46 protein-coding genes are annotated in these 41740 nt (G+C 68.2%); 17 read left to right on the top strand and 29 right to left on the bottom strand.

The genetic code is table 11. The features are described from left to right. From N800_RS12030 to N800_RS12010, 5 genes are all read right to left on the bottom strand, one after another. A partial coding sequence (locus tag N800_RS12030) for an SPOR domain-containing protein (protein WP_036138880.1) occupies nt 1-697 on the bottom strand: 697 nt, incomplete at its 3' end. A 27-nt stretch (nt 698-724) separates the two neighbouring features. Next, nucleotides 725-1471 carry a type III pantothenate kinase gene (locus N800_RS12025; RefSeq protein ID WP_036138878.1) on the bottom strand — a complete coding sequence of 249 codons (747 nt, stop codon included), beginning with the start codon at nt 1469-1471 and terminating at the stop codon, nt 725-727. A 10-nt stretch (nt 1472-1481) separates the two neighbouring features. Continuing rightward, entirely contained in the window at nt 1482-2471 is a 990-nt protein-coding gene (birA, locus tag N800_RS12020) for a bifunctional biotin--[acetyl-CoA-carboxylase] ligase/biotin operon repressor BirA (RefSeq protein WP_036138875.1), read from the bottom strand. Further along, nucleotides 2471-3133, bottom strand: coding sequence for a glycerol-3-phosphate 1-O-acyltransferase PlsY (plsY, locus tag N800_RS12015; RefSeq protein ID WP_036138873.1), 663 nt, complete (start codon nt 3131-3133; stop codon nt 2471-2473). The genes birA and plsY overlap by 1 nt, the downstream gene beginning before the upstream one ends. A 35-nt stretch (nt 3134-3168) precedes the next feature. Continuing rightward, entirely contained in the window at nt 3169-5007 is a 1839-nt protein-coding gene (locus tag N800_RS12010; protein ID WP_198032541.1) for a DegV family protein, read from the bottom strand. Between the two features lie 133 nt (nt 5008-5140). Here N800_RS12010 and N800_RS12005 point away from each other — a divergent pair, with 133 nt between their 5' ends. Further along, nucleotides 5141-5389: a hypothetical protein gene (locus tag N800_RS12005; RefSeq protein WP_156962985.1), complete on the top strand. Its 249-nt coding sequence runs from the start codon at nt 5141-5143 to the stop codon at nt 5387-5389. A gap of 42 nt (nt 5390-5431) precedes the next feature. After that, a complete protein-coding gene (locus tag N800_RS12000) occupies nt 5432-6181 on the top strand; it encodes a M90 family metallopeptidase (protein ID WP_036138866.1) in 750 nt (249 codons plus the stop codon). A gap of 249 nt (nt 6182-6430) precedes the next feature. Here N800_RS12000 and N800_RS11995 read toward each other — a convergent pair whose 3' ends face one another. The 5 genes from N800_RS11995 to dusA form a co-directional block, all read right to left on the bottom strand. Beyond that, nucleotides 6431-7825 carry an ATP-binding protein gene (locus N800_RS11995; RefSeq protein WP_036138863.1) on the bottom strand — a complete coding sequence of 465 codons (1395 nt, stop codon included), beginning with the start codon at nt 7823-7825 and terminating at the stop codon, nt 6431-6433. A gap of 74 nt (nt 7826-7899) precedes the next feature. Continuing rightward, nucleotides 7900-8583 carry a response regulator transcription factor gene (locus N800_RS11990; protein ID WP_036138860.1) on the bottom strand — a complete coding sequence of 228 codons (684 nt, stop codon included), beginning with the start codon at nt 8581-8583 and terminating at the stop codon, nt 7900-7902. Between the two features lie 79 nt (nt 8584-8662). Next, entirely contained in the window at nt 8663-9049 is a 387-nt protein-coding gene (locus N800_RS11985; protein WP_036138858.1) for a PepSY domain-containing protein, read from the bottom strand. Nucleotides 9050-9218: 169 nt separating this feature from the next. After that, nucleotides 9219-10157: an arginine deiminase-related protein gene (locus tag N800_RS11980; RefSeq protein ID WP_036138856.1), complete on the bottom strand. Its 939-nt coding sequence runs from the start codon at nt 10155-10157 to the stop codon at nt 9219-9221. A 50-nt stretch (nt 10158-10207) separates the two neighbouring features. Next, nucleotides 10208-11218 carry a tRNA dihydrouridine(20/20a) synthase DusA gene (gene dusA / locus N800_RS11975; protein ID WP_036138852.1) on the bottom strand — a complete coding sequence of 337 codons (1011 nt, stop codon included), beginning with the start codon at nt 11216-11218 and terminating at the stop codon, nt 10208-10210. A 147-nt stretch (nt 11219-11365) separates the two neighbouring features. Here dusA and N800_RS15425 point away from each other — a divergent pair, with 147 nt between their 5' ends. After that, nucleotides 11366-14812: a galactose oxidase-like domain-containing protein gene (locus N800_RS15425; protein WP_052108204.1), complete on the top strand. Its 3447-nt coding sequence runs from the start codon at nt 11366-11368 to the stop codon at nt 14810-14812. A gap of 44 nt (nt 14813-14856) precedes the next feature. Here the strand turns inward: N800_RS15425 and N800_RS11965 are convergent, their stop codons facing one another. From N800_RS11965 to N800_RS11915, 10 genes are all read right to left on the bottom strand, one after another. Continuing rightward, entirely contained in the window at nt 14857-15285 is a 429-nt protein-coding gene (locus N800_RS11965) for a RidA family protein (protein WP_052108203.1), read from the bottom strand. Between the two features lie 94 nt (nt 15286-15379). Then, nucleotides 15380-16279 (bottom strand): RNA polymerase sigma factor SigJ, encoded by a 900-nt coding sequence (gene sigJ / locus N800_RS11960; protein WP_036138850.1) that lies wholly within the window; start codon nt 16277-16279, stop codon nt 15380-15382. 1 nt (nt 16280) lies between these two features. After that, nucleotides 16281-16739 carry a carboxymuconolactone decarboxylase family protein gene (locus N800_RS11955; RefSeq protein ID WP_036138848.1) on the bottom strand — a complete coding sequence of 153 codons (459 nt, stop codon included), beginning with the start codon at nt 16737-16739 and terminating at the stop codon, nt 16281-16283. A gap of 74 nt (nt 16740-16813) precedes the next feature. Continuing rightward, nucleotides 16814-17749: a GNAT family N-acetyltransferase gene (locus N800_RS16120; RefSeq protein WP_198032540.1), complete on the bottom strand. Its 936-nt coding sequence runs from the start codon at nt 17747-17749 to the stop codon at nt 16814-16816. 9 nt (nt 17750-17758) lie between these two features. Beyond that, a complete protein-coding gene (locus N800_RS15420; protein ID WP_052108202.1) occupies nt 17759-18529 on the bottom strand; it encodes a hypothetical protein in 771 nt (256 codons plus the stop codon). 194 nt (nt 18530-18723) lie between these two features. Continuing rightward, complete coding sequence (locus N800_RS11935; RefSeq protein ID WP_036138846.1) at nt 18724-19158, bottom strand: hypothetical protein; 435 nt, start codon at nt 19156-19158, stop codon at nt 18724-18726. A 127-nt stretch (nt 19159-19285) separates the two neighbouring features. Beyond that, nucleotides 19286-19771 (bottom strand): hypothetical protein, encoded by a 486-nt coding sequence (locus N800_RS11930; protein WP_036138843.1) that lies wholly within the window; start codon nt 19769-19771, stop codon nt 19286-19288. Nucleotides 19772-19899: 128 nt separating this feature from the next. Next, nucleotides 19900-20637 carry an HAD family hydrolase gene (locus N800_RS11925; protein ID WP_036138840.1) on the bottom strand — a complete coding sequence of 246 codons (738 nt, stop codon included), beginning with the start codon at nt 20635-20637 and terminating at the stop codon, nt 19900-19902. Nucleotides 20638-20823: 186 nt separating this feature from the next. Continuing rightward, a complete protein-coding gene (locus N800_RS11920) occupies nt 20824-21243 on the bottom strand; it encodes an EF-hand domain-containing protein (protein ID WP_036138838.1) in 420 nt (139 codons plus the stop codon). A 280-nt stretch (nt 21244-21523) separates the two neighbouring features. Beyond that, nucleotides 21524-21712, bottom strand: coding sequence for a CPXCG motif-containing cysteine-rich protein (locus tag N800_RS11915; RefSeq protein WP_036138835.1), 189 nt, complete (start codon nt 21710-21712; stop codon nt 21524-21526). Nucleotides 21713-21865: 153 nt separating this feature from the next. Here N800_RS11915 and N800_RS11910 point away from each other — a divergent pair, with 153 nt between their 5' ends. Then, nucleotides 21866-22363: a hypothetical protein gene (locus N800_RS11910; RefSeq protein ID WP_036138832.1), complete on the top strand. Its 498-nt coding sequence runs from the start codon at nt 21866-21868 to the stop codon at nt 22361-22363. A 13-nt stretch (nt 22364-22376) separates the two neighbouring features. On the opposite strand, the gene N800_RS11905 is transcribed toward N800_RS11910, so the two are convergent. After that, nucleotides 22377-23390, bottom strand: a complete 1014-nt coding sequence (locus tag N800_RS11905; protein WP_036138830.1) for a hypothetical protein — start codon at nt 23388-23390, stop codon at nt 22377-22379. Between the two features lie 155 nt (nt 23391-23545). Between N800_RS11905 and N800_RS11900 the strand changes: the two genes are divergently transcribed. Together N800_RS11900 and N800_RS11895 are read left to right on the top strand one after the other, a co-directional pair. Beyond that, complete coding sequence (locus N800_RS11900) at nt 23546-25306, top strand: endonuclease (protein ID WP_084087595.1); 1761 nt, start codon at nt 23546-23548, stop codon at nt 25304-25306. 134 nt (nt 25307-25440) lie between these two features. Further along, the gene (locus N800_RS11895) at nt 25441-26493 is read left to right on the top strand and encodes an NAD(P)-dependent alcohol dehydrogenase (protein ID WP_036138826.1); all 1053 of its coding nucleotides are present in this window, start codon (nt 25441-25443) and stop codon (nt 26491-26493) included. 71 nt (nt 26494-26564) lie between these two features. On the opposite strand, the gene N800_RS11890 is transcribed toward N800_RS11895, so the two are convergent. The 4 genes from N800_RS11890 to N800_RS11875 all read right to left on the bottom strand — a co-directional run bounded on the left by N800_RS11890 (nt 26565) and on the right by N800_RS11875 (nt 30408). Further along, a complete protein-coding gene (locus N800_RS11890; protein ID WP_052108201.1) occupies nt 26565-27806 on the bottom strand; it encodes an MFS transporter in 1242 nt (413 codons plus the stop codon). 601 nt (nt 27807-28407) lie between these two features. Next, nucleotides 28408-29379, bottom strand: coding sequence for an aspartyl protease family protein (locus tag N800_RS11885; RefSeq protein WP_036138823.1), 972 nt, complete (start codon nt 29377-29379; stop codon nt 28408-28410). Nucleotides 29380-29446: 67 nt separating this feature from the next. Further along, a complete protein-coding gene (locus N800_RS11880) occupies nt 29447-29908 on the bottom strand; it encodes a DUF3617 domain-containing protein (protein WP_036138820.1) in 462 nt (153 codons plus the stop codon). Continuing rightward, a complete protein-coding gene (locus N800_RS11875) occupies nt 29905-30408 on the bottom strand; it encodes a YybH family protein (protein WP_198032539.1) in 504 nt (167 codons plus the stop codon). Before N800_RS11875 ends, N800_RS11880 begins: the two co-directional genes overlap by 4 nt. 220 nt (nt 30409-30628) lie before the next feature. Here N800_RS11875 and N800_RS15415 point away from each other — a divergent pair, with 220 nt between their 5' ends. The 8 genes from N800_RS15415 to N800_RS11835 all read left to right on the top strand — a co-directional run bounded on the left by N800_RS15415 (nt 30629) and on the right by N800_RS11835 (nt 36609). Next, entirely contained in the window at nt 30629-31753 is a 1125-nt protein-coding gene (locus tag N800_RS15415) for a sensor histidine kinase (protein WP_084087591.1), read from the top strand. Continuing rightward, nucleotides 31750-32505, top strand: coding sequence for a LytR/AlgR family response regulator transcription factor (locus N800_RS11865; RefSeq protein ID WP_036138816.1), 756 nt, complete (start codon nt 31750-31752; stop codon nt 32503-32505). Before N800_RS15415 ends, N800_RS11865 begins: the two co-directional genes overlap by 4 nt. A gap of 155 nt (nt 32506-32660) precedes the next feature. Next, on the top strand, nt 32661-32984 hold the full coding sequence (locus N800_RS11860; RefSeq protein WP_036138813.1) for a BufA1 family periplasmic bufferin-type metallophore: 324 nt from the start codon (nt 32661-32663) through the stop codon (nt 32982-32984). Between the two features lie 29 nt (nt 32985-33013). After that, nucleotides 33014-33913: an MNIO family bufferin maturase gene (gene bufB, locus N800_RS11855; protein ID WP_036138810.1), complete on the top strand. Its 900-nt coding sequence runs from the start codon at nt 33014-33016 to the stop codon at nt 33911-33913. Further along, the gene (locus N800_RS11850) at nt 33910-34719 is read left to right on the top strand and encodes an HvfC/BufC N-terminal domain-containing protein (protein WP_036138809.1); all 810 of its coding nucleotides are present in this window, start codon (nt 33910-33912) and stop codon (nt 34717-34719) included. The genes bufB and N800_RS11850 overlap by 4 nt, the downstream gene beginning before the upstream one ends. Next, the gene (locus N800_RS11845; RefSeq protein WP_084087589.1) at nt 34716-35267 is read left to right on the top strand and encodes a DoxX family protein; all 552 of its coding nucleotides are present in this window, start codon (nt 34716-34718) and stop codon (nt 35265-35267) included. The genes N800_RS11850 and N800_RS11845 overlap by 4 nt, the downstream gene beginning before the upstream one ends. A 24-nt stretch (nt 35268-35291) precedes the next feature. Next, nucleotides 35292-35954 carry an RNA polymerase sigma factor gene (locus tag N800_RS11840; protein WP_052108198.1) on the top strand — a complete coding sequence of 221 codons (663 nt, stop codon included), beginning with the start codon at nt 35292-35294 and terminating at the stop codon, nt 35952-35954. Further along, nucleotides 35947-36609 (top strand): NrsF family protein, encoded by a 663-nt coding sequence (locus N800_RS11835; protein ID WP_036138807.1) that lies wholly within the window; start codon nt 35947-35949, stop codon nt 36607-36609. Before N800_RS11840 ends, N800_RS11835 begins: the two co-directional genes overlap by 8 nt. Nucleotides 36610-36632: 23 nt before the next feature. Here the strand turns inward: N800_RS11835 and N800_RS11830 are convergent, their stop codons facing one another. Then, entirely contained in the window at nt 36633-37130 is a 498-nt protein-coding gene (locus N800_RS11830; RefSeq protein ID WP_036138805.1) for a M48 family metallopeptidase, read from the bottom strand. A gap of 76 nt (nt 37131-37206) precedes the next feature. Here N800_RS11830 and N800_RS11825 point away from each other — a divergent pair, with 76 nt between their 5' ends. Continuing rightward, nucleotides 37207-37761 (top strand): DUF2058 domain-containing protein, encoded by a 555-nt coding sequence (locus tag N800_RS11825; RefSeq protein ID WP_036138803.1) that lies wholly within the window; start codon nt 37207-37209, stop codon nt 37759-37761. A 79-nt stretch (nt 37762-37840) separates the two neighbouring features. On the opposite strand, the gene N800_RS15685 is transcribed toward N800_RS11825, so the two are convergent. Together N800_RS15685 and N800_RS11815 are read right to left on the bottom strand one after the other, a co-directional pair. Further along, nucleotides 37841-38842, bottom strand: coding sequence for a FecR domain-containing protein (locus N800_RS15685; protein ID WP_084087587.1), 1002 nt, complete (start codon nt 38840-38842; stop codon nt 37841-37843). After that, entirely contained in the window at nt 38835-39446 is a 612-nt protein-coding gene (locus N800_RS11815; protein ID WP_084087585.1) for an RNA polymerase sigma factor, read from the bottom strand. Before N800_RS11815 ends, N800_RS15685 begins: the two co-directional genes overlap by 8 nt. Before the next feature lie 95 nt (nt 39447-39541). On the opposite strand from N800_RS11815, the gene N800_RS11810 reads away from it, so the two are divergent. Together N800_RS11810 and N800_RS11805 are read left to right on the top strand one after the other, a co-directional pair. After that, nucleotides 39542-40189, top strand: coding sequence for a dioxygenase family protein (locus N800_RS11810; protein ID WP_036138882.1), 648 nt, complete (start codon nt 39542-39544; stop codon nt 40187-40189). Next, on the top strand, nt 40186-40734 hold the full coding sequence (locus N800_RS11805) for a cytochrome b (RefSeq protein WP_269635145.1): 549 nt from the start codon (nt 40186-40188) through the stop codon (nt 40732-40734). Before N800_RS11810 ends, N800_RS11805 begins: the two co-directional genes overlap by 4 nt. Before the next feature lie 207 nt (nt 40735-40941). Here N800_RS11805 and N800_RS15680 read toward each other — a convergent pair whose 3' ends face one another. Further along, nucleotides 40942-41445, bottom strand: coding sequence for a MarR family winged helix-turn-helix transcriptional regulator (locus N800_RS15680; RefSeq protein ID WP_084087580.1), 504 nt, complete (start codon nt 41443-41445; stop codon nt 40942-40944). Nucleotides 41446-41740: the final 295 nt, after the last annotated feature.

The raw sequence follows: 41740 nt of genomic DNA, 5'->3' as shown, positions 1-41740 counted from the left end.
CGACCCACGCCGAGCCGGTGCCGGCCCCCAGTTGCTCGGCGCGCACGGCAAAGCCGGCGGCGTTGAGCGCCTCGGCATGGCGGCGCGCGGCGGCCTCGCTGCCGAAGCGGCCAAGGGCCACCGAGTTGGCCTCCGCGCCCTCGCGCACGATGAAGTAGTCGCGAAATCCGGCGGCCAAGATCCGCCCCGCCGCGGCGGTGGCTTCCTCAGCATTGGCCAACGGCGGCAGGTATACGCGCCAGCCGCGGCCTGAACGGAGCGGGATCCGGCGCACGACGAGCGCCTCGGTCAGCGGCTTGAGCGTGGCCTGGGCCGCGACGAGGGTGTCTTCGCTGTCGAAGGGGCCATAGCTGTAACAGCGCGGCGTATCGCCCGACGGCGCCGGTGTATTGGCAACCGTCACGGGGGATGTGCGCTCAGGAGTGCCAACGGGAGCGTCGCCGGCCGGCGCAACTGCCGCCGGGGCGGCCGTTGCCGACGGCACGGGCGTGGCAGCCACCGCACCGGCGGTCACCGCGCGCGGCGCCGCAGGCCTAGTCGTCACGTCGGCGTCGCGTTCGCGCACCAGTTGCAGACGCGCAACGTTGGGTGGCAGGTCCACCGCGCGCTCCGGCGACGTTGGCGGGGACCAGAACCACCACGCCGCGACGCCCAGGTTCAGCACCAGCAGGAGGACGATGAGGGCACGGATCAACATGCGGCGATTGTATGCGGCGGGGGTACGTCAGGCGTCGACGGCCGTCTCGCTCCGCGCCCACACCGCCAGTCCACGCAGCACCAGGTCGGGCGCTGGCCGCGCCTGCGGCCAGTGCGGCAACAGCGCCGCCGCGCCGCCGCCATGCACGCGCAACTGCGGTGTGTGACCCACAAGTGTCGTGGCATCGCGCAGGCTCTGCTCCACCAGCGCGATGGCCGCGCCTTCGCAGCCCGAGGCCAACGCATCGTCGGTATCGCAGGCGAACGCGGTGTAGTGGCCGCCCTGCAACGGCAGGTGCGGAGCGCGGCCGTGCAAGGCCTCGCGCATGAGCGTGGGCGAGGGCGCGATGCGACCGCCGTGGTGCGTGCCCGTGGCGTCGAGCAGGTCGATGGTGATGGCCGTGCCCACACCCACCAGCAAGGCCGCGCCTTCGCCTTCGGCGTGCATGGCCAGCAAGCCGAGGAAGCGGTCCACGCCCAGTCGCCGCGGCTCGGCGTAGGCGATGCGCACGCCGGCAAGCGCGTGCTGGGTGCGCGCCAACGTGGTCCGCGTGCAGTGCCGGCCCAGCACCTGCAGCACGCGCACGGTCAGTGCGGGCGGCGCCACGCTGGCCAGGTGGGCCACGTCGAACTGTGACGGCAACGCCTGGGCCAATCGCGCCTCGAAGTCCGCATCGGCATGGGGCACCGCCAGCACCGGCCCGGGACGCCCGTCGGCCTGCAACGGGGCGCATTTGAGCCGGGTATTGCCGAGGTCGAACAGCCACACGCTCATGCTCGCATCCTCATGGCGCCACCACGCGGCGCACGCTCACTTCACCCGAATGCACGCGCGTCTCAAGCCCATCGGACAGGCGCACGCGCAACGCGCCGTCATCGGCCAGGCCGAGGGCGATGGCCTCCCGGGTGCCGCCGGGGGCGATCAAGGTCACCGGTTGCCCGGCCAGCACATCGAGTGCCGCATAGCGCGGCAGGAACGGCGCCAGCCCTTCGGCATCGAACTGGTCAAGCGCGGGCACCAGGCGGTCCAGGACGGTGGCGGCCACGGCATTGCGATCGACGGCGCCCAACAACGTGGCGAGGTCGCACCATGGCTGGTCGATCAACACGGCCTGCGCGGCGGGCATGCGCACGTTGATGCCGAGGCCAAGCACGGCACGCGCAGGCCCGGCATGCTCGCCGCCACCCTCCACCAGCAGTCCTCCCAGCTTGCGCAGCCCGTCGTCCGCAACGACGACCAGGTCGTTCGGCCACTTCAACCGCACCGCTTTGGCGCCCATCGCGTGCAGCGCCTCGACGGTGGCGATGCCGGCGACCAGGCTCAGTCCGCCCAGCCGCCCCAGCCCGCCGGCAAAACCGCGCGCCAGTGACAGGTAGACATGGGCCCCCAGCGGCGAGGTCCACATCCGCCCGCGCCGGCCACGGCCGCCGGTCTGGCGCTCGGCCAGCAGGGCCAAGGCGAGGCCGTCGTCGGGCACGTCGCGGGCCAGCAACCGGGTGTTGGTCGAGTCCACCGACCACGCCACTTCCAGCGCGGCCAGGCGTGCCCGCGTGGCCGGCGACAGATCCGCTTCGATGGCGTCGGCGGCGAGCAACTGCATCGGCGCGGCCAACACGTAACCGCGCCCGGGCTTGGCCTCGATCGGGACGCCCGCCTCGCGCAGCGCCTCGATCCGCTTCCACACCGCCGCGCGGGTCAACCCGGCGTGGCGCGCCAGCGCATCGCCCGTCGCGGGGCCGGCGATGAGTTGCTCCAGCAGCACGCGGTCGTCCATCAGCCGCCCCGGCGCAGGCGGTGCAGCAGCCTCGCCTGCGCGAACCGCAACTCGGTACCCGCCGCCAGCCGCTGCAGGTTGGCGCGGTGGGTGAACACGAGCAGCGCGGCGGCTGCGACGGCGAACGCCAGGCGCGGCGCTTCCGCCCCGCCCCACCAGGCCAGCAGCGGCAGCACCAGCACCGCCAACACGGTGGCGAGGCCGACGTAGCCGGTGAGGACCACAACCAGCAGCCAGCTCGGCACGATGGCGGCCAACGCCCACGGCCACAACACGAGCAAAGCACCCACCAGCGTGGCCGCGCCCTTGCCGCCGCGGAACCCGTGCCACGCCGGCCACACATGGCCCAGCACAGCGGCGAACGCTGCCAGGTAGCCGTGGGTCGGCACGGCCAACGGCACCGCCACCGGCGCGAAACGGATACCCAGCCACGCCGCCAACGCGCCCTTGCCAATGTCCACCAGCACCACGCCCAGCGCGAACTTCGCGCCCTGGGTGCGGAAGGCATTGGTGCCACCGGCATTGCCGCTGCCCTGCGTGCGGATGTCGACGCCGCGCAGCCGACCCAGCAGCAGGCTGCCGGACAACGAACCCAGCAGGTAGGCCGCGAGCACGACCAGCGCGGACGTGGCGGGCGAGGGAAACAAATCGGCGAAGGACATGGGTGGATTATGCGGGAGCGCGCCGCGGAATCCGGTCAGGGCGCCGGCTGCACCGACACCACCAGCGCCCCGCGGCCGGCATGCGCGCCAATCGCCGGTCCGGTTTCCACCAGATGCGCCTCGACCACGTCGGCGCGTTCGCGCAGGGCCTGCAGCAGGCGCGCACCATCGTCGGCCGCGTCGCAGTGTCCGACGATGGCACGCCAGCGGGTTCCTGCCGGCAGACGCCGGGCCACGTACCGCGCGAAGGCCTCCGGCGCGCCTTGGCGGGCCAGCAGTCCCCCGGCCACCTTCAAGCGGCCGTCGTCGCGGAAGCGCGCCACGGGGGTCAAGCCGGTGAGGCGCACCACGGGTTCGGCCCACGTCGGGATGCGGCCGCCCCGCACCGCGTGGCGGATGTCGCGCGCCATCGCCCAAGTCAGGGTCTGCGGACGCAGGCGCTCCAGCTCGGCGACGATGTCGGCCACCGCACCGCCCGCCGCGGCCAGTTCCGCCGCGCGCCAGGCCAGCAGGCCTTGCCCGCCAGCGGCGTTGACGCTGTCCAACACGTGCACGCGGCCTTCGCCGACACGCGTGGCCGCCTGCTCGGCCGACTGCAGCGTGCCGGAGACTGCACGAGACAGCCCCACGTACAGCACCGCTTCGTGATGGGCCAACAGGAACTCGAACGGTCGCCGGAAGTCGCCCGGCGGTGGCTGGCTGGTGCGCGGCACATCACGCGCTACGGCCATGCGCCGGTAGAAATCGGCGGTGGCCAGCCCGACCTTGTCGAGGTAGTCGCGGCCGTCGACGCTGACCCGTACCGGTACCAGGTGGATGTCGTAGCGCTCGGCCAGCGCTTCGGGCAGATCCGCCGCGCTGTCGGTGATCACCGCCACCCGTCGGGCCGTGTCGCTGCTGTGCTGCTGCCGCAGCATGTCGTCGGCCTTCATCGCCTCGACCTGGCCGAAGGCCGCGCAGGCGTCGAAAAGCGCCTGCGGACGCCCCACGTGCGCATGCACCCGCATGCGCGCCGCGCCGCCGGCCAGCACCAGCGAATCGGCACCGATGGCTTCCAGTGCACCGCGCAGGGCGTCGCGGTCGATGACCGTGCCGAGCACCAGGCACTCGCCGCACCAGCGGCGCGCCGGGTCCACCGCATCGTGCGCGGGATGCGCGTCGCCGCAGCCGGCGTGCGCTTCCTCGTGCGCGGCCTCGGTCAGCGCGCGCGCGGCGCGTGGGCCGCCTTCCAGGTAATCGGACATGCCTTCGAGCAGGTCGACAAAGCCCTTGGCGCCGGCATCCACCACGCCGGCCTTCTGCAGTGCCGCCATCTGCCGAGGCGTGTCGGCCAGGGCCTGCCGTGCGCGAGCCAATGCGGCCGCGAAGCCACCGCGAGGAGCCAGCTGCGCGTCTCGGCGTACCGCCTCTTCCAGCGCTTCGGCGAAGGCGCCGATCACGCTGAGGATGGTGCCTTCCACCGGATGCGCGAGCGCCGCGCGGGCGCTGTCAGCACCGCGCCGGGCCGCTGCCGCCAACCCCACCGCGTCCATCGCCGCCCACCCTCGTGCCTGCTCGGCCGCGCCGAAGAAGAACTGCGCGAGGATCGCCCCGGAGTTGCCGCGCGCACCGTCGATGGCATCGTTGCCGATGCGCTGCAGCAATTCGCCCACGTGGCGGCTGCGGCGGCGCAGCGCGCCATTCAGCAGGCTGCCCAGCGTCTGCGCCAGGTTGTTGCCGGTGTCGCCGTCGGCCACCGGGAACACGTTGATGCGGTTGAGCTGGTCGCGGTCGGCAATGACCCGGCGGGCCCCGGCAATCAGGGCGCGGCGCAATGCGGGGGCGGTGAGGAGTTCGGTTTCGGACGGCCGTACGGCCAAGGATGGTGCGGGCATGGTGCGAAGTGTGCGGCAGGCGCGCGCCTGAACCATGTCGCGCCGCAGCAATTGCAGGCGCACCGACGCCCCGGCGGATTTCACGCTATAGTCGGCCGGCTACCCCCTCCTCCCGCCGGCCGAGGCCGACCGCATGCTCCGTACCAGCTTGCTAATGCTGCTTGTCCTGGCCAGCGCAACGGTCGCCGCGCGCGACGTCAAGCATGCGGATGCCAACGGCGCCTGCAGCAGCCAGGACGACGAGCGCACGCCCCAGACCGAGGCACAGCGCTACCCGTCGACGACCAAGCCGGCCAAGCCGCGCCCCAGCGTGCACGGCGATGCCCCCACGCGGATGCAGTCGCCGCGTTGGCACAGTTTCCTGCCGGGCATGTTCCGCTGACGGAGCAACCGGCGGTTCCGGCATTCGCAACCCCTTAGCCTCGTGATCGGTTTCCTGCGCCGCCTCCGCGGCGGCCCCGCGCCCATCCCCGACGACCTGTGGCAGGCCACTGCCGACGCCCTGCCGTGGGTGCACGCCCTGCCCGTCGCCCGTCAGGCCTCACTTGCCACGCTGGCAGCGCGCTTCCTGCACGAAAAGACCATCACCCCGGTCGATGGCCTGACGCTGGACGAACGCCAGCGCTGCATGCTCGCGGCGCTGTGCTGCCTGCCGCTGCTGGAATTCGGCGCGGAGGGCCTGCATGGCTGGTCGCAGCTGATCGTGTACCCCGACGCCTTCCGCGTGAATCGCAGCCATGTCGATGCCGCCGGGGTGATGCACGAATGGGACGACGAACTGATCGGCGAAGCCTGGGACGCCGGCCCGGTGATCCTGTCGTGGGCCGACATCCTGGCCGACTGCGAAGACCCGCGCGCCGGCTACTGCGTGGCCGTGCACGAGATCGCGCACAAGCTCGACGTTCTCGATGGCGTGCTCGACGGCACGCCTGCCCTGCCCCGCGAATGGCAGCGCGAATGGGCCCGCGATTTCCAGTCCGCCTACGACGCCTTCTGCGTCGAAGTGGACGCCGGCCGCGAAACCGCGATCGATCCGTATGCCGCCGAAGCGCCCGACGAGTTCTTCGCGGTGCTGACCGAATACCACTTCAGCGACCCGGCCACGCTGCGCACCGCGATGCCCGCGGTGGCGGAACATATGACCCGCTTCTACGGCCATCCGCCATTCGCTTGAGCAGCCTGCTGCGAAGGCGACAGGTGCCTTGGGCACCTACAGGGAATTTTGCCGCCAGCGCACGCACGGGCTCCGCAATTGCTGCTGCTCTCCCCTCACCCGGCTAGCCACGCATGTAAAGGAGCGTGGTGGCATGCGTGCTGCGGAAAAGCGGGCCATGGATGGCCCGCGGCGCGACTCGCGGCAGGATGCCGCGACGGAGCGCTGTAGCAGCACGCATGCCGCCACGCTCCGTCCGACAACGTTTACCTACAACCCCGGCGGCAACACCACCTCGAACCGCGCCCCGCCCAACTCCTCGGACCGGCGCACGTCCAACGTGCCGCGATAGCCCTTCACCAGGTCCTGCACGATCGACAGGCCGATGCCATGCCCCTGCACGCGCTCGTCACCGCGCACGCCGCGCTGCAGCACCAGTGCCACCTTGTCTTCCGGGATGCCCGGACCATCGTCGTCCACCGCAATCACCAGGCCCGGGCGTCGACCGGCCGCAGTCTCGCCGACGTGCACGGTCAGCAGCACGCGCGAGCGCGCCCACTTGAACGCGTTCTCCAGCAGGTTGCCCAGCAGCTCCTGCAGGTCGCCCGGCTCGCCGTAGAACTGCACGCCGTCGGCCAGGTCGAACTCGCACAGCACGCCCTTGGCCGTGTACACCTTTTCCAGCCCGCGCACGATCTGTTCGGCATGCGGCTCGATGGCGATGGGCGCGGCGAACAACGCGTGGCCCGAGCGCGCCGCGCGCGACAGCTGGTACGACACCAGGTCGCTCATCCGCCCGACCTGGGTGATCACTTCCTCGCGCAATTCGGCCTCGCTGGCATCGCTGTCCACGCGCGCGCGCAGCACGGCCAGCGGCGTCTTCAGGCTGTGGGCAAGGTCGGCCAGCGTGTTGCGCTGGCGGTCGAGGTTCTCGCGCTCGCTCTCGATGAAGGCGTTGATGCTCTCGGCCAGCGGTTCCAGTTCGCGCGGATGGCGCTCGCTCATGCGCGAGGCGGCACCGCGCTGCACGCGCTTGAGCTCGTGGATCACGCGGCGCAGCGGCAGCAGGCTCCAGCGCAGGATCACCGTCTGCAACAGCAGCAGGATGATCCCGGCGCCACCGAGGTAGCGCCACAACTCCTGGCGGAACACCTCCACCTGGCGGCTGAGCGCGGTGGTGTCCTCGAAGATGTACACGGTGTAGGCGAACTCGGCCGTCTTGCCGCCCTCCAGGCTCCAGATCAGGCCGCGGCCGTAGCGGTAGGCCTCGCCTTTGGCGCCGCTGATCTCGGTGATCGGCAGCGGGCCTTCGAACACTTCCTCCTGCGCCTTGAGCACGCGCCCCTCGGGCAGCAGCGGGCCGATCGAGGACGGCGAATCCCAGTGGCCGTTGGGAAATACCACTTCGGCATACAGGCCACTGCCCGGGCGTTCGAAGCGCGGGTCGGGCAGGTCATACGGCGGGATGAAGGTGCCGTCGCGGGCGAAGTCGCTGTCGGCGAAGGCCAGCGCGTAGCTGCGCATGCGCTCGCGCAGGTTGCCCTTGGCGGTTTCGAGGAAGGCGCGATCCAGTGCGTAGCCGGCCAACGCCAGAAAGGCGACCAGTCCAAGACTGGCCACCAGCACCTGGCGCGCCTGCAGGGATAGCGGTTGCCTCCAGCTCAATCCGTACCCCCAGAACCCCTCATCCCCGACCGGCTTGGCCGTCGCCAATGGTACGGCGCGGCCGGGGGCCGGCGTCAGTCACCCGATCGCGGAATCGCGAATCGGTAGCCGCGGCCGCGCACGGTCTCGATCGGCTTCATGTTGCCGTCCGCGTCCAGCTTCTTGCGCAGGCGGCCGATGAAGACCTCCAGCACGTTGGAGTCGCGGTCGAAGTCCTGCTGGTAGATGTGCTCGGTCAGGTCGGCCTTCGAGACCAGCTCACCGGCGTGCATCATCAGGTACTCGAGCACCTTGTACTCGTAGCTGGTGAGGTCGACGTTGGCGCCGCTGACGGTGACCGTCTGCGCGGCCAGGTCCAGCACCACCGGGCCACATTCCAGCGTCGGCTTGCTCCAGCCCGCCGCGCGGCGCACCAGCGCGTTGATGCGCGCCAGCAGCTCCTCGACGTGGAACGGCTTGACCAGGTAGTCGTCGGCGCCCTGCTTGAGGCCTTCGACCTTGTCCTGCCAGCTGGAGCGGGCGGTGAGGATCAGCACCGGGAACTTCTTGCCCTCGGCGCGCAAGGCCTGGATCAGCTCCATGCCCGACATCTTGGGCAGGCCGAGGTCGATGATGCCGAGGTCGAAGGGCACCTCGCGGCCCATGTACAGGCCTTCCTCGCCATCCTGGGCCGCGTCCACCGCGAAGCCTTCGCGCTTCAGGCGCGCGGCCAGGGTTTCGCGGAGCGGGGCTTCGTCTTCGACCAGCAAAATGCGCATGGGAACTCCTGTTTCCGGCTGTCGGTTGCGGCGGTCCGGCGTGATGTGCCGATCCCTGCCAAAGCGCTACTGTGCGGCGTCAGTCGTCGTCGCCACGTGTACGCGGGTCGGGGCCACGCCCGGGTTGGTCTTCCATGTACACGCGAACGCGACCGCTGGAATCGACGACCTTGACCCGGCTGACGTCGCGGCCATCGTACGGCACGCGCTCGGCGCTGAGCACCTGGCCGCCGGTGCGGCGCTCCACACGGCGCACTGCTTCGGCCAACGCGGCATTGCCCCCGCGGCGGTCATGGTCGCGCTGCGGGCGGCGGTCGTCGTCGCGCTCGGGGCCACGGCCCATGTCCTGCGCCACGGGCACACGCTCGGGCAGCACGCCGCGCAGCTGCGCCATGGCGTCGCCCGCACCCACCAGGGCGGCGAAGGACACGGCGATCGAGGCAAGGCGGACGGCGGGGCGGGTCATGGCACTCCCAGAACCTGTTGGCAGGTGAGGCGAAGGTCCGGATCGACCGGGTTGACGCCATTCTTGGAACGAGGCGGTGAATCCGGTCTGAACTTTTCCTTCACGCGCTGGCCTCCATTCAGGATGACCTGCGTTGGCGCCCGGCGCCAGTCCCCACCGCCCACCAGATTCAGAATATTTCGCCCACGCAGCAGCGCAGCGAGCCGCCGCCTGCCTCGATGGCGTCCAGCTCGACCGTGCCCACCTCGAAGCCGGCAGCCGCCAGCCGGGCGCGGTGCGCCGGGGCCAGGGCGCGGCCGGCGTTGGCGCTCATCCAGACTTTGTCCGGGGTCAGGGCGATGCAGTTGCCGACGAAGGCCGCATGCTCCTCCGGGGTGCATGGCACCGCGTGCGGGGCGTAAAGGGCGGCAATGGCGTCCACCGCCGCGGGGTCGGCGAAGCCCTTGGGGCAGATCACCGCCGCGCGGCCGGCCAGCAACGCCAGCACCACGTTGGTGTGGTACTCGCCTTCGGCCAGGTCGAACAGCAGGGTGGCGCGCAGGCCCAGCGCCTCGTGCATCAGGCGCGCGCCTTCGGCGTCGCAGCGTTCGGACAGGCCGGCGAAGCCCAGGCCGCGGGCGCGGTCGATGACCAGCGCGCCGGTCAGCTCGGCCGGGTGCGGCTGGGTGGAGAGGTCGACCTCGTCATAGCCGATGGTGGCGAAGAAGCCGCGGATGTCGGGGCGATTGGCCTCGCGCTGGCGCACTTCGTGGCGCATGCGGCCGACCACGTAGCGCGGCGCACCGTGCGGCTGGGTGGCGGCATCCGGGCGGCCGGTGGCGAACACGTTGTTGGGGAACAGCGCGTCGGGCGTGTCGGGGTTGCCGGCAAAGCACACCGTGGGCAGCACGCCGGCGAAGGCGCGGTGCAGGTCGCGGTGCTGCGCGGAGGCCCGCGCGGCGTCGAACGCCTCGGCGGCGGCCATGTAGCGGTTGTCCTGCGCGGACTGCTCGGCCAGGGTGAAGCCATCGGGCGCGACCAGGAATGCCGCGCGCGCGGTGGCCGGCCCGAAATCGGGCGCGGTGGCGCGGGCGAAGGCGAGGAAGGCGGCGGGGTCGCGGGTGAGCATGGGCAGTCCTGTGCGTGCCGTGGTGCGAGCTGCAGGTGAGGCGGGGTGTGCTAGGCGTGGGCGAATGACTCGGTGACGGCGATGGCCTGCTCCACCAGCGACCAGTCCGCGCCCGGCTTGTGCGCGCCTTCGCTGAGGATCTGCCGGAACGCACGGCCGCCGCGTTCCCCCGCGAACAAGCCCAGCAGGTGGCGGGTGATGTGCTTGAGGAACACGCCGCGGGCCAGCTGCGCCTCGACATAGGGGCGCAGCGCCCGCAGCAGCTCGGCACGGCTGCGCAGATCGCCGCCGAACCACGCCACGTCCAGCCGATGCAGCAGGTACGGGTCGTGGTACGCCGCGCGGCCGAGCATGGCGCCGTCGGTGTGCTGCAGGTGTTCGGTGGCCTCGTCGGCATCGGCGATGCCGCCGTTGACGATGATCTGCAGGTCGGGCCGCTCGCGCTTGAGCCGGTAGGCCCAGTCGTAGCGCAGCGGTGGCACCTCGCGGTTTTCCTTCGGCGACAGGCCCTGCAGCCAGGCATTGCGCGCGTGCACGATGAACATGGCGCAGCCTGCGTCGGCGATACGGTCGATGAAGGCGCGGAAGCGGTCGTAGTCGTGGTCGTCGTCCACGCCCAGGCGACACTTCACCGTCACCGGGACGTGCCGGTCCAGCGTCGCGCACGCCGCGACCATGGCCGCGACCGACTCGGCCACCAGCTCCGGCTCGCGCATGAGGCAGGCACCGAACCGGCCGGCCTGCACGCGGTCGGACGGGCAACCGCAGTTGAGGTTGATCTCGTCGAAGCCGGTCTCGGCGCCGATGCGCGCGGCCTGCGCCAGCAGTTCCGGTTCGCTGCCGCCCAGTTGCAGCGCGACCGGGTGTTCCACCGGGTCCATTGCCAGCAGGCGCGCGCGGTCACCATGGATCACCGCGTTGGCGTGCACCATCTCGCTGTACAGCCGCGCGTGCGGGGCGATCAGGCGGTGGAACACGCGGCAGTGCGAATCCGTCCAGTCCATCATCGGGGCAACGGACAGGCGCAACTGCGCGGGATCGATGACGGGCAGGTCGGTCATGGGGGCGCCATTGTACGGCGTCGGCGGTTGGGCGCCCCCGCGCGTGTCCGCGACGGCCGGCTTGCGGCGTTGTTCCGTTCAGGGGGGAGGACCCTGCACCACCGGTGTCACCACACCCTGAAGGCCGCGGCGCCGAGGCAGCCCCCGATGAAGCATCCGTCCCTCTCCCCTGTCCAGCGCGGCGCGCTGGTCGCCATGTCGCTGGTCATCGCCGCGCTCGTCGCCGCGTCGGCCGTGAACCCGGCGCAGGACGCGGACCCGCCGCCGCCTGAATTGCGCGAGCGCGACCAGGACCTGGCCATCGCCGCCGCCAGCGGCGACCCGGCGATCCTGGGGGCGGTGCAGACCGCCGCGAATGCCAACCGGGTCCGCGGTGGCGATCCGGCGGCGCTCGCCATGTTCCAGACGGTGCGCCCGTCCGGCGCGCTCACCGCCTTGCCGGCCATCGGCGACCCCGCCCGGGGGACGTTCTCGCCGGTCGCCGACTGGCCGCTGGTCGGCATCCACGCGATCCTGACCCCCGATGGGCGGGTCCTCAGCTATGGCACCACCACCAGCGGCGTGCGCACGGGGTACTACGTCTACGACGTGTGGGACCCGCAACTGGGGCTGGGCGCGGAGTCGCACAACGTGCTGCCCAACGCAACGGCGGTCGACATCTTCTGCAACGCACAGTTGCTGTTGCCCGACGGCACCATCGAGATGTGGGGCGGCGACGTGCTCAACCCGGACAAAGGCGCGGCGTCGCTGCAGCCCAACGACGACAGCACGCGTTTCAATCCGCTCGACAACAGCCTGGTCAGCACGGGCAAGATGTTCCGCAAGCGCTGGTATGCCACGGCGACCACCCTGCCCAGTGGCGAGGTCTACATCCAGGGCGGCACCGGCGGTGAGGACTTCCCGGAGGTGCGCACGGCGACAGGCACATTCCGGCTGCTGACCGGAGCGCCCACCGAGTACCTGGGCGGGTTGTATCCGCGCAACTTCGTCGCGCCCGACGGCAACATCTTCGGCACGCGCTACGAGGAAATGTACCGTGTGGACCCCCACGGCAGCGGCGCGATTACCCGCGTCGGACGCTTCCCGGGCAGCAACATGGGCGCGAGCTCAACCTCGGTGATGTTCCGGCCGGGTCGGATCCTGCAGGTGGGCGGTGGCTACGACCTGGCGATGGCGAGCCCCTTGGCACACGTGATCGACATCCGCCCGGCAACACCGAGCGTGCAGCCGGTGGCCGCGCCACTGCAGCGCCGGCACTGGGCCGACGCCACGGTGCTGGCAGACGGTCGGGTGTTGCTGTCCGGCGGCAGCGTGGCCGACAACGACCCGGCCAATGGCGTGGGTTACACCAGCGAACTTTACGACCCGGACAGCGACAGCTGGTCGGAAGGCGCCACCGCGCAACGCATGCGGCTGTACCACTCCACCGCGTTGCTGCTGCCCGACGCGACCGTGCTGACGTTGGGCGGCGGCGCCACCGGCCCGGAGCTCAACCTCAACGCCGAGGTCTATTACCCGCCCTACCTGTTCAATGCCGATGGCACCCCCGCGGCCCGGCCCATCATCGCCTCGTCCACGATGAGTGCCGATCCCGGTGACACGATCGTGATCAGCACGCCGGACCCGGACGCGATCCGCCGCGTCACCCTGGTCAAGTCGGGCTCCGTCACCCATTCGCTCGACATGGACCAGCGCTTCATCGAACTCCCGTTCGCCGCGTCGAGCGGCGAGTTGCTCGCCACCCTGCCCGCCAACCCGTTCGAGACCCCGCCGGGCTACTACCTGGTGTTCATCATCGACGCACAGGGCGTGCCGTCCGAGGCCGCCATGCTGCGCGTGGCCGCGCGCACGCCAGCGAGGCTCACCGTCACCAAGGCGGTGGTGAACGACGACGGCGGCAACCTGGCGCCGGGCAATTTCCAGTTCTCGATCAACGGCGCCGCGCCGGTGGCGTTCGAGGTCGACGGCAGCAACGTCGTCAACCTGCCGCCGGGCACCTACACGGTCACCGAGCCGGCATCGACCGGCTACACCGCCGCCTACCAGGGCTGCGCCGACATCGTGCTGGCCGCGGGCGGCAGCGCCACCTGCACCATCACCAACAACGACGTCCCCGGCATGGCCGGCCTGCGGCTGACCGCGGGCTCCACCGAGGACGTGTACCTGGCCGGGACAACGGTCACGATGACGGCCCAGGTGCGCCTCAACGGCGCCCCGGTGCCGGGCGCGCGCGTCGACTTCGACGCGCTCAAGCCCAACGGCGTCAACCACGTCTACGGCAACGCCACGACCGATGCCAATGGCAATGCCAGCGCATCGTTCGCGTCCGGCACCGGCCCCAGTTCGATCGGCACCTACCAGCTCACCGCCACGACCACGAGCGGCGGGCTGCAGGCGTCGGGCGCGGCGACCTTCGAGGTGCAGCGACCGCAGGGCGCGCTGATCGTGCGCAAGGTGGTACTGAACGAAAACGGCGGCAACGCGGTGCCGTCGGATTTCAGCTTCTCGGTCAATGGCGGCGCGCCCATCGCGTTCGAGGCCGACGGCAGCAACCTGCTGACCCTGGCTCCCGGCACGTACACCATCACCGAGCCAGCCACACCCGGGTACTCCGCCAGCCTGGCCAACTGCAGCGACATCGCGCTGACCGCCGGCAGCACCGCCACCTGCACCATCACCAACACCGACGTGGACGAACCCGCGCCACCGTCGCTGGCGCTGGTCACCGGCAGCAGCAAGACCTCCTACCTAGCCGGCGAGACAGTGATCCTGACCGCGCAGGTGCGTCTGGACGGCAGTCCCGTGGCCGGCGCGCGCGTCAACTTCGACGCGCTCAAGCCCAACGGCGTCAACCACGTGTATGCCAGTGCCACCACGGACGCCACTGGCAACGCCAGCGCCTCCTTCGTCTCCGGTCGCGGCTCCAGCTCGATCGGCGCCTACCAGCTGACCACCACCGCCACCAGCAACGGACTGACGGCGCAGGCCACCGCGACCTTCACGGTGTCCAGGGACGCGCAACCGGCGACGCTGACCGTCATCAAGGTGGTGGTGAACGACGACGGTGGCACGGCCGCCGCCGCCGACTTCAGCTTTGCGGTGAACGGTGGCGCGCCCATCGCGTTCGAGGCCGACGGCAGCAACGTGCTCAGCGTGCCGGCGGGCACCTATTCGGTCACCGAACCGGAAACGTCCGGCTATGCGGCCACCCTGTCGAACTGCTCGGGGCTGGTGCTGGCATCGGGTGGCAGCGCGACCTGCACCATCACCAATGACGACCTCGCACCGGTGGCGCTGGTGGTGACGGCCGGCACCACCAACCCGGTGTACACGCGCGGCGGCACCGTGACCATGACCGCGCATGTCACCAACAACGGCGTACCGCTGGCGGGGGTGCGGGTCAACTTCGACGCGCTCAAGCCCAACGGCGTGAACCACGTGTACGGCGCGGCGACCACCGACGCGGCCGGCAACGCGAGTGCATCGTTCGTATCCGGCACGGGCCCGAGTTCGATTGGCACCTACCAGCTCACCGCGACCGTGACCCATGCCGGCAGCACGGCCAGCGGCACAACGACGTTCGTGGTGCAGTGAGGGCGGTATGCGCCGTTGCGTCGCGGCCGGCATGGCCGCGGCTGTCACCCGTTCACGGCCACGACCGCCTCCACCTCGAACAACATGCCATCCAGCGCCAGGCGCGGCACCGGGATCAGCGTGCAGGTGGGCTTGGGGCCGGGGCCGTAGGCGCGCTCGAACTCCTCGCCCAGGACGTGCAGGCGCGCCTCGCTGTGGTCCACGATCAGCACGGTCTGCTTGACCACGCTGCCCAGGTCGCCGCCAACGGAGCGGGCGGCGGTGCGCAGGTTGTCCAGCGCCTGCCGCACCTGCGCGCGAAAGCCATCGGCGAGCGCCCCTGCGGCGTCCTCGCCGCCCTGGCCGGCGATGAAGACCAGCCGGGTGCCAATCGGGGCCAGCCCGACGTGGGAGTAGCCGTTGGGAGCCGGGTCGTACAGGCCCTCGGGGTTGATGAGCACCGGGGTCGGAAGTTGCGGAATCGGGAGGTTCATGGCGGATGTCTCCTGGTAGAACAAGCAAAGGGTGGCCCATGGCCCCGCGCGTGTCGGGGCTTCCGGTGCAGGCAATGGGAAGGCGTTGCGTGGTTCAGTGAATCGGGCCAACGGCCTGGTCGATGCGCGCCAACTTGTCCGGGTTGCGCATGATGTAAATGCCGTCCAGGCAGCCGTCCTCGTCGTAGGCGAACGAGGCACTGGCCGAAACCCGACCATCGCCGTCGCGCAGGATCAGGCCGAGGTTGCCGTTGAGGACGGCGCGCTCCAGCGTGAGTCCGGCCCACCAGACATGCAGGCCGGCGGTGATGAACTTCAGCACCTTGTCGTTGCCGACCACCACCTCGCGTGCGGCCGTAACCTTGCCGCCGCCGTCAGCGGCCAGACGCACATCGGCCGACAACAGCCGCGCCAGCGCTTCGGTGCGGCCGTGCTGGATGGCCTGCTCGAACGCCGACAGCAATTGTGCCTGCCGCTCGGGCGGCGTGGCGTGGCGCACGCGCCCGCATTCAACGTGTTCGCGGGCGCGCGAAACCAGCTTGCGGCAGGCTGGCTCCTGCATCTCCAGCGTCAGTGCGATGTCCGGGTAGTCCATGTCGAAGATCTCGTGCAGCAGGTACGCCGCACGCTCCTTGGGCGTCAAGCGCTCCAGCAGCAACAGGAACGCGGTGGTCAGTGACGAAGCCAACTCGGCGCCGCTCTGCGGATCGGCCTCGTCGGCGATCTGCACCGGCTCCGGCAACCAGGTACCCACGTAATGCACGCGGCTGTGGTGCGCGTTGCGCAACAGGTCCAGGCAGTGCCGGGTGCAGGCGGTGGTCAGCCAGGCGCCAGGCGATGCGATTACTGCGCGTTCGGCCGAGCGCCACTTCAGGAAGGTGTCCTGCACTGCGTCCTCGGCATCGGCGCGCGAGCCCAGCAGGCGGTAAGCCAGGCCGAGCAGGCCGGGGCGGGCCTGTTCGAAAGCGACAATGTCATCGGGGGCTGTCGTCATGTCAGTGGCGCGAGATCGCGATCCGGTTCCATTGGTTGATCATGGCCACTTCCACGGTCAGGGCGGCGATCTGCTCGTCACTGAAATGCTGCCGCAGTTCCGCGCGCAACGCCCCGAAGTCCGGTTCGCAGCCGCCGCCGAGGCGGGTCAGGGCCTCGGTCCAGGCCAGTGCGGCACGCTCTGCCGGCATGTAGTCGTCCATGTGTCGCCAGCCGGCGAGGTGGTCAAGGCGTGCGTCGGTCTCGCCGTCTTCGCGCGCCTCGCGTGCGTGCATGCGGATGCAGTGGGCGCAGCCGTTGATCTGCGAGGCGCGCAGGTGCACCAGGTGGCGCAGCGGGCGCGCGAGGCCGTGGCGGTCGTTGGCCTTGTGCACGGCCAGCAGCGCCTGGAACACGTCGGGCAGTTGCCGGTCCGGGTGGACCGGGCGGGTGGGGTCGGCAAGGCGGGCAGGATCGTTCATTGCAGTCTCCGGGACTGGGCCGGGATGGCCCTGTTTCCGGTATGACGATCCGGCGGCGCGGTTTGTGACATCCCTCAGCTGGACGCGGGCGGGTCGTCGGGTTCCCACACCATGTACACGTCCGCCCGCGCGTAATGCGAGCCCGGGCGCGGCGCGGGGTAATGGCGGAAGCCAACGCTCTCGTACAGTTTCAGCGCCGGGCCCAGCTTGCTGCTGGACTCCAGGAACAGTTCGCGTCCGCCCAGGCGCTGGAAGGTGGCCAGCGCTTCCAGCATCAATTGGCGGCCCACGCCGGTACCGCGCTGGTCGGGGGCCACCGCCATCTTGGTCAACTCGTACACGCCCTCGCCTTCGTGCTTGAGCGCCACGGTGCCTACGGCGCGTTCGCAGCCAGCGGCATCGCGGGCAATGGCGAACAGCACGTGTCCACCGTCGGCCAGGATGTGCGCCTCCGGGTCGCCCAACACCTCGCGGTCCACCGGCTCGACGGTGAACCAGCGCTCCAGCCATTCGACGTTGAGCCGGGCGAAGTCCCCGCGCCAACGCGGGTCGAAGCCGCTGATGCGGACCGCGGGCACCGTGGCCGCGGGCTCGCCGACGTCCTCCTGCGTCAAATGCGCGATGGCTGCGGTTTCGGCGGCGCGGTTGTTGTCGTCGAACAGGGTGACTTCGATGCCTTCCACCGTGTCGGCATCCAGGCAACGCGCGTTGACGCTGAAGCCGTCGGGGTGGCTGCGCGGCACGTAGAAGCTCTTGATGCCGCAGTGGCGGCAGAACAGATGGTGCGCGGTGCCGGTGTTGAAAGTGTAATCGGTGAGTGCGTCGGCGCCCTGCAGCAGGCGGAAGCGCGAGGCCGGCACGATGAGGTGCTGGAAGCCGGTCATGCGGCACATCGAGCAGTTGCACTCGATGACCGGCAGCACGGCCGGCGCATCGACCTCAAAACGCACGCGGCGGCAATGACAGCCGCCGCGGTGCGTGACGTGGGGGGCGTTGGTGGGCGTGTTCACCCGACCAGCTTACCCGTTGCCGTTACCCTTCCCTTTGCCCTTGTCGTCGCCTTGGCCCTTGCCCTGCCCGCCCTTGCCGGACGTACCCGGGCCGTGGCCGGGGCCATGGTCATCGCGGCCACCCTGGTTGCCGGGGCCCTTGCCGGCCGGCGGCCCCTTGGCTTGGACGGGTCGGTTGTCGGCGCCAGGTGCCTTGCCCGGACCGCCCGCCTGCGCCGGCTTGCCGGCCGCGGCGGGCGCCTTGCCCTTGGCGCCGTGACCCGGGGCATGGCTGCCGTTGGGCCCCTTGCCCCGGCCCGGATAGTCTTTGCGCAGGTCATCCGACAGCGAGATCGGGCGACCCCAGCGATCGTAGGTGGGTACGAAGCCCTTCTTCAGGCGATGGAATTCGGCCGAGCCGGGCTTGATGCCCAGTTCCTGCGCGACCACGCCCCAGCCCTTGCCGTGGTGCTCGTCCCAGTAATCGGCCACGTAGCGGCACGGACGGCCCAGCACCTGCGCGATGGAGCAGGCGTAGTAGACGTCGCCCGGCGCCCAGTTGCGGGTGGTCAGCAGGTCCACGACCAGGTCACGCGGCGCGCCGTAGTAGCGCACCATCTCGTTGACGAACGGATCGCGATAGCGGCTGCCGTAGCGGTTGACGTCATCGAGGTAGGTATCCACCCAGACATCGCCGCTGCGTGGGTTCCAGCCAAGGCTGTAGTCCTGGGCGGTGGCGCTGCCGGTGAATGCGGCCACCGCGGTGGCCAGCGCGAATAGCATGGGCTTGAACGGACGCATCAGCAGAATTCCTCCGTGCTGGAAAGGATCGCCGGCGACTCGCACCGGCCTGGTGGATCGCCCGCGGCTGCCCCGCAACGATCCGGTTACGGACGGATACTGTGCACGGCGGCATGAACGCGCGGTGAGAACCACCCGGGCGGCGCGCCACCGTTCAAGCCCCGTTGGCGGAGGTGAGCACTGCGGCAACGCCGCTACTGGCTCAGCGTGACCTTGCTGATCGCGAACCCGAGGTCCCAGCCGCGGCCCTTGCCGACCATGCGCAGCCCCACCGGGCCGTTGGTCATGGCGTGCGCCGAACCTGCACGGTGGACGCCGGCATGCGCGTCCATCGCCATGTAGCTGCCCAGCACGTCGCGGATGCGGTACACGCCGGTGAAGCGGCCATGGCCCGCGATGGTGCCAAGGCGGCCGAAACTGAGCCCGACTCCGCGTGCACGGATCTTCACCGCCAGGCTGCGCCCGTCATTGCAGGTCACCTTGCCGGTGCCGCTGGCGGTGCTGTACAGCACGGACCAGCCGGAAAGGGTGTAACGCAGCGTGCACTCCTGCGGCCCCTTGGCCGCGGCCGCCGGCAGCGACATCCCCAACAGCAACAACAACGCCCACCCTGGCGTGACCCGGCTCATGCAACCCCTCGTGGTGATTCCCTGCCGCAAGGCTATCACCGGGCGTGGGTCTGGCAAGCGCGGCGAGTCGCCAGAACGACGACGGCACCGGAGATCCGGTGCCGTCGGTGAATTGCATCACAGTGCTTCAATCGTCCCAGCGGTCGCGCCAGCGATAGCCGTCCCAGTAGCGGTCACGGCGGTCGTGGCGGTCACGGTCATAGCGATCGCTGTAGTAGCGGTTGTCGTAACGATGGTCGTAGCGCGAATCGTAATACTTGCTGGTGCAGCGGCCACGACTGTCGCACCGTACCGTCTCGCGGCTGCCCGGACCCTTACGCCAGTAGCCGTGGGCCTTGCCGTACGGCGGACCGGCACGGTAATCGCGCGGCACCTGGCGGTAATAGGTGGGCCGACCGTAGCGGTCGCGGACGACGATCAGGCGGTCGTCGTAGCCGTAGTCGCCGTAGCGGTAATAGGGATGGCCGCTGCGGTAGATCACGTCGGCCACGTCGACGATCACCCGCACCCAGTCATCAGCGCGCTGCGCCTGGGCTGGCGCCGGGGTCAGGCCGGCCACGCCGAGGCCGGTGGCGAGGACTGCAGGGGCAAGCCAACGGGAAAGCATGGTCATGGTGACTTCTCCTTCGTTGGGTCACCCGTGGTGGGTGGCCACGGGACCGACGATGCAGAAGTGCCAGTGAACCGGTTTTTAATCCTTGCCCAGCGTGCGCTGAATGCGCAGCGCCGTATACGCAGCGTTCACCCGGCGCCAAGCGATGCGAGCGCACGCACCGCATCCGGCAGTTCGGCGGCGGCCGCCACGCGGCGCATGCGCGCGGCGTCGTGTGGCGGCACGCTGGCTTCGTTCTCGTGCGCCCAGGTCGTGTGATACGGCATGTACACGCCCCATCCGCCCAGCGCCAGCACCGGCGCGATGTCCGAACGCAACGAGTTGCCGATCATCAGGAACTGCGCCGGCGCCACGCCGAATTCGTCGAACAGCCGCGTGTAGGTGGCGGTGTCCTTTTCGCTGACGATCTCGATGCGGCGGAAGCGGTCGGCCAGGCCGCACTGCTTCACCTTCGCCTCCTGGTGGAACAGGTCGCCCTTGGTGATCAGCACCACGTCGAAGTCGCTGGCGATGGCGGACACGGCTTCGGGGATGCCTGGCAGCAGTTCCACCGGATGGCGCAGCAGGTCCTTGCCCATGCCCACGATGCGGTGCAGGTCGGCGGCGCTGATGCGCTGGCTGGTGATCTCGACCGCGGCCTCGATCATCGACAGCACCATGCCTTTTACGCCATAGCCGAAGACGGCGATGTTGCGCTTCTCGATTTCGTACAGGTGGTCCTGCGCGCCGCGCGCGTGCAGGTCGACGTACTGGCCGACCAGCCGTTCGAACTCGGCCTGGGCTTCGTCGAAGTAATCCTGGCTGCGCCAGAGGGTGTCGTCGGCATCGAAGCCGACCAGGCGGATCGAAGTGGGGGCGGTGCGCATGGGTGCAGTATGCCGCGATCGCCCGTGCCGATGGCGGCGGTAACCGAGCCCGTGGCGCCGCGCGATGACGCGCACTGCCCCTCCATGTCGGGCGCGATGCCGGCAACGGCAACAGCACCGGCTCCGGAAAACTGGGGGCGGTGGGACGACCGCCCCCGAAGACAGGCCTGTTGCGTCCTTGGTCTTTTACTTCTTGGACGCGCCGCCGGCCTGCTTGCCAGCACCACTGTTGGCCGCGGCCACGTAGGCCTTGTATTCCGCACCCGTCAACGAGCCGTTGGCGTCGGCGTCGGCCTTGTCAAACACGGCGGCGAGCGCTTCCATCGCGCTGGCCTCGGTCTTGCTCAGGCTGCCGTCCTTGTCGGCGTCCAGCTCGGCCCAGGTCTTGCGGGCCGGGGCGGTGGCCGAGACGGTCGCCCCCGGGGCAGTGCCGGTGGTGGCCGGGTTGCTCGACGCGGCGGCATTGGCCGGAGCGCTGGTCGCGGCCGGAGCGGCGGCATCGGCAGCCGGCGTGGTGGCGGCGGACTGGGCCAGGGCCAGCGGAGCGGCCAGCACGGTGGCGAGCGCCGCGGCACCCAGCAGCGTCTTGCGGGAAAGGGTGTTCATCGATCGAAACTCCATGTACGGAACGGGAGGGATGATCGGCCCGTGCGGGGGAGGCACGGTGGGGGAGCCGAACGCCCCGAACCTTGCAGTCGCGCAGGTGAACGGACGCCCCCGTCGCGGACGCGGACTCCACATGGCGTTAACCACTTCCTCGCGTGGACGCGCTAGCCATCCCCCGGAAACGTGACGCGCTAGGAGTTTGCGGCGCGTTCAGCGAGCGAGGGATTGGCTGAACACAACACAACGTTCACGAATGGGCGCCCCACTCGGAAGGCAACGTTCAGCCGCCCGCTTCGGATTCGACGGTCACGATCGGCGTGCCGTCATCATCGATGTCGACCACCACGTACATGGGCTTGCAGCACACCGGGCAGTCCTCGGTGTAGCGCTGCTCCTCGGCGCAGGTTTCCACGCGCAGGTCGATGCGTTCGCCACAGTAGGGACATTGGACTTCGACGATCGGCAACATGGCAGCACCCCCAGTCACAGGGGAGAACGGCCGTGGACCGTGTCAGCGGCCACGCACTCCCTGACGGCAGGGGTGGCAACGCACCGTTCCCGTCACGCATGGATAACACTCGCGGTAGAAGGCTAGGCGTGCTCCCCTCGCGAGGCCGCCGCAATGAAGACCCGGCATGTGTTCAGCACGCCCGATATCGCTAGCGCGCAGGCAGCGATGGATGCCGCGCGCGACGGCGGCGTGGAAGACCACAACCTGTTGCTCGTGGCACGCTCCGACATCGAGCTGTCCACGATTCCCAACGACCGCAAGGAGGCCGACACCGACATGATGCCTGCGGCCGTGCGTGGCGCGGGCTACGGCGGCGCCACCGGGTTGCTGGTGGGGTTGGTGGCGTTCGCCATTCCGCCGCTGGGAGTCACGCTGGCCGGCGCGGCGGCGGCGGGGCTGGCGGGCGCCATGGTGGGGTGCTGGGCGTCGGCACTGGCGGGGGCGTCCTTGCCGGACCCGATTCGGCGGCGATTCGAAGGTGAGATCGAGGCCGGCCGCATCCTGGTGGTGGTCGATGGCTCGCAGGAGTTGCTGGCCAAGGTCGAACCCGCGATCACCAGCACCGGCGCCACCTTGTTGCCATTCGAAGCGCCCAGCCTGATGGCCTGAGCGCCCGCGCAGGTCAGCGACGCAACACCAGGGTGGTGCGTTCGGAATCCTGCTTGCCACCGAAGCGCTTGCGCTGCACCAGCTCCATGCGCTGCACGATGCCGGTTTGCGGGTCCACCCGGTAGGTCACTTCGGTCACGAACTCGGCGTCCGCCTTGAGCTTGGCCACCAGCGCCTCGCGTTCCTTGCCCTCCGGCGCCTGGCCCTGCAGCGTGCGGTCGACGAACCGGGCGATCACCGCTGTGATCGCGTCCAGGTCCGGGCGCACCGTCCAACGCACATCCACCGCCTTGGCGTCGTCGGCGGGGCGGGTCAGCAACAGGCTGTTGCTGCTGGCGATCATTTCGCCATCGAGCGGGTTGGCGAATTCGTCGTCGTAGTCGTAGCGGCGGTCGGGCACCAGCCCACCGCCGCTGACGAAGTTGTAGGCCGCAGGGGTTTCACCCAGCTGTGATTCCAGCACTGCCGGTGCCGACATCGCGTCGACCATCCGCGCGAACATCACCTCGGCGTCGCCGGCGCCGGGCTTGCCCTTCATCTCCGCGAGCACGCTGTCGAACATGCCCTGCAGCGCGCGGCGATAGCGCGGCTGCACGTCGGGCAGGTTGGCGACGTTATCGAAGTGGCCCTCGGTGCCCAGCGCGATGTCGATGGGCAGATCGCGGAACGACTCCACCGCCGCCGCCATCATCTTCTTCATTGGTGGCGGCAAGCCCTCGGTCTGCACCTGCGGCGAGCGGCCGATCCAGCGCTGGATCCAACCGCCGCCGGCGCGCGCGCTCATGTGCAGTTCCAGCACGTCACTGGACTTGATGCGCATCGACGCGCCGCCCTTGGATTCCTCCGACTCGTAGCGCTGGTCGTAGGTCAGGACCATGCCGGGCTGCCACGGCAGTGGCCAGCTCAGCGCGTCCGGGTCGGGCACCGATGAGCTTTTCGAGAACGTGCGCTTTTCCGCAGACTGCGCGGACACGCAGAACGCCAGCGCCACGGCTGCCACCAGCAGCCGACCCCATCCCTTCCGCATGCGACGCCCCCCTTGTACGACCGGCCCAGGGAGGGGCCGCCGCACATAGTCTAGCCTTGGCAGGCGGACCGGCGGTCGGACCGCGCCGCCGAGCGCAAGTCGTCATATTCGATGGCTAGAGTCGGCGGCTTCATCGTCATCAGGGAAGGGTTTGCATGAGCACACATCCGCATCGCGTGGCGCGCCGGCTGTTGGTCCTCGCGCTGGCGGCGTCGCCGCTGGTCGCGTCCGCCGACGTCTTCATCAACGAATTGCATTACGACGACGCCACCAGCAGCGGCGACGTCGGCGAGAAGATCGAGGTGGTGGCCACTGCCGGCGAAAGCCTCAGCGGCTATCGCATCTACCTGTACAACGGCGCCACGCCGTCGGCGGCAACGTCCTATGACAACGACCCGGTGCCCACCGGCAGCCTGGTGACGTGCGGCGGCACGGTGCGCATCGCCACCGTGAGCTATCCCACCAACGGTATCCAGAACGGTGCGCCAGACGCCATCGCGCTGGTCAACGGCAGCGGCCAGCTGGTGCAGTTCATCAGCTACGAAGGCACGGTCACCGCCTCCAGCGGCCCGGCGGCCGGCCGTACCAGCACCAACCTGCCCGTGTCCGAAACCGGCTCGACGCCGGCGGGCACCTCGCTGCAACTGGGTGGCAGCGGCAGCACGTACGCCAACTTCAGCTGGAAGGCATCGGCCACGCAGACCTTTGGCGCGTGCAACAACGGCCAGAGCTTCGCCTCGGCCAACCCGGCGCCGACGGTGGTGTCCACGTCGCCGGCCAATGGCGCGACCGGCGTGGCCCCGGCAACCGACCTGGCCGTGACCTTCAGCGAGTCGGTCGGCCTGACCAGCGGCGCGTTCGCGCTGCAGTGCAGCCAGAGCGGGGCCGTTGGCCTGACCTACCCGGCCAGCGGCACCAGCTTCACCATCACCACCGGCACCACGCTGGCGGGCGGCGAAAGCTGTGCCTTCACCATCGACGCGAGCAAGGTGTTCGATGCAGGTGGTGCGTCGCCGGCGCAGAACACGGTGGCCAACTTCACCGTGGCCAGCAGCGGTGGCACTGGCTACTACGCGCGGGTGAACACCAGCAGCGCCAGCCAGCTGCGCTGCTCGCTGCACGAGACCATCAAAGGCCACACCGCGTACCCGTACAGCGCCAGCACCACCGACACCTGGGACATCCTGGAGATCGCCGACGAAGATCCCAACAACGCCGGCCGCATCCTGGACGCCTACCGCAACCGCAGCTACGTCAAGGGCAGCGAGCGCGCGGGCACCGGCACCGGGATCACCTACAACCGCGAGCACACCTGGCCCAATTCGCTGGGCTTCGGCAGCGCCACCGGTGACAAGGGCCTGCCCTATGCGCCCTACACCGACACGCACATGCTGTACCTGACCGACGCCAGCTACAACGCCGACCGCGGCAACAAGCCCTATGCCAATTGCACGCTGTCGGGCGGATGCGGCGAGCGCGCGACCGAGGCCAATGCCGGCTTCGGCGGCGGCACTGGCGTGTACCCGGGCAACTCCAACTGGGTGAAGGGGCCCGACGGCAACGGCGGCTCGTTCGAGGTGTGGGGCCACCGCAAGGGCGACATCGCGCGCGCGGTGCTGTACATGGCGATCCGCTATGAAGGTGGCGTCGACGCCAACGGGCAGGGCGAACCCGACCTGGAGCTGACCGACGACCGCAGCAAGATCGTCATCACTTCCGCCTCGCCGGCCTACATGGGCCTGCTGTCGACGCTGCTGGCCTGGCACCAGGCGGACCCGGTCGACGCCGCAGAGCGCGAGCGCAACGAGGTGATTTACAGCTTCCAGGGTAACCGCAACCCGTTCATCGACCACCCGGAATGGGCGAGTGTGTCGTTGTTCACCTCCAGCAAACCAGCCAGTTGCCAGCTCAACTGAGCAGACAGGGCAAAAAAGGCCCGGGGACGTCCCGGGCCTTTTTCTGTTGTGAGGCTCCCATTCGGCGCTTGCAGGCAGCCACACGCACGAGGGCGGTCGCATAATCAACCGGCACACCCCCACCGGAGCAACGCATGACCACCAAGGCCTACGGCGCCCACGCTGCCGACAAACCGCTCGAAGCCCTCGACATCCAGCGCCGCGCCCCCGGCGCGCATGACGTGCAGATCGACATCGCCTACTGCGGCGTGTGCCACTCCGACCTGCACACGGTGCGTTCGGAATGGGGCGGCACGTTGTACCCCTGCGTCCCCGGCCACGAGATCGTGGGCCATGTCACCGCCGTCGGCAGCGACGTGGCCGGCTTCAAGGTCGGCGATACCGTCGGCGTGGGCTGCCTGGTCGACAGTTGCCAGCACTGCCACGCCTGCGACGACGGACTGGAGCAGTATTGCGAGAACGGCTTCACCGGCACCTACAACAGCGCCACCAAGGACGCGCCCGGCCACACGCTGGGTGGTTACTCGCAGCGCATCGTGGTCGATGAGAAGTTCGTGCTGCGCATCCGCCACCCCGAGTCGCAACTCGCCGCCGTCGCGCCGCTGCTGTGCGCCGGCATCACCACCTGGTCGCCGTTGCGGCATTGGAACGCGGGCCCGGGCAAGAAGGTCGGCATCGTCGGCATCGGCGGGCTGGGCCACATGGGCATCAAGCTGGCGCACGCGATGGGCGCGCACGTGGTCGCGTTCACCACCAGCGAGAGCAAGCGCCAGGACGCGCTTGACCTGGGTGCGGACGAAGTGGTGGTGTCGCGCAACGCCGACGAGATGAAGGCACATACCGGCAGCTTCGGCTTCATCCTCAACACCGTGGCCGCCAGCCATGACCTGGATGCGTTTACCCGCCTGCTCAAGCGCGACGGCACGCTGTGCCTGGTCGGCGTACCGGAGCATGCGCACCCCAGCCCGAACGTAGCCGCGCTGATCTTCGGGCGCAAGGCGATCGCCGGCTCGCTGATCGGCGGCATCGCCGAGACGCAGGAGATGCTGGATTTCTGCGCCGAACACGGCATCGTGTCCGACATCGAGCTGATCCCGGTGCAGCAGATCGACTCTGCCTACGAGCGCATGGTCAAGAGCGACGTGAAGTACCGCTTCGTCATCGACAGCGCGACGCTGGCGGCGTAAGCCGCGAAGGCTGAGGATGCCGCCGGGGTTCTTCCCGGCGGCATCGTTGCAACCGGCGGCCGTGTGTCAGCTCAGGTCTCGCAGGCAGCCACCGCATCCAGGCCGCGGCGCGGCGCTTGCGCGGTACGCACGGCCCACGCGTAGATCAGCAGCCCGACCAACGCCATGGCCGCGCCGACCATGCCCGTGGACGTCCAACCGTAACCGGCGGTGATGGCCATCCCGCCCAACCACGGGCCGAGGGCGTTGGCGGTATTGAACGCCGCATGGTGCGAGGCGGCGGCCAGCGTCTGCGCGTCGCCGGCCACGTCCATCAGGTGCGACTGCAGGATCGGGCCGAGCGCACCCATCGTGCCGATGGCCACCGTCGCCAGCAGCAGCGTCGGCAGCCACTGCGCCAGCAGCGGGAAGAGAAGCAGCATCACCATCGCCCAACCCAACACCACGGGCACGCCGCGCAGGCGGAAGCGGTCGAACAGCCAGCCACCGGCAAAGTTGCCGAGAACGCCGCCCAGGCCGAAGCCGGCCAGGCCCAGCGGGATCCACGCCGCGGACGCGCCGGTCACCTGCAGCATGGTCGGCGCGAGGTAGCTGAAAACACAGAACATGCCGGCAAAACCGATCGCGCCGATGCCCAGTGCCTGCCACACCGGCGCGGTGTTGAAGGCGCGCAACTCCTCCAGCGGACGGGGCTTGGCGCCGTCCACGGACGCCGGCAACCAGATGGCCAGCAACACCGCGGTGAGGAATGCGATCAGCGCCACGGCCGCGAACACCCAGCGCCAGTCGACGAACTGGCCGGCCCACGTCGCCAGCGGGTTGCCGATAAGGATCGCCAGGGTCAGCCCCAGCATCACCAGACTGATGGCTCGACCGCGACGATGGGGCGGGCTGATCGCCACCGCGGTCAGCGCGGCGACACCGAAATACGCACCGTGCGGCAGGCCGGCAATGAAGCGGAACACCAGTAGGCTTTCGTACGTCGGCCCGAGCGCGCTGGCGAGATTGCCCAGCGCATAGAAACCCATCAACGCGAGCAACAAGGTCTTGCGCTTCCACCCGGCGCCGAGGATGGCGAGCAGGGGCGCACCGACCACCACGCCCAAGGCATAGGCACTGATGAGATGGCCGACCTGCGGCTCGGTGACACCCAGTGAGGCGACCATGTTGGGCATCAACCCCATGCCCGCGAACTCGCTGGTGCCTATGGCAAACCCGCCCAGCGTCAGCGCGAACAGGATCAGCGCCACCTGGCGCGCGGTGAGTGCCGGCACGGCGCCCAGCGATGAGGAAGGAGATTCGGAGAAGGCCATCGCCGCATTATGCTGCGGCGCAACACGACGATTCGCGACATCGGTGGAACAGCGGGCGCCATGGCTGCAACCGCCATGATCGGCAAGGCGGCCAGCGGCTGCGGACGGGACCTGCGGGGCACTGCCCGCCGGGACAGCAGGCGCCATGCCGCCTACTTCCCAAGACCTCTGGATCGACTCCGGCCGCGGCAGGTTGTTTGCCCGCCGTTGACTGCCGACCCCGGCGCCCGCTGTGGACCGGACGCCGATCGTGCTGTTCCACGATTCGCCGGGCTGCGTCGCGCTCTGGCGCGACTTCCTGCAACGGCTGGCCGACGACTTCGCCGACTGGAACCTGGACGATGCATTGCGCCAAGCGCATTGTCAGGCGCTGGTGCTGCACGGCAACCAGGACGAGTACGGCACGCCGAGCGCATCGGCGCACTGGTTGCGGGGCCGGCCACGATGCAGGCGCTGCCCGGCATCGGCCATGTGCCGCACCGCGAGTGCGGGGCGTGGGTGCTCGCAGGGGTGCGTGACTGGTTGGAAGAACGCGGCGTGTAGTCCATTCGCCGTGCACTTGCCGGGCAAGGGTTCGGCAACGGCTCAGGCTCGTGAAAGCCTAACGGCGAGCGATACCAAACCGCCGCGGCTCAAGGATGATGCGCTCGCGTGCATAGTCGAAGACGACGTTGAAGCGCGAAAGAAAGCGGGCACCGAGCCGACCGTCCTGCCCGGAGGCGATCACCTCGCGGCCGATGGCGTACTCAACCGGCGTGGTGGTGTCGGTACCGGCCAACCCAAGCCGCACCGGCGCACCCACCCGGTACCGCGCGCGCCCACCGACGAAGCAGGCTTCGCGCACGCGACCGTTGGACGGCATCCTCACGTCGGGACTCGAGCCCGGGAGCAACGTCATGTCGATGCCCGCGCCGCTGTCGACATGCAGGTGCGCGTGGAACGCGGCCGCGCCGTGCGGTGCCACCGTCGCATCGACGAACGGCTGCCGTCCTTCGATCCGCGCGGGCACCACCTGGCCACGGCCAGCGTAACGGAAGGCCTCTGGGTCATGCAGCGTGACCGTGCCGCGATCGCGATTCACCTCCACCGTGAAGCGGCGCAACAGGTCGTGTCCGATCACGCCATTGAACGGCAATGTTGACCGTTGACCCCTGCAGTCCAGGCTCGCGGCGGGAATCGCCAGTGCCGTCTGGTCGGCCAACACCACGCCGCCGAAGTCGATGGCCAAGCCGCTCTGCCTGGCGCCGACCGGTGCCGCCAGATTGTCCCCAGCACCCAGCCGGCGCACGCCGCGCATGTCCAACCCCAAGTGCGTGGTGCGCGCGTCGTTGATCAACGCCATCACCGATGCGCCCGTGTCGAGCACGAAATCGACCGGCGCATGGCCATTGACGCGCGCAGGCAGCAGCACCCACCCGTCGACATCCTTGTACGCCAAGGTGAGCGGCAAAGGCCTGGTCACGCGGACCGGTGTGCCATTGTTGGCCAGATACAGCCGAGCCAGCTCCACCTGGTTGCAGCCGGCGATCGGGAGCGAAAGGGCAAGCGCGATGGCGTAGATATGACGGCGCATGACGGGCACCTCAAGTGGGGGTAGCGTGGATGCCGCAGTCGCGGCACCCACCGGAGGGAGCAGCAACTCAGTCCTTGTCGCTGCCAGCCGGACACGTCGCCGCCACGCGGCGGCTGGACATGACCATGCGCACGCTGATAGGCGCGGTACCGGCAGAAGCCACCAGGGTCATGTGCATGTTCATTGCCATGGCGGTTGCCGAGTACGTGCCGGTCTGCTTGAGCGTTGAACGCACGCCGTCGTTGTTGCACGTTCCGGCAATGCTGAAGCGTCCACCGCCGATGCTCCGCTGCGTGAACTTGCAGCTTGCGTCCTGCACTGTCTCCGCCAGGCGTCGCTCGAGCGATTCCTGTTTGGCTTCCGCGGCGGTCAGGCACTCGCGGGTGGTCTCCACGCCGGGGCCGTCGTCCGGATAGCTGACCTTGGTTTCGTACAGGCCTGGCTGGAAGGTCACTTCGGCAAAGGCGTTGTGCGCTACGCACAACGCGGCCGCGCCCAGGATGGAGGTGATCATCGCGCGGGTGCTCATCGGGCAACCCCCGCCTGTTGCACGGCGGCCGCTTGCACCGGCGTTGCCATCCGCTGCGCGCGCACCACGCGCAACCGCCACGTGCTGCCTTCGCGCACGGCCAGGGTCTGGTTGTGGAAGTCGACCAGCACCTGCCGCTCGCCCTGCGCTCCGGCGCGCTCGATACGCGCATGCGCATCGACCAGCGCAAGGTCCGGGGTGATCATGTCGATGTGCTCAACCTGCGTCACGTGCCGGGCGCCCGCGGGACGACGGCCAATGGTCTCCTCGAAGTAGCGCTGTACGTCCGCTCGTCCCCGGACCAGCGGCCGGTTGTCCAGCCGCAGCGTGCCATCGTCGGCATAGAACGCCGACACCGCCGCCGGATCGCCGTGGTCCCAGGCCACGTCGAGTTCCGCCGCCAGTGTCAGCAGCTTGGCACGGTCGGCATCGGTGGGCGGGGCCGCACTGGCGGCGTGGGTAACCATGGCCATGGTGGCGGCCAGCAACAGCTTGCGCATCATCGTTCGCATCCTCAGGTGGGGCGGGTGGCCTCGCGGCCGTGCCGGTGGAGAGGATGCTAGGAGCGGCCACCGCCCGCTGCGAGCATGATTCGACCGATGCCCCCGGCTGCGCGATCAAGGCGCCACGTGTCGACGAAAGTCCGGATTGGCGGGACGAAATCCGGGCGAACGCGGCGCCGTTTCGCTAAGGTTCACCGGACGATGCGAGGAACTGGCGATGGGACGATTGAGCACGGACACGCGGCAGGCGGCCTGGCTTGGCTTCAGCGTGTGGACGCTGTCGTGCGTGCTGTTCGTCCTGCCGACCTACATCGGCGCGGGGCAGTTGCCCACGCGGTTCCTGGAGCACGTCGCCGTGCTTTACGTGGTCGGCATCGCGCTCACCACGCTGGTGCACCTCGCTGCCGTGCACGTCCGCCAACGCACCCTTGCCGTAAAGCTGGCGACGATGGTCGTTGCCGTCACGCTCGCCGCCGCGCTGCTCGGCGTGGCGGATTTCCTGGCCACATGGTGGCTGCGCCTGGCGGCACGCGAGGACCCCTTTGCCACGCTCGCGCGCACGATCAACAACGTGGTGGGGTTCGTCTGGCTCTACGGACTGATCGCCGCCATCCTCGTCATCATCCAGGCCAACCGCACCGTGCGCGAGCGCGAGCACGAACTGGCCGATGCGCGCGCGGCGGAGATCGAAGCACGTGCGCTGGCCGCCAAGGCTGAGGCGGCGGCGACCGCCGCGCGGCTGGCCGCGCTGCGCTACCAACTCAACCCGCACCTGCTGTTCAACGCGTTGAACGCCGCCTCGTCACTGGTGGTGACCCAGCGCAACGATCAAGCCGAGGCCCTGCTCGCCAAGCTCTCCGCCTTCCTGCGCACCACGCTGGTCACCGACCCGGCCAGCACGGTGGCCGTGGGCCAGGAACTGGCCACCATCGAAACCTACCTCGACATCGAGACCGTGCGCTTCGGCGATCGCCTGCACGTCATCCTCGACTGCCCACCCGAGTTGGAGGACACCCCGGTGCCCAGCTTCCTGCTGCAACCCCTGGTGGAGAACGCGGTGAAGTACGCGGTGGCTCCCACCCGCGACAAGGTGACGATACGCATCGCAGTCACACAGGACGACGACAACATCGCCATCACCGTGGAAGACGATGGCGACCCGACCAAGGCTGCCAGCGTGCGCAGCGGCACCGGCGTGGGCCTGACCAACATCCGCCAGCGGCTGGAGGTGCTGCACGGCGCACGCGGCACACTGCAGGCCACGCCCCTGCCCCGCGGTTACCGGGCCACCGTGCGCCTGCCGCTGGTGCAGGCCCACGCGCCCACCATGGTGCCCCGATGAGCCGCCTGCGCGTGCTGCTGGTGGACGACGAGCCGCTGGCGCTGGACCGCCTGATGGCGCTGTTCCGCCAGCTCCCCGATGTCGAAGTGGTGGGCACCGCCAGCGATGGCCAGCGAGCCAGCGAAGCCATCGCCGCGCTCCGCCCCGACCTGGTGATGCTCGACATCCAGATGCCGGAAAAATGCGGGCTGGCTGTTGCCGCCGACCTCAGTCATGGCGAGCGGCCGGAGATCGTATTCGTCACCGCCTTCGAGCAGTTCGCACCGGATGCCTTCGAGGTGGAAGCCACGGATTACCTGCTCAAGCCGGTGCGCTTCGACCGGCTGCGCCAGGCCGTAGAGCGGGCCAAGCGGCGCCGCATGCTGCACGAAGCCGTCGCGGCGAAACCCGCGCCCCGCGATGACGCGGCCGCGTATGACCAGGCCATCTGGGTGCAGGTGCGGAGCGGCCAGCAGCGCGTGCCGGTCGACGCCATCGACTGGATCGAGGCCGCCCGCGATTACGTGATGCTGCACACCGCCACCCGCAGCTACATCCACCGCACGACGATGAGCGCGCTACAGCGCCAATTGGACCCCGCCCAGCTGATGCGGGTGCACCGCTCCGCGTTTGTCAGGCTTGGTCTGGTGACCGCCCTCCAACGCGTGGGCAACGGCAGCGTCACCCTGACCCTAAGGGATGGAGCGACGGTACCGGTAGGCCCCCATTACCTGCAGTCGATTACGGATCGGCTGGGGCTGGCGAAAGCCTGAGGGTCGGTCGCAACAATGGATCGTGCAGGCAAGGCGACATCGCGGCGCCACACCCCGGCGACGTAACTTTCCATCGCCTGGAACGAATGCTTCCTGTGTGAGGGGTTCCCGGCCAATCGCCACCCCCCTCCATCACCAACACAGGAGATTCCCCAATGTCGAACCGTATCCATTCCGCCCTCCCCGCTTTTGCCCTCGCCGCCGCCCTGGGTTCGGCCTTGGCCATTGCCGCCGCACCGACCGTCGCTGCCGAAAAGGGGGCCGCCCAGGAGAAGTGCTTTGGCGTAGCGCTGGCTGGCAAGAACGATTGTGCCGCTGGTCCGGGTACGACCTGCGCGGGTACCGCCAAAACCGACCACCAGGCCAACGCATGGAAACACGTGCCCGCCGGCACCTGCACCCGCACGGCGTCGAAGACCTCGCCGACCGGTTTCGGCCAGTTGGCCGCGTTCAAGGCCAAGCCTGCCAAGGCTGACTGATCCAGATCGGGATTACCGGAGACGCCTCGGTGAACCTCCCCCTCAGGCACCCCGCCGCCCAGTGTTCTCCAGCCGATGCCGGCCTGCCCGCGCGGGCTGGCATCGGATTGAAGCCACAGCACTTCGACGACTTGCTGTCAGACCCCGCACCGCCTCTCTTCATTGAGGTGCATGCTGAAAACTACATGGGCGCTGGCGGCCCATCGCACGCCCACCTCCGCGCGCTGCGCGAACGCGTGGCGCTCTCCGTGCATGGAGTTGGCTTGTCCATTGGTGGACATGGCCCGCTGGACACCACCCACCTCGCCCGGCTGGCGACACTGCTTGCGCGCTATCAACCCGCAGCGTTCTCCGAGCACTTGGCGTGGTCAACCCACGACGGTCGATTCTTCAACGACCTCCTGCCTCTGCGCTATGACACGGCCAGTCTGGCCCGGATATGCACCCACATCGACCAGGTCCAGGACCAGTTGGGCCGACAACTGCTGCTGGAGAACCCAAGTACGTACCTGGAATTTGCAGGTAGCACCTACAGCGAAACGGATTTTCTGACGTCGATCGTGGCGCGCACGGGCTGTGGGCTGCTGCTGGACATCAACAATGTCCATGTGTCCTGCCACAACAACCGCCATGATCCCATAGCGTATATCGCAGCACTGCCGCTTGCGGCCGTGCGGGAAATCCACCTCGCCGGCCATGCGGAAGACGTCGACGCCACCGGCGACAGGCTCCTCATCGACGACCACGGCGCCCCGGTCGCCGAGGAGGTTTGGGAACTTTACCGGCACACCGTGGCGCAGACCGGAGCGGTCGCAACCTTGATCGAGTGGGACACGCGCGTACCGGCGTACAGCGATCTGCGTGATCAGGCGCGGCATGCCGACGCCATCCTCGACCAGGCCCTCACCCTAGCGAAGGTGGTGGCATGAACGGGGCCGCTGCCTTGCATCATGATTTCGCCGCTGCGCTTGCGGCCCCAACCATGAAGGTCCCCTCGGCGCTGATCGTCGGCAGCGCGCGCGAGGCCGAGCGCAGGTTCGCGGTGCATCGGAACACGTTTGTCGTCAGCCTGATCGATGCGCTGTCCGAGTCGTTTCCCGTGACCCGGGCGCTGGTCGGTGCGCAATTCTTCCGTGCGATGGCGCGCGAGCGCATCCTCGCCGACCCGCCGCGCTCGCCAGTCCTGACCGATTTCGCCGTCAGTTTTCCCGACTACATCTCCAGCTTCACCCCTGCTGCGGCCGTTCCCTATCTTGCCGACGTGGCCCGGATTGAAGCCATGCGCATTGCGGCGTATCACGCCGCTGACGCCGCCCCGCTGACGGAAACACGATTTCAGGAACTGCTGGCCGCGCCGCAACGACTCAGTGGTGCCCGGCTACGCCTGCACCCGGCCTGCCACTGGATCCGCTCGCGCTACGCCGTGCATTCCCTGTGGAGTGCCCACCAGGGCCTGACGGACATGGCCGAAGCTTCGCTCGCGAGCATCGATATCGAGTCTCCCGAGGACGTGCTGATCGCACGACCGGACCTCGCCCTGGTGACCCTGCCGATGCCTCCGGGCGCATCGACCTTCCTTGACGTGTTGCAAGGCAGCCAGTCGCTGGGCATTGCATGCCAACAGGCCAGCGACGCGGTTGCGCACGCGGACGTGCGTGCGCTGCTCGCGCTGCTGATCCAGAACAGGTTGGTCATCGATATCGATATCGATATTCCGCATGGAGAACTGGCATGAGCACCTTGGTCAAACCCGCTTCCGATCCACTGCGCGCTTCCGGCACGTCCCTTTGGGGGCTGCCAGGCAAAGTCATCACCAGCTTCAGCCGCGTCCCGCACAGTGCTATCGCGCTGCTGGCCCGGTTATCAGTGGCAACGACCTTCTGGCTATCCGGCCAGACCAAGATTGAAGGCCTGGTGCTGGATCCGGTTGGCCGCACCATTGAGCTGGGCATGCCTAGGATCTCCGAAGGCGCGCTGGAGCTGTTCCGCAGCGAGTACGCACTGCCGCTGATACCACCGCAGATCGCGGCCGTCGCTGCGGCGGCCGCCGAGCACGTGTTCCCACTGCTCTTGCTCATCGGCTTGGCCAGCCGTCTTTCCTCGCTGGCATTGCTGGCCATGACGCTGGTGATCCAGGTGTTCGTCTATCCCGCTGCGTTCGCGACCCATGGTCTGTGGGCCGTCTCGATGCTCTACGTCATTGCCCGCGGGCCGGGCGTGGTCTCACTGGACCACTGGATTGCCGGTCGCTACCGCGCGCGCACAGTGATACGGGGCGACTAGGCGATCCTGGGTGAGCAGCGCATCATGGCAGTCATTCTTCCCTTCCCCACGCCCGAGCCGGCCACGGCCATGCGCCAACCCAGCAAGCAAATGGCCCCGGACGCCCAAGGCCACATGCCGGAGCAGGCTGACGCCTGGGGGGCGCTGATGGCGCGCGCGCAGGACGGCGACAAGCTCGCCTATCACGCGCTGCTGCATGACATCACGCCCTACCTGCGCGCCGTCGCCCGCCGCTACCTGGGAAGGAGCGAGGACGCCGAGGACGCGGTGCAGGAGATCCTGATGGTGGTGCACGATATCCGGCACACCTATGAGCCTGGCCGCCCCTTCAAGCCTTGGCTGGGCACCATTGCGACGCGCCGTTGCATCGACCTGCTGCGGCGCCGCGCGCGGCGCGTCGAGCATGAGCTGGTTGATGGCGACGCCCTCGACCGGGTGCAGGATTCGTCAGCCGGACCGGAGGAAGCAACGGTTCGGTTGCAGAACGCGAAAACGGTCCGGGCCGCGGTCGCGGGCCTGTCCCCCCGGCAGCAGGAGGCCATTCGGCTGGTACACCTACGCGACATGTCGCTGGACGAAGCGGCGAAAGACAGCCGGCAGACCGTCGGCGCACTCAAGGTGGCCTGCCACCGAGCACTGAAATCATTGCAACACACGTTGGGAAAGGGAGCCGACCGCCATGGATGAGACCAACCAGCTCATCGACCAGTTGACGGCCCGCGTGCAACCGGTTCGTCGCCTGGCGTCACCGCTGCGCCGATGCCTGCTCTGGCTCGCGCTGGCGGCCGCGCTCGTGGCGATGATCACCCTGATGCATGGCGTGCGTCCTGGATGGGCGTCGGAGTTGTCCGCGGGGCCAGCGTTCATGGAGTGGACCTCCGGCCTGCTCACCGGCGTGCTCGCAGCGTATGCCGTGTTCCAGATCAGCGTTCCCGGGCGCTCCCGGGCATGGGCGTATTTGCCCGTGCCCGCCCTGGTGGCCTGGCTGAGTGGGATGAGCTGGGGCTGCATGCGCGACTACGCGCGGCTGGGCGGTGACGCCTTCCTGGTCGAACTGGCCAGCTCGGAATGCGCCCTCGCCATCGCCATGACCAGCGTTCCGCTGGGTTTGCTGATGCTGCTGATGGTGCGCCATGCCGGCGTCGTGCGTCCGGGGCCCACCGCCATGCTGGCCGGGCTGAGCGCGGCGGCCCTATCCGCCACAGGGGTCAGCCTGTACCACGGTGGCGAGAGCGCGCTGATGGTGCTGGTCTGGCACGGCGGTGCGGTGATTGCCTTGTCTCTGGCCAGCCTGATGTTCGGCAGGCCACTGTTTGCGTGGATCGGGCACGCCAAGCGCTGAGCCCCTGCCTCGGTCGCCCATCCTCAGTCCGCGCCGACTTCTAGCTGGGTCAGGTACAGGCGCAGGTCGAACTCCAGCTGGTGGTAGTCCGGCGCCATGTGCGTGCACAGCTGGTAGAACGCCTTGTTGTGCTCGGCTTCCTTCAGGTGCGCGAGCTCGTGCACCACGATCATCTTCAGGAACTCCGCCGGCGCATCGCGGAACACGCTGGCGATGCGGATCTCGCGGCTGGCCTTGAGCTTGCCGCCATGCACCCGCGAAATGGCCGTGTGGGTGCCGAGCGCATGCTTCATCACCTGCAATTTGCCGTCGTAGAGCACCTTGCCCAGCGGCACCGACTTGCGCAGGTGCCGGTCCTTCAGCGCCTGGACGTAGTCGTACAGCTGGCCGTCGTTGCGCACCGCATGGACCTGGCCGTACTTGTTGGCCAGCATCGGGCCCAGGCGATCCTGCGCAATCAGCGCGTGCACCTTTTCCAGGATGTGCGGTGGGTAGCCGACGAGGTATTTCAGGGGCTGCATGGGCAGGCGGGACTGAGGGCGGCCAATGGGGACGGCAGGTATCATGGGCCGGAAACCCTGAACAAGACACTGCGACATGGCAAAGGCGAATCCGCTACAGGAACAGCTGCTCAAGGCGGGCCTGGTCAAGAAGTCCAAGGTGGCCGAGGTGGCGCGCGAGCAGAACAAGGCCCGGCATGCCAAGGGGCCGGCCGCGCCGAACGAGATCCAGCTGGAAGCCGAGCGGGCGCGGGCCGAGAAGGCCGAGCGCGACCGCGCGCTGGAGGCGGAGCGCAAGGCCCAGGCAAGGACCAATGAGCTGCGCGCCCAGGCGCGGCAGATCATCGAAGACCGGAAGGTGCCGCGGACGGGTGAGAGCGAATACCGCTTCACGGCCGATGGGGCGATCCGCACGCTGCTGGTCAACGACGACCTGCGCAAGCAATTGGCGTCGGGCGCGCTGGTGATCGTGCGCCTGGGCGAGCGGTACGAGTTGCTGCCGCGTGTCGCGGCCGAGAAGGTGCGGGAACGCGATGCCGGCATGATCGTTCTTGACCATGGGCAGGAGGCGGGCACCGAGCAGGCTTCCACAACCTCCGAGGACGATGCCTATTACGCGCAGTTCCAAGTTCCCGATGACTTGATTTGGTGAGCGCATGAGCCGGGTTGGGACTTGCCCAGGCAAGCGGACCCATCCCTGAGGCCGCTTCCGCCGTCGTCCACAGCCAGCTTTACGGCAATACATCCACCCAGTTCGCCAGCCAGCGCTTAGGCTGACGCGGCAGTCGCTCCCACCACGCGTTCATCGCAGACGTATCTCCATCTTCCCAAGCCTTGCGATGACCCGGAGCGTCACTTTTAACGCGCAACGCCTTGGCCAAGCGAGGATAGATATCGGTTCTGGCAAGCAGGGGGCGGCGTGTGAGGAGGCTGAGCAACGTAAGACTATCTTGGTCACGAGCAGTCTTCGCCACCATCGCAGCCAGTGCTTCCACTCTTGCCGTATTCTCACCAGCCTGCGCATCCAATGCCTGCACAGCCTGCGCGAAAGCGGGGGACGCATCTACGCGTAGTGGGGTGCCGGCCATCGTTCGATCGAATGAGACTGCATAGCCTTCGGCGACTAGGATCTCATCTTCACCAGCCTGATAGCTGATCCAGCCACTGAGTACTTGAACCCGTCCAGTGCCGCCAGGTTGCTTCCAGACTTCGAAGTCACAACCCAGATCCACGATCTCAGCAGAACCCGTCTCAACACCGAAGTATCCAGGCGGTGCCCAGATTCGGGCACGCATGTGGCCACTGTCCAGCCGGACGCGATGATTCCCGGTTCCCGTCTGCTCAAGACGCAGGCTTGATCCCGGAGAGAGCGAGATGTTGCCGATGCGAGCGACGGATATCTTGGCGGTCTGGTCTGGCTCGGTGACGATCTGCTCACCTGGATGCAATCGCGTGCTGCTGGTCACTGTTGCGGCGGTCTTGGTGACTTGCCAGCCCGCATCGTTCTGCCAGCGCAATCGGTACTGGAAACCACCTGCCAATATCATAAGAACCACACTTGCTGCCATTGCCAAACGCAAGCCGCGCAGGTGACGTGGCTTTCGTTCACGAATGGGGGGCATCGCGACTCCGCGAACTCGAACTCCAAGGGGCGAGAGCAGCTGCTCTATACGGATCAGATCTTCATCGGCCTTCGCGTTTGGGTTCCAGAGGGGGTCGTCGATGTCATTCATGGGAGGTCTCCGTTGGCTGGGATGGCAAGCCGAGGATCTGGCGTAGTCGCGCCATACCGCGATGCAGATTCACCCGCACGGACTGATGGGTCATTCCCGTCGCGGCGGCGATCTCCGGCCCGCTCATGCCTTCGGCAAGCCGCATCATCAAGGTGTTCCGGTAGGCCTCAGGCAATGTCGCGACCGCAGAGAGGACGCGATTTGCGTCGATGACCTGTTCGGGTGATGCATTGAGGCTGGCAAGGTCGTCAATGTCACTCTCCGTTCGCCTGCGAAGCTCTGCAGCCGGCTTGATGCGTCGGGCAATCACGGCGATCCAGGGACCGAACTTTGCGGGATCGTTGAGTTGCTCGAGCCGCTGATGCGCGGTGATGAAGCACTCCTGAGTCAGGTCGTCCGCGATGACGGGCTGGAAGCGACCGAGCAGGATGGCGTGCACTAGCGGGGAAAATCGCTCATACAGGTTGGCGAAGGCCGAATGCGAGCCTAGCCGGGCCTGGTGGACCCACTTCGCAATGTCGTCTTCCGGCGCAGCTGCGCAAGTTGCATCTGGCATCTCGGGATTCAGGTTGCTTCTCCAACGCTTAAGAGTCCACCAGCCCATGAAGTGTTATCCAGGAGTAGCACAGGGGTTGGCTCGCTAACAGACCGATGGGCGCATAACTCCTTATGGGGTACTCCTTCCAATGGACGCTCCCCATGCAACGACGCAACATCATCCTGACGTTGATCATTCTCCCGATCCTGGCTGCGGCAGGCGCCGACCGCACCATGAACGAACCGATCGTCGGTCTTCCCTGCGAAGGATGCGAAGCGGTCTTTGTCGGGACTCCGAAAGTCCTCTCCAGCCGAAGTCGCATTGCTCCGGCGGATGAACCGGGCGAGCCAATGCACCTCACAGGGGGAGTGGTCGACCGGAAGGGCGCCCCCAAAGCTGGGGTCATTGTCTATGCCTACCAAACCAATGCTCAGGGAATCTACCCGATGGCCAACCCTTCGCTTCCAGGTTGGGCGGGCCGTCATGGCCGCCTGCGTGCATGGGCTCGAACGGACGCGCAGGGACGTTACAGCTTCGACACCATCCGTCCCGGCAGCTATCCGGAAGGCGGCATTCCACAGCACATCCATCTGCACATCATCGAACCGGGGCGAGCGACGTATTACATCGACGATGTCATGTTCACGGACGATCCGCTTCTGACGCCACGCAGCAAGGAGGCATTGGTGACGGGGCGCGGGGGGGCCGGCGTTGTCACTCCTGCGCGCCGCGATGGGGTGTGGTGGGTGCAACGTGACATTGTCCTTGGCCATGCAATACCGGGCTATCCATCGGATCACGTGTTGTGAGTCGCAGTCACCCTGACGGGCGCTACCGCCTTCCGGCGCGCGTGATGCATTGGCTTGTTGCATTGGCCATCCCGGTCCAACTCGGATTGGGATGGGTTGCTGAGCTATCCGACTCGCAAGCCGAAAGCATGCGAATGATTCTGCTGCACTATCAGTTCGGCGTCGTCATTGCAGCGCTGATGGTGCTGCGTCTCAGTTGGCGTTTACTGTTCGGTGTGCCCGACGCGTCTACCGACCAACCCTCTTGGCAACGACGATTTGCCGCAATGGTTCACTGGTTGATGTACGGCTTGTTGTTTGCATTGCCGATCAGCGGTTACGTCATCTGGGTCTGGATGGACGTATCAATGGACGTGTTCGGTGTGCTCAGCCTGCCGCGTCTGCTCACACCACCAGAGGACGATGAGTCTGGTCGCGCGCTCGCATGGTACGTGCACTACTGGGCCGGGTGGACACTTGTGTTGTTGGCTCTGCTGCACGTGTCTGCGGCGATGTGGCACCAGTGGATACGTCGAGACGGCTTGATTCGAGATCGCATGGTCTGAGTTGTGTTGCCATCTGTTCTGACGGCATGCAACGACGCTGGGTTCGTTCATAGCGGGCGTTCTATTCCACCGACTGTCCGCTTCGGGTCGCGAGCGGCCCTGCCCTACCCCCGATAGATCGTCCTAATCCCCTATCCCACTGATGGCCGCTCTCGGCCAGAAGCAGCCGCTCATGATCGGCCTGAGGCGTTCGCTCGGAGGCTTGCGCTAGTCTGCCCCCATGAACAATCTCGCACGGTCGCAGACTGATCGCTTTTCGAGCGCGCGTTCCAATCGATCAAGCATTTTCACGACCCCTCCCGCTTCTCGATCCAGCGCTTCGGCAGACGCCGATAAAGCCGCCCATGCAGGCCTCAAGCGGTTCACGAGGGTTCGCCCTTTCCTTGAAAGACGGAGCATTCTGCGACGGGCGTCTTCCGGATCCGCCGTTGTTTCGACCAATCCGGCTTTATGCAATGAGTCACGTGTCTGGCTCACCGAAACATGACTTATGCCCAACGCCGCGGATAGCTCCCCCACCGTGAGCGAATCGAATTGATCCAGCAGGTTCAGTGTGCCGTACCAACGTTGTTCGAACTCCACACCCAGTTCCGCATAGAACTGCGCGGCTTCTCGATCGATCCGTTCTGAGAGACGCCGAAGCCTCGCGCCTAAAGCGGCGCCACCTGCGCGCGATGTGTAGTTGCTCAGATCCGTTTTGGCATCGATCATTGGTTTGACAATATATGTAGGCGCCTACATAATAATAGGGAAGGACCTACCGCGCAACTCGATGGCAGGTCACTATCTCGTATTCAAGCTGATCCGCTTCTTCCTTCTTTTGCGCAAAGCCGTTGCCCACCGCACAAAGGGCCAAGTACGTGACCGATCCCGATACCCTCGATGCTTTCCCGATGCAACGGCGCAGGCTGATGGGCGCCGGGCTCGCAGCCCTTGCCCTGCCCGCCATGGGCAAGAGCAGAAGTGGCCATGCCACAACGCCCGATGCATTCGATACGTTCGTCGC

The sequence above is a fragment of the Lysobacter daejeonensis GH1-9 genome (genome assembly GCF_000768355.1).
In the GTDB taxonomy this organism is placed as follows: domain Bacteria; phylum Pseudomonadota; class Gammaproteobacteria; order Xanthomonadales; family Xanthomonadaceae; genus Aerolutibacter; species Aerolutibacter daejeonensis.
Note: the sequence above shows the minus strand (reverse complement) of the source record. Positions and strands in the feature narration are given on the sequence as shown.

Bases quoted from the DNA above. Each gene is read 5' to 3' on its own strand.
- N800_RS11930 (WP_036138843.1), bottom strand. From the start codon at position 19,771: ATGACCATGCTTTCCCGTTGGCTTGCCCCTGCAGTCCTCGCCACCGGC.
- N800_RS12010 (WP_198032541.1), bottom strand. From the start codon at position 5,007: ATGCCCGCACCATCCTTGGCCGTACGGCCGTCCGAAACCGAACTCCTC.
- N800_RS11830 (WP_036138805.1), bottom strand. From the start codon at position 37,130: ATGCAGCCCCTGAAATACCTCGTCGGCTACCCACCGCACATCCTGGAA.
- N800_RS11825 (WP_036138803.1), top strand. From the start codon at position 37,207: ATGGCAAAGGCGAATCCGCTACAGGAACAGCTGCTCAAGGCGGGCCTG.
- N800_RS11885 (WP_036138823.1), bottom strand. From the start codon at position 29,379: ATGCGCCGTCATATCTACGCCATCGCGCTTGCCCTTTCGCTCCCGATC.
- N800_RS11840 (WP_052108198.1), top strand. From the start codon at position 35,292: ATGGCAGTCATTCTTCCCTTCCCCACGCCCGAGCCGGCCACGGCCATG.
- N800_RS11990 (WP_036138860.1), bottom strand. From the start codon at position 8,583: ATGCGCATTTTGCTGGTCGAAGACGAAGCCCCGCTCCGCGAAACCCTG.
- N800_RS11980 (WP_036138856.1), bottom strand. From the start codon at position 10,157: ATGCTCACCCGCGACCCCGCCGCCTTCCTCGCCTTCGCCCGCGCCACC.
- N800_RS11955 (WP_036138848.1), bottom strand. From the start codon at position 16,739: ATGAACGATCCTGCCCGCCTTGCCGACCCCACCCGCCCGGTCCACCCG.
- N800_RS11900 (WP_084087595.1), top strand. From the start codon at position 23,546: ATGAGCACACATCCGCATCGCGTGGCGCGCCGGCTGTTGGTCCTCGCG.
- N800_RS12025 (WP_036138878.1), bottom strand. From the start codon at position 1,471: ATGAGCGTGTGGCTGTTCGACCTCGGCAATACCCGGCTCAAATGCGCC.
- N800_RS11895 (WP_036138826.1), top strand. From the start codon at position 25,441: ATGACCACCAAGGCCTACGGCGCCCACGCTGCCGACAAACCGCTCGAA.
- N800_RS11865 (WP_036138816.1), top strand. From the start codon at position 31,750: ATGAGCCGCCTGCGCGTGCTGCTGGTGGACGACGAGCCGCTGGCGCTG.
- sigJ (WP_036138850.1), bottom strand. From the start codon at position 16,279: ATGACGACAGCCCCCGATGACATTGTCGCTTTCGAACAGGCCCGCCCC.
- N800_RS11910 (WP_036138832.1), top strand. From the start codon at position 21,866: ATGAAGACCCGGCATGTGTTCAGCACGCCCGATATCGCTAGCGCGCAG.
- N800_RS11985 (WP_036138858.1), bottom strand. From the start codon at position 9,049: ATGACCCGCCCCGCCGTCCGCCTTGCCTCGATCGCCGTGTCCTTCGCC.
- N800_RS11875 (WP_198032539.1), bottom strand. From the start codon at position 30,408: ATGCGCAAGCTGTTGCTGGCCGCCACCATGGCCATGGTTACCCACGCC.
- N800_RS11845 (WP_084087589.1), top strand. From the start codon at position 34,716: ATGAGCACCTTGGTCAAACCCGCTTCCGATCCACTGCGCGCTTCCGGC.
- N800_RS11860 (WP_036138813.1), top strand. From the start codon at position 32,661: ATGTCGAACCGTATCCATTCCGCCCTCCCCGCTTTTGCCCTCGCCGCC.
- N800_RS11835 (WP_036138807.1), top strand. From the start codon at position 35,947: ATGGATGAGACCAACCAGCTCATCGACCAGTTGACGGCCCGCGTGCAA.
- N800_RS11810 (WP_036138882.1), top strand. From the start codon at position 39,542: ATGCAACGACGCAACATCATCCTGACGTTGATCATTCTCCCGATCCTG.
- N800_RS11890 (WP_052108201.1), bottom strand. From the start codon at position 27,806: ATGGCCTTCTCCGAATCTCCTTCCTCATCGCTGGGCGCCGTGCCGGCA.
- dusA (WP_036138852.1), bottom strand. From the start codon at position 11,218: ATGACCGACCTGCCCGTCATCGATCCCGCGCAGTTGCGCCTGTCCGTT.
- N800_RS15415 (WP_084087591.1), top strand. From the start codon at position 30,629: ATGGGACGATTGAGCACGGACACGCGGCAGGCGGCCTGGCTTGGCTTC.
- N800_RS15425 (WP_052108204.1), top strand. From the start codon at position 11,366: ATGAAGCATCCGTCCCTCTCCCCTGTCCAGCGCGGCGCGCTGGTCGCC.
- N800_RS15420 (WP_052108202.1), bottom strand. From the start codon at position 18,529: ATGCGTCCGTTCAAGCCCATGCTATTCGCGCTGGCCACCGCGGTGGCC.
- birA (WP_036138875.1), bottom strand. From the start codon at position 2,471: ATGGACGACCGCGTGCTGCTGGAGCAACTCATCGCCGGCCCCGCGACG.
- N800_RS11880 (WP_036138820.1), bottom strand. From the start codon at position 29,908: ATGAGCACCCGCGCGATGATCACCTCCATCCTGGGCGCGGCCGCGTTG.
- plsY (WP_036138873.1), bottom strand. From the start codon at position 3,133: ATGTCCTTCGCCGATTTGTTTCCCTCGCCCGCCACGTCCGCGCTGGTC.
- N800_RS15685 (WP_084087587.1), bottom strand. From the start codon at position 38,842: ATGAATGACATCGACGACCCCCTCTGGAACCCAAACGCGAAGGCCGAT.
- N800_RS11935 (WP_036138846.1), bottom strand. From the start codon at position 19,158: ATGAGCCGGGTCACGCCAGGGTGGGCGTTGTTGTTGCTGTTGGGGATG.
- N800_RS15680 (WP_084087580.1), bottom strand. From the start codon at position 41,445: ATGATCGATGCCAAAACGGATCTGAGCAACTACACATCGCGCGCAGGT.
- N800_RS11815 (WP_084087585.1), bottom strand. From the start codon at position 39,446: ATGGGCTGGTGGACTCTTAAGCGTTGGAGAAGCAACCTGAATCCCGAG.
- N800_RS11915 (WP_036138835.1), bottom strand. From the start codon at position 21,712: ATGTTGCCGATCGTCGAAGTCCAATGTCCCTACTGTGGCGAACGCATC.
- N800_RS11920 (WP_036138838.1), bottom strand. From the start codon at position 21,243: ATGAACACCCTTTCCCGCAAGACGCTGCTGGGTGCCGCGGCGCTCGCC.
- N800_RS11850 (WP_036138809.1), top strand. From the start codon at position 33,910: ATGAACGGGGCCGCTGCCTTGCATCATGATTTCGCCGCTGCGCTTGCG.
- N800_RS11925 (WP_036138840.1), bottom strand. From the start codon at position 20,637: ATGCGCACCGCCCCCACTTCGATCCGCCTGGTCGGCTTCGATGCCGAC.
- N800_RS12005 (WP_156962985.1), top strand. From the start codon at position 5,141: ATGCTCCGTACCAGCTTGCTAATGCTGCTTGTCCTGGCCAGCGCAACG.
- N800_RS11965 (WP_052108203.1), bottom strand. From the start codon at position 15,285: ATGAACCTCCCGATTCCGCAACTTCCGACCCCGGTGCTCATCAACCCC.
- N800_RS11905 (WP_036138830.1), bottom strand. From the start codon at position 23,390: ATGCGGAAGGGATGGGGTCGGCTGCTGGTGGCAGCCGTGGCGCTGGCG.